Source organism: Streptomyces sp. NPDC093094 (assembly GCF_044754345.1).
Lineage (GTDB): Bacteria > Actinomycetota > Actinomycetes > Streptomycetales > Streptomycetaceae > Streptomyces.
Genome location: NZ_JBIVOX010000038.1, coordinates 1 through 40,906, shown reverse-complemented (window position 1 = coordinate 40,906; position 40,906 = coordinate 1). Strand labels below are relative to the sequence as shown.

Annotated in this window: 26 protein-coding genes and 1 pseudogene; 12 read left to right on the top strand and 15 right to left on the bottom strand. The window is 71.2% G+C overall.

What is annotated here, in order from left to right; translation table 11 throughout:
* The first annotated feature begins 235 nt into the window (after positions 1-235).
* The gene (locus tag ACIQGV_RS39220; protein WP_402504169.1) at positions 236-853 is read left to right on the top strand and encodes a PIG-L deacetylase family protein; all 618 of its coding nucleotides are present in this window, start codon (positions 236-238) and stop codon (positions 851-853) included.
* 672 nt (positions 854-1,525) lie between these two features.
* On the top strand, positions 1,526-2,290 hold the full coding sequence (locus tag ACIQGV_RS39215) for a maleylpyruvate isomerase family mycothiol-dependent enzyme (protein WP_402504167.1): 765 nt from the start codon (positions 1,526-1,528) through the stop codon (positions 2,288-2,290).
* Between the two features lie 560 nt (positions 2,291-2,850).
* Here the strand turns inward: ACIQGV_RS39215 and ACIQGV_RS39210 are convergent.
* The 3 genes from ACIQGV_RS39210 to ACIQGV_RS39200 form a co-directional block, all read right to left on the bottom strand.
* Positions 2,851-3,828, bottom strand: coding sequence for a hypothetical protein (locus ACIQGV_RS39210; RefSeq protein ID WP_402504166.1), 978 nt, complete (start codon positions 3,826-3,828; stop codon positions 2,851-2,853).
* A 161-nt stretch (positions 3,829-3,989) separates the two neighbouring features.
* Positions 3,990-4,889, bottom strand: a complete 900-nt coding sequence (locus tag ACIQGV_RS39205; RefSeq protein WP_402504171.1) for a helix-turn-helix domain-containing protein — start codon at positions 4,887-4,889, stop codon at positions 3,990-3,992.
* A 47-nt stretch (positions 4,890-4,936) separates the two neighbouring features.
* On the bottom strand, positions 4,937-5,845 hold the full coding sequence (locus ACIQGV_RS39200) for an FAD-dependent oxidoreductase (protein ID WP_402504163.1): 909 nt from the start codon (positions 5,843-5,845) through the stop codon (positions 4,937-4,939).
* A gap of 434 nt (positions 5,846-6,279) precedes the next feature.
* On the opposite strand from ACIQGV_RS39200, the gene ACIQGV_RS39195 reads away from it, so the two are divergent.
* Positions 6,280-7,206: a DUF389 domain-containing protein gene (locus ACIQGV_RS39195; RefSeq protein WP_402504161.1), complete on the top strand. Its 927-nt coding sequence runs from the start codon at positions 6,280-6,282 to the stop codon at positions 7,204-7,206.
* A 9-nt stretch (positions 7,207-7,215) separates the two neighbouring features.
* On the opposite strand, the pseudogene ACIQGV_RS39190 reads toward ACIQGV_RS39195, so the two are convergent.
* Positions 7,216-7,455: pseudogene (locus ACIQGV_RS39190) on the bottom strand (phosphoglucosamine mutase); the annotation flags it as partial.
* 1,051 nt (positions 7,456-8,506) lie between these two features.
* Between ACIQGV_RS39190 and ACIQGV_RS39185 the strand changes: the two are divergent.
* Entirely contained in the window at positions 8,507-9,001 is a 495-nt protein-coding gene (locus tag ACIQGV_RS39185) for a GNAT family N-acetyltransferase (RefSeq protein WP_402504158.1), read from the top strand.
* 101 nt (positions 9,002-9,102) lie between these two features.
* Here ACIQGV_RS39185 and ACIQGV_RS39180 read toward each other — a convergent pair whose 3' ends face one another.
* The 6 genes from ACIQGV_RS39180 to ACIQGV_RS39155 form a co-directional block, all read right to left on the bottom strand.
* Positions 9,103-10,374: a TIGR02679 family protein gene (locus ACIQGV_RS39180; protein ID WP_402504156.1), complete on the bottom strand. Its 1,272-nt coding sequence runs from the start codon at positions 10,372-10,374 to the stop codon at positions 9,103-9,105.
* The gene (locus tag ACIQGV_RS39175; protein WP_402504153.1) at positions 10,371-14,609 is read right to left on the bottom strand and encodes a TIGR02680 family protein; all 4,239 of its coding nucleotides are present in this window, start codon (positions 14,607-14,609) and stop codon (positions 10,371-10,373) included. Before ACIQGV_RS39175 ends, ACIQGV_RS39180 begins: the two co-directional genes overlap by 4 nt.
* A complete protein-coding gene (locus tag ACIQGV_RS39170; RefSeq protein WP_402504151.1) occupies positions 14,606-15,931 on the bottom strand; it encodes a TIGR02678 family protein in 1,326 nt (441 codons plus the stop codon). Before ACIQGV_RS39170 ends, ACIQGV_RS39175 begins: the two co-directional genes overlap by 4 nt.
* The gene (locus ACIQGV_RS39165) at positions 15,928-17,550 is read right to left on the bottom strand and encodes a TIGR02677 family protein (protein WP_402504148.1); all 1,623 of its coding nucleotides are present in this window, start codon (positions 17,548-17,550) and stop codon (positions 15,928-15,930) included. The genes ACIQGV_RS39170 and ACIQGV_RS39165 overlap by 4 nt, the downstream gene beginning before the upstream one ends.
* A gap of 258 nt (positions 17,551-17,808) precedes the next feature.
* Positions 17,809-18,501: a transposase family protein gene (locus ACIQGV_RS39160; RefSeq protein ID WP_402504145.1), complete on the bottom strand. Its 693-nt coding sequence runs from the start codon at positions 18,499-18,501 to the stop codon at positions 17,809-17,811.
* A 441-nt stretch (positions 18,502-18,942) separates the two neighbouring features.
* Entirely contained in the window at positions 18,943-22,071 is a 3,129-nt protein-coding gene (locus tag ACIQGV_RS39155) for a fibronectin type III domain-containing protein (RefSeq protein ID WP_402504142.1), read from the bottom strand.
* 888 nt (positions 22,072-22,959) lie between these two features.
* Between ACIQGV_RS39155 and ACIQGV_RS39150 the strand changes: the two genes are divergently transcribed.
* On the top strand, positions 22,960-23,097 hold the full coding sequence (locus tag ACIQGV_RS39150; protein ID WP_402504140.1) for a hypothetical protein: 138 nt from the start codon (positions 22,960-22,962) through the stop codon (positions 23,095-23,097).
* Positions 23,098-23,171: 74 nt separating this feature from the next.
* On the opposite strand, the gene ACIQGV_RS39145 is transcribed toward ACIQGV_RS39150, so the two are convergent.
* The 4 genes from ACIQGV_RS39145 to ACIQGV_RS39130 form a co-directional block, all read right to left on the bottom strand.
* A complete protein-coding gene (locus ACIQGV_RS39145) occupies positions 23,172-25,331 on the bottom strand; it encodes a PQQ-binding-like beta-propeller repeat protein (RefSeq protein WP_402504138.1) in 2,160 nt (719 codons plus the stop codon).
* A complete protein-coding gene (locus ACIQGV_RS39140) occupies positions 25,328-27,514 on the bottom strand; it encodes a PQQ-binding-like beta-propeller repeat protein (protein WP_402504136.1) in 2,187 nt (728 codons plus the stop codon). The genes ACIQGV_RS39145 and ACIQGV_RS39140 overlap by 4 nt, the downstream gene beginning before the upstream one ends.
* A 16-nt stretch (positions 27,515-27,530) precedes the next feature.
* Entirely contained in the window at positions 27,531-28,388 is an 858-nt protein-coding gene (locus ACIQGV_RS39135; RefSeq protein WP_402504133.1) for a hypothetical protein, read from the bottom strand.
* 170 nt (positions 28,389-28,558) lie between these two features.
* Entirely contained in the window at positions 28,559-31,618 is a 3,060-nt protein-coding gene (locus tag ACIQGV_RS39130; RefSeq protein ID WP_402504131.1) for an AfsR/SARP family transcriptional regulator, read from the bottom strand.
* Between the two features lie 224 nt (positions 31,619-31,842).
* Here ACIQGV_RS39130 and ACIQGV_RS39125 point away from each other — a divergent pair, with 224 nt between their 5' ends.
* The 4 genes from ACIQGV_RS39125 to ACIQGV_RS39110 all read left to right on the top strand — a co-directional run bounded on the left by ACIQGV_RS39125 (position 31,843) and on the right by ACIQGV_RS39110 (position 37,450).
* Positions 31,843-32,391, top strand: coding sequence for a hypothetical protein (locus ACIQGV_RS39125; protein ID WP_402504128.1), 549 nt, complete (start codon positions 31,843-31,845; stop codon positions 32,389-32,391).
* A gap of 284 nt (positions 32,392-32,675) precedes the next feature.
* Positions 32,676-32,987 carry a hypothetical protein gene (locus ACIQGV_RS39120; RefSeq protein ID WP_402504125.1) on the top strand — a complete coding sequence of 104 codons (312 nt, stop codon included), beginning with the start codon at positions 32,676-32,678 and terminating at the stop codon, positions 32,985-32,987.
* A 342-nt stretch (positions 32,988-33,329) separates the two neighbouring features.
* Positions 33,330-36,311, top strand: a complete 2,982-nt coding sequence (locus ACIQGV_RS39115) for a LodA/GoxA family CTQ-dependent oxidase (RefSeq protein ID WP_402504123.1) — start codon at positions 33,330-33,332, stop codon at positions 36,309-36,311.
* Positions 36,308-37,450, top strand: coding sequence for an NAD(P)/FAD-dependent oxidoreductase (locus ACIQGV_RS39110; RefSeq protein WP_402504121.1), 1,143 nt, complete (start codon positions 36,308-36,310; stop codon positions 37,448-37,450). The genes ACIQGV_RS39115 and ACIQGV_RS39110 overlap by 4 nt, the downstream gene beginning before the upstream one ends.
* Here ACIQGV_RS39110 and ACIQGV_RS39105 read toward each other — a convergent pair.
* A complete protein-coding gene (locus tag ACIQGV_RS39105; protein WP_402504119.1) occupies positions 37,437-37,886 on the bottom strand; it encodes a hypothetical protein in 450 nt (149 codons plus the stop codon). The genes ACIQGV_RS39110 and ACIQGV_RS39105 overlap by 14 nt on opposite strands.
* A gap of 276 nt (positions 37,887-38,162) precedes the next feature.
* Between ACIQGV_RS39105 and ACIQGV_RS39100 the strand changes: the two genes are divergently transcribed.
* The 3 genes from ACIQGV_RS39100 (at position 38,163) to ACIQGV_RS39090 (ending at position 40,803) form a co-directional block, all read left to right on the top strand.
* Positions 38,163-38,456 (top strand): BTAD domain-containing putative transcriptional regulator, encoded by a 294-nt coding sequence (locus ACIQGV_RS39100; protein ID WP_402504117.1) that lies wholly within the window; start codon positions 38,163-38,165, stop codon positions 38,454-38,456.
* Between the two features lie 74 nt (positions 38,457-38,530).
* A complete protein-coding gene (locus ACIQGV_RS39095) occupies positions 38,531-39,595 on the top strand; it encodes a ferritin-like protein (RefSeq protein WP_402504114.1) in 1,065 nt (354 codons plus the stop codon).
* A gap of 38 nt (positions 39,596-39,633) precedes the next feature.
* Positions 39,634-40,803: a hypothetical protein gene (locus ACIQGV_RS39090; RefSeq protein ID WP_402504113.1), complete on the top strand. Its 1,170-nt coding sequence runs from the start codon at positions 39,634-39,636 to the stop codon at positions 40,801-40,803.
* The last annotated feature ends 103 nt before the right edge of the window (positions 40,804-40,906 follow it).

Below are 40,906 nucleotides of genomic sequence, written 5' to 3'. Positions count from 1 at the left end.
CCCATCATGCACACAACAGGACACGGGGGCGGAACCGCCCCATCACCCACGAACGGGCGACACCACATCACCGGAAACGGGACTTAACAGCCTCTCACACATACCTGACAGAGCAGCACACGCGGTACCCCCGGAAATTGGGGGTATCGCATCCAGGAAATCGAGGGCTGACGATTTCATCGCAGGCGGTCGACGCTGGAGGCGTCACAATCTCTGCCCTGGAAGGGACAGCACAGTGAACCTGCTCCACCCCACCGGCCAGCCGATGAACGTCATCGCGGTGTCACCGCACGCAGATGATGCCGAGTACGGTGCCGGCAGCCTTCTCACCGCCCTTTCCGCAAGGGGGCACCGTGTGGGAATCGCCTTGATGACCGGTTCCAACGAGATGCGGATGGCCGAGGCGAAATCCGCGGCATCCATGCTGGGTGCCGACCTCGTCGCGGACGCGTCAGGCCGCGACGGAACGCTCGACGTCACGCCGGCTCGCGTGCGTTGGCTCGAGGAACGGATCTCTGCAGCGGATCTGGTGCTTGCCCCGCACCCGGACGACACCCACCAGGACCACCGCACCACAGCAGCCGTGGTTCGTGCCGCGCTGCGTCGGACACCCGTCAGCCTCGCGTGGTATCGCACCCCTAGCAGCGGTCAGAGCTTCACTCCGACTGCCTTCTCACCCATCACTCCGGAGGGAGCCGAGGGGCGTCGGCGAGCCCTGAAGGAGCACCGCAGCCAAGCTGACCGCACCTACCTGCAGCCCGAGCACCTGGCCCTGAAGGATGCCTGGTTCGGTTGGCTCAGTGGACAACCAGCGGCCGAACCTTTCGAGGTCGTACGGTACATGCTCTACTGACGGCGGCGAGCAGGCACACAGCCCTGCCCGTCCCGGCAGTCGTGCCTCCTCGGGGAAACACTGACTGTAGACGCTGCGCTGGACAGGAGCAGCTTCCCGCACGATGTAGGCAGCCTGGAGTAGTCCTTCGTTCGGGGAGCCCGATGGCAGGCCCGCCTCTCAGGGAGAGGTGGGCCATATCGCTTGATGCGGCGAGGCCGAGGAGACGCACCCACAGCGGGCCTGTCGTGGAGGACGACTTGCCTACCGGTAGTTCGTTGAATCCGGAGGCAGAGGTCGATGCCGTGTCCGGTGGTGACCGCGTCGATCAGGGCCTGGATTTCGGAGGGCGGGTCGGTGTCCGTCCGGGTTCGCCACCACCGGGTGAGGGTGGCGGCGGGGTGAGCCAGGAACGGATGGCTCGTAAGCCCTCGGGCCGGCAGGGCGGTTGGGGCCGGTGGGGCAGGGCCGGTCCCCCTCTCTGGCCCCTCGTCGGGGCATGGGGCCGGCGCGGTGTTGTCCAGGGGTCCGGGTGGGGCGAGCCAGTGGTCCCGGTATAAGAACCTGCCGGAGAACAACGTATAGGCGGACAGCTCGCTGACCTGTAGGTTCAGGTCGCAAAACCCGCAGGTTAATTTCCGGCGGGCCCTTAATCGAGTGCGAGAGTCCCGGTCCGGGTGATACAAGGTCGGCGTGACTGATCATCTCTACTTCCCCACCCTGCTGCGGATGATTGACGAGCGTTCCGCCGCGTTCCGCGCCGCCGTCGCCGCGGCCCCCAGCCTCGACGCCGACGTTCCGTCCTGCCCGGGCTGGACGCTGTACGACCTGGCGAACCACCTCAGTGAGGGGGACCGCTTCTGGGCCTACATCGTGCTGAACACCGCGCCGGGCGACGAGCGGCCGAGCAAGGACGGGCTGGCGGCGCCCAGGGAGCGCGAGGAGCTCATAACCTGGCTGGCCGACTCGACGGAGCAGCTGCTCACTGCTCTGCGCGAGGCCGGCCCGGACCGGGGCTGCTGGGCCTGGTGGGAGCCGCTGGCCTCGCCGCACACGGTGGCCGCCGTGGCCCGCCGCCGCGTTCCGGAGTCGCTGATCCACACCTACGACGCCCAGCTGGCCTCCGGTACCCCGCAGGAGCTGCCGACAACCGAGGCGGTCGACGCCATCGAGGAGTTCCTCGCCACCGTCTGCACCGTCACGGTCCCGTGGCCGGGCGAGCCCGCCACCATGGACTACCACGCAGCCGAGGCCGGCTCCTGGCGCCAGACGGTGGACGCCGCCGGTTCCCGCTTCACCCGCCTCACCGCGGCGGAGGCCGCCGAGAGCAAGCCCACCGCCGCCCTCTACGGCACGGCGAGCGAGATGGCCCTGCTCATGTACATGCGCATCCCGGCCGGTTCGCTGCGGATCGAGGGCGACGCCGACCTGCTCCAGCAGCTGCAGGACTGGGGCTGAGGCCGACCGGCAGATGGATCACTTGAGGCGTCGGGTAGTGGGGCGGCCGCTGGGTGGAGGTCGTGATCGTCATCAGGATGCCCTTCCGGGCGGGGCGGATGCTGTGGGACATCAGGTCACAGAGACGGCGGCGCAGCCCTCGCCCGGTACCCGTCCGGCCCGGCCGCGCCAGGAGGAGGCGTGTCTCCTCCTGGCGCGGCGCCCTTCTCCAGCGCTGCGCGGACCTGCTCTGGGGGTGGCGAACGCGGGTCCGTCGTTCGGGCGGATGACACCCGGGTCCGGTGCGCCGCGGGTGGCGGTGTGGCGGATCACTTCCGTGCACGGTGCCGTCCACCGGTGTCACGAGACTGAGCCTGGTGACCTGGGCTTCAAGGAGTGGCTTCAGGGAGCGCACAGTCCTTTGTCCGTTGCGCACCGAGCCCGGTGAACCGTTGAGATCAGCGCGGGCCTCGGCGTCCCGGCGGGGACGAAGTGCCGCAGCCTGTGCACACTATGGAGACACGCCGCTGAAAAGGCTCTGCGATTCCTCTCGTATCAGGCCGATCGGGGTCGGTCCGGGTTCAGTGGTAGTGGCGGCCGTGCAGGCGGGCGAGCAGGAGGTTGGGGTCTTCGGCCGTGGTGTAGGCGGCGTTGAGGACGTACACCTTCTTGCCGCGCAGCGCGACGGAGGTGGGGTTCTGGAGTCCGTCGTCGGTGTCCAGGACGGTGGTGTGGGTGCCGTCGGGCTGGATGAGCACGACCTTGTTGGGGGCGTTGAGAGTGGCGAGGATCTCGTTGCCGCGGCCGGTGAAGGCGAGGTCGTCGATACCGGTCAGGCCGGTTGCCTTCACCTGCGGCGCTCCCGCCCGGTTCCTGTCGCGGATCGGGATGCGCAGGAGGGTTCCCTTGTCGAGGTTGGTCACCCAGAGCGCGCCCTCGTGCACTTTCGCGCCGTTGGCCCCGAGGAAGCCGCTTGAAGCGAGCTCGGGCGCAGTCGACCAGGCAGTGGGCCGGCCCCCGGAAAGCGGGACGGTCCATACGGTGCCGAGCACTGAGTCGGTGATGTAGAGCTGCTTGCTGTGCGGGTCCAGGGCCAGGCCGTTGGGCAGACTGTTCGGGGGCAGCGCGGCGATGCGCTTCGGTGTTTTGCCGGGGGCCAGCCGCCACAAGCCTGTCAGGTCGGCGGTGCCGGTCGCGTACAGCGCGTACGTGCTTGCGTCCGCAGCCCGGACGATGCCGGTGGTCAGGGGGAATCCCAGGACGGGGGTGTTGACTCCGCCGTCGGCGGGCGCGGGCAGGGTCGCCAGGATGCGGGTGGTGCCCCCGGGGGTGATCCGGGCGATCTGGCGGCTGCCCGCGAAGGTCACGTCGGCCGTGCCGTCGGGCAGCAGGGTGAGGTTCTCCGGCATCTGGCCCGCGGCCAGGTCGAAGTGATTGGCGATCCGGACGTGGCTCAGGGGCTTCGGGACTGCCGGGGTGGCCTCGGCAGGGAGGACCGCCGCAACGGCCGCTGCGGCCGTCGCGGCGGCCGTTGCGACAAGGCTGCTTCGCTTGAGCATGGGTTTTCCTTCTCTGTTTTCGGGCACGCGGGCATGCCGCAGCCACAGGGGTGTGTCAGAGGTGTGCGAAAGCCCGGCGGACGGAGGCGGGACGCGGCGCTGTCTTGCGCATGCTTCAGGCGTCCTCAGCCGCAAGAGGGCTTGGAACCGTGCTTTCCAGGTCAGGAGGGACGGGATGCGGTGCCCTTGCGGGGCTGGGCCGCCTCGCTCGGCCCGCCGGCGTGGGCGAGGAGGCTGAGGGCTGTCGCGGAGGGGGATCCCGGTGCGGCCGTGGCGATCACCACGGCCGGTCCGTTCCCTCCGGGGCTTTGGAGCGTCTGCTGGGTGACGGTCAGGGTCCCGACCGTGGGGTGGTGCATCTCGTAATCGGCGGCATCGCAGGCCAGGATCCGGTGATCGGCCCACATCGCCGCAAACTCCATGCTGCGCACGGCCAGTTCGCCGACGAGTCCGGCCAGCAAAGGATCCTCCGGATGACGGCCGGCGGTAAGGCGCAGGTTGCCGACCACGGCCCTGGCCTTGGCGGGCCAGTCGGTGTAGAGCTCCCGGGTGTGGGCGTCGAGGAACACCAGCCTCGCCATGTTCGGCCGACGGTCCGGTTCAGCGGGGCCGGCCCGGTCGACGTGCCCGGCGAACAGCGCGTGCCCCTGCGCGTTCCAGGCCAGAACGTCCGTGCGGCGGCCCAAGACGATGGCGGGTGTGCCTTCGAGAGCTGCCAGCAACGCGCTGATGGCCGGGGGAACGTGCTCGGGACAGGGGAGAGGTGCGGCCTTGCCTCTTCGCGGCGCACGGGCGAGTTCGTGCAGATGGGTCCGCTCGGACTCGTCCAGGCGCAGGGCGGCCGCGATGGCGTCGAGCACTTCGCGTGAGGCGTTGCGTGACTGGCCCTGCTCGAGCCGGGCGTAGTAGGGCTCACTGATGCCCGCGAGCATCGCCAGCTCCTCCCGCCGCAACCCCGGCACCCGACGCCGCTCGCCGTAGGTCTGCAACCCGACGTCCTCGGGACGCAGAAGACCCCGGCGTGCCCGAAGGAAATCGGCGAGCTGCCCGTGCCTGTCCATGGCCTTGTCCATGGCACCGAGTATGCGCAGTACCGCCGGGCCGAGCCTCACCCTGCCGGGGTGCGGATCCGCAGACTCCGGGGTTGCTCCCCGCACCGGCCTGGACGATGGAGCCGTATGCCCCTCTGCCGTCTTTGCCTCGGGAGGGCCCATGGGCACCGGCATCGCAATGCCCTGGAGCACCGATGCCGGCCCGCGGGATCCCGCTTCACTCTCGCGGGCCCGGTTCCGGGACTGCTGCTGTCCCCTTCCAGGGTCCGCCTGCAGTGCTTCTGGACCGAACGCTTCAGGGCAGTGCCAAGCTGTTGTGGGGGGGTCAGGCCGCTGAGTTTTTCGGGGTTGACCTGGAAGCGCAGGTTCTGGATGCGATGGTCGGCGAGGTCGAACGTGAGGGCGCCGACTGTGTGTCCGCCGAGGGTGGCCAGGATGCCGAGCTCGCCGTTGATGACGGCCGGCTCCATGGTCAGGGTGGTCAGATCGGGCTTGGCCAGGAATCCCACGAGCCAGCGCGCGACGTGGTCGGTGCCGTTCAGAGGGCGGCGGGCCGCGGTGACCTTGCCGCCGCCGTCGGACCAGGCGGCGACCTCGGTGAGCCGTGCGGCGAACCGACCGGCGATCTGCGGGTGGTTGAGGGTGAACGCCTGGGTGTCGGCGCCGGGAACCTTGCCGGTGTCGGTCGAGCTGCCCAGTGCGTAGACGAGCGTGTCGTACCCGAGGGTCTCGGCGTTGTCGACGGTGATCCGCCGGGCCTCGGGGCCGATGGCGGTGGCAGTGCCCTGTACGAACGTGACGCCGGTCCCGGCGAGCAGGTCGGGGATCCGGTGGTCGGCCAGTTTCTGCCCGGTGGCGATCTGGTGCATCCGCAGGCGTTCGACGAACCGGCTCGAGGGGTTGACCAGAGTGATCTTCACGCCGGTCCGGCGCGTGCGGTGGGCCAGCCGGATGGCGCTGAACAAGCCCGTGTAGCCCCTCAACGCGCTGACCCTCGCTCGGCGTTCCGTCCTGCAGGAAGAGCGGCGGCAATTTTGGGCGCAACGCGGCCGGGGCCGGGCGAATCCGGAGGTGCGCGCCTCCACCGCAGATCAGTCGGCCGTCGGTGGGGAATCTCGCAGAGCAGGTCCGTCCACCCCTGGTGCGAGGCGGTGCTGCAGAACCTGTCCTCGTACTTCCGCAGGTACACGCAGGTACACGCAGGTACACGCAGGTGTCCGAGGACGAGGCCCTGCACTGCGCCCGCGCGATGTGGCGCACTGTCAACAAGACCGACCTGGTGAAGAACATCGCCCCCGACCCGGGGCCGGGCCACCCCGGTGGTCCACAAGGGCCCGGTCCACGAGGTCCGGCGGCTGCCCCTGCAAAAGCTCTGAGGGCCGCCTGCTAGAAAGGGCGCATGCTGCACTTGCGTCTGATCACACCGGCCGAGCAGACCGACTCGGTGGTCCGTCTGATCGAGGGGACGGTGGGCACCGCGCACCTCGTGGTGGTGCCGGGCGCGGCCCGCAACCCGGCCGGGGACATGGTGATGTGCGACGTGGCCCGCGAGGCGGCCGACGGGCTGATCGGCGAGCTGCAGTCGGTCGGGCTCGACGCGACCGGCTCGATCGCCGTGGAGAACATCGACCTGTCGCTGTCGAAACGGGCCGACAAGGCCGAGGAGGAGGCTCCCGGCGAGGGTGTCGACGCGGTCCTGTGGGAGCACCTCACCGACGTCACTCACGAAGAGTCGACACTCAGCGTCACCTACGTCGCCTTCCTGACCGTCGCCACGATGCTCGCGGCCTGCGGTGTGATGCTGGACAACGCGATCCTGATCGTCGGCGCGATGGCGGTCGGCCCGGAGTTCGGCCCGCTGGCCGGCATCTGCACGGCCCTGGTGCAGCGCACCCCGAACCTCGTGTGGCGCTCGCTGTGGGCGCTGCTCGCCGGGTTCGCTCTGGCGATGCTGCTGACCGCGGGGTTCGGATGGCTCATGGACCTCTTCGGCCTGTTCAACATGTCCATGATCGAGGGCGCGCGTCCCAACACGGCCTTCATCTGGCAGCCCGACTGGATGTCCTTCGTCGTGGCCTTCCTCGCCGGCATCGCCGGGACCCTGTCCCTGACCTCCGCGAAGTCGGGTGCCCTGATCGGCGTGGCGATCTCGGTCACCACGGTCCCCGCGGCCGCCAACGCCGCGATGGCCTTCACCTACGCCGACTACGCCCAGACCTGGGGCTCCACGGTCCAGCTCCTGGCGAACCTGGGCGGCATCATCGTGGCCGGAACGCTGACGCTGCTGGCCCAGAAGTGGTTCTGGGCCAGGCAGCGACGCGGTTAGGGCCGATCGGCCGAGCGCCGGCTTCACGACGTGGGCCGGCCGGCCCGCCACGGACCGGGCCTGCTCGATGCCGGCCGCCTCGACCATCACCCGGACCAGCGGCCCCGTTTCGGAGGGCTGCAGCAGCACCCGCCCGGTCGAGCCCAGCTCCCGCTCCGCCTCGGACACGGCGTGCGCCGGCTTCGCGGAGGTCTTGATCCGCGGCTTGTCGGCGTCGGGCACATCGACGAGGACCTGCGGAAGCCGCTCCCTGCCGTTCCGGTGGGGCCCATGGCGCTCTCGCCGGGAGCGCAGCTCAGAGCCTGAGGCGGGTGACCTGACGGGTGGGCGGACGGACGTGCAGGACGTCGCCGTGGGCGGGCGGGTCCAGGACCGCGAGTCTGCCCGGCGCTGCGGCCGGCACCGGGTCGGCGGCGGCCTCCTCCCGCCGCGCCGCCCCGCCCCGCCCCGCCCACGGGGACGGGCGTCACGGTCGTGCGGGCAGGCCGGAGACCGGGAACGTCGGCGGTGCCTTCGAGTACGGCGACGGACGGGTTCCATCCGACGGCCGTGTCGTCGCTGATGCGGCGTTCGGTGGTGGTGAAGCACGCGGCCCGCACCGGGCGGCCCTGGCCCGGCTGCTGCGCCGCGTACGCTTCGGCCCGCTTCACGATGGCCTGCCGCCACGCCTGTTCGGTCTCCGTGACAGCCTCAGTGACCAGGGCGCCACCTCCTGACCGGGGGAGCCTGCCGCGCCCCGTGCGGCGCCTTGGCGCACGCCCGGGCTTCGGCCCGGGGCAGTCTTCCCGTCCGCTTGAAGGTTTCTGGAGGCTCCTCGTGCATACGGCTGTATTCCTGCTGCGGAGCGGGCTGGGCCTCGGTGGCGGTCTGGTGTCTGCGCGGGAGCTGAGCCGCCAGGCTTCGGGACCGGGCTGGAGGAAGCCGCGGGTCTTGTCTGCTCTCGTCACGGTGGTTGCCGGACCCAGGAGACCCGCAGGGCCTGAACCGCTTCGATCTCGCGCAGCCAGTTCGGAGCCGTAGGAGTGTGGAGTGCCTCCAACAGGGCGAATCCGTCCCGTCCGACCTGCTCGGAGCACTGTTCACGGACCTCTTCGTCTCTTGGGAAAGCGAATGCCCCGGCGAACGCCTCGTCCTCGGACAGCGGGCCCAACGCCTCCCGGATCCGCACCGCGAGCGTGCCCTTCGGGAATGCTGCCCGCACCATCCGGGAGGTGGATCGTCATGTGCCCTGGTCCTGGGGACGTCTGCCACGGGCGGAAACTCAGGTGATCTCGGCGCACGGTCCGGGCAGGGTCGGGCGATGCCCGAGCTGAAGCGGCTGCATGCCGGTCACGCCCCGGCGGTCCTGGCCTTCGAGCTGGCGAACCGCACCTACTTCGCTGCCTCGATCCCCGACCGCGGCGACGACTTCTTCGACCGGTTCACCGACCGGTACAACGCCTCGCTGGCCGAGCAGGAGGCCGGCGTCTGCGCCTTCTACGTGCTCGTCGCCGAGGACGGCTCGGTACTCGGCAGGTTCAACCTGTACGACTTGGAGGACGGCACTGCCAGACTCGGCTACCGGGTCGCGGAGCGGGCCGCCGGCCGCGGCGTGGCGACCATGAGCGTCCGGGAGCTGTGCCGGACGGCGGCAGCGGTGCACGGCCTGCGCACACTGCGGGCGGCCACCTCCCACGGCAACGCCGCGTCCCGGAAAGTCTTGACCAAGGCCGGGTTCGTCCCGGTCGGCTCTGCCTCCCCGGCCGATCTCGGCGGCGAGTCGGGCACCTGGTACCAGCGCGACCTCCAGCCGTAGATCTTGCTCGGGGCGAGTCGGTGGCGAATCGACCCGGAGATGCGCATACGACATCAACGGACCGGATCACGGAAAGCGGCGGGTTGATTCTCTGCGAGCCCTTACGTCCGGCGTGACAGGTCGTCGACCAGAAGTTCGAGGGACGCTTCCTCATGGAGCGCGATGCCGAGGGCGGTCATGGCCGGGGTGAGATCCGGGTCCCAGTCGGCGCTGACGGGCCGGCCGTCGAGGGCCAGTTGAGGGATGCCCTCGGTCTGGCTGCGAGCGGCGAGGTGTTCGTAGTCCGTTGCGCCCATGCGCCAGGGCAGGGCTTTGTAGCGGCGGATGACCCGGTTGGCCAGGGAGATCCCCGGCCAGTCGAAGTCACCGTGGTAGGCGAAGCGGCAGCCTGTGGCGGCGAGGGCGTCGAGAAGCGTGACGACCACCGTGGCGGCGCTGCCGGAGGTGCACACGAGAGGCTGGACGCAGGCTGCGTCCGCCGCCGCTTCCAGCACGCGCGGATTCTCACAGATGTGGATGAGCGTTCCGGCGGGAAGCCGCAGCCGCAGGGAGCGCAGATCGCGCGGTGTCAGGTGGGCTTCGGCGTGATGCTCGGCCCGTTCCCGCAGCGCATGCTCCCGCCAGCCCTCGCCGACGGGTCGCAGCCCGTACGTCAGCACCGTGCTGGAGACCTCGTCCGGGGTGACGGACACCAGCCGCCACAGGGCGCGTCGGCCGGCCGCGTCGGTGGGGAATTCGGTGTCATGGGCGAGGGCGACGCCGCGTTGGACGAGGCGTGCGAGCCAGGTGCCGTCGTCCAGGCCGTGCGCGGAGCCGGTCGCCTGGGCGGCGAGTTCTCCTCGGCCGAGTGCGCCGCTCCGTCCGGGTCCGAGGAGGGTGGTGAGGACCTGGACCGCCTGCTGGAGTGCTTCTGTCGCTGCTTCCGGCGTCACTCCTCTCGGGACTCCGGCACGGCGCAGCAGGTCGTACCACTGCCGCGGCCATTCCTGGTCGGCGAGAGGGGAGACGTCCAGGGAGGAAGCAAGGGACGACCACACGCGCTCGCGCTGTGCTCTCACGTCCGCGCGGGCGGCACGGCGGTCGATGAGCGGTGGGCCGAGCTCTTCCAGGGTCTGTCTGAGGCCGAGTCCGGCGGCCGAGGCGCGGAGCCGTGCGTCGAGCATGTCGAGCCGTACGGTCACGGAGGTACTTGTGAGGGGCTTTCCCAGCAGGAGAGACAGGTCGCCTCGTTCCTGGGCGTTCATCGCCGTCAGCCGGAGTGATCCTGTGGCCTGGACGCCGTTGCTCTCCAGGCGTTTGCGTATCGCCGCCCAGAGCCGGGCGAGTCCGGGTCCCGTCAGCCAGTCGCGTGTTGCGGTGGGCAGCCCGGTCACAGGGACACCAGGCGCCGGTGCCGGCCGTTCCAGGTGTAGTGCAGGGTGGCCACCCCGCGCACATGGGGGTCACGCAGGCACTCGTAGATGTGCAGCGACGGAACCTCGGGCCAGTTGCCCATGAGCCGCTCGCTGGTGAGGACGAAGTCGAGATCGAGGTCGACCAGGATGCGGCCCAGCCGGCCATGGGTGGGTTCGTCGACCTTGGCGAAGGCGTCGTCCAGGAGGATCAGCCGGGGCGCGTGGGGGGCCGACTCGGCGAGGCTGGTGAAGTGGGCGGCGGCCGCGGCGAAGAGCACGAGGTAGGAGAGCACCCGCTGCTCGCCCTGGCTGAGACCGGTCCGGCCGGTCAGTCTCCTGCGGCGGCCCGGGGCCGCGTCCTCGACCACGAAGGTGTGGAAGCGGAACCAGTCGCGGTAGTCCAGTGCGGTCCGCAGGTGGGCGGCGTATCCGGCTGACGGGTCGGCACGACGGGCGTCCTCGATCCGGCGTTGCAGCACCTCGCGCAGTTGCTCCGTCTGTTCGCGCGTCCTGAGGCTCGACGGACTGCGCAGCAGCTCGACGGCCGCGCGCACGTCCGCGTCCACGTCCTCGTCCAGCTTCCACAGCAGTTCGACACCGAGACCGTGGGACGTGCGCACGGTCCGCAGGGTGTCGTTGAGAGCCGCGATGAGGTTCGCCGCGGTGATGACCTGTGCCGAGAGGTGGTCGCCGAGTTCACCGGTCAAGAAGCGCTGGAACACTTCACGTTCGCGCTCGGTGAGCCGTCCCCGGGCTTCCGCGGCCTGGACCACGATCCGTTCGCCCACGGCCGCGACGTCATGGGTCCCGTGGTCGTCGACCAGGCGGCACACCTTGATTCCGTCGTGTTCCTCCAGCTGTGCGTCGAACCCGCCGGCCAGCTGGTCGCGCAGATCGGTGTGCCGGTTGAGCAGGGTGCTGTCCGACACCTCGCCCTTTGGGCGGCCGAGGGCCTGTTCCACGGCGGCGGCGAGTGAGCGCAGCGCTCTGAGACGGCTGCGGACGTCCGCGCCGGGATCGTCCGACATGTACTCGGGCAGCGAGGACCGGTCCAGCCCGGCGCCGCGCACCACTTCCGGCCGGCCGAGGGCACCGCGAAGAGCGCTGCCGGTGTCGATGACCGCCGCCTCCTGGTCCGCCAGGTTCCCGCGCAGGCGCTTTTCGTCCTCTTCCGCACGCACGCGCATGTCGTGGATCTCGTCGCGGGCCCGCCCGGCCGCGGGGAGGGCGTGGACGGCATTCGCGATGCGCTGCTTGGCCTCGTTCTCGCGGGTGAGGATCTCCTCCTCGGACGACCCGACGGCCTCCTCGCGGGTGCGCAGGTCCTGCTCGGCGGTGCGCAGTCCGGCGAGGTGGAGCCGGTAGCTCTCGTCCGCGGCCACGCGGTCCTCACGGGCGCGTCCGTACCGGTCGGCATCGGCCTGGTTCGCGCCGAGCCGCTCGCCCGTGCCGCCGATGGCCCTGCGCAGATGCCCGACTCCGCTGAGCAGGGCGGCCAGCGCGGTGCGTACGCGGTCCAGGTCGTCGGGGTCGCCGGGAAGGTCGTGGGCGGTCGCGGTGGCATCCGCCTCGGCCCGCGCCGACACCGCCAGAGCGCGGGCCTCCTCGGCCAGCCGTGCCGACCTGGCCGCCTTGGCGGTCAGGTCACGCAGCGTCCGCTCGGCTGATTCGGCCGTGCTCCATGCGCCTGCGAGACCGCGCGCCCTGGGGAAGTCCCGTTCCGCGAGGGTGAGGGCGCGGCGCATGGCATCGGCCACGGCGAGCTCCTCGCGGACGCCGGCCAGCCGCTGTTGCGTCTGCGTGATCCGCTCCTCCAGCTCGGCGAGGGTGCGCCGCCGGGTCTCAGCGCGTGCGGTGGCTCCCACGTACTCGGTGTCACCCTTTTCGTGACGGCCGCTGAGCACGCCCAGACGCCAACTGCCGTCATGGAAGACCGCGTTGTGCGCGGAGGTCTCCTGTGCGGGTGCGAGTGCGACGGTGGACAGCAGGCGCCCCACCTGCTCGGAGGTGACGCCGCAATCCGGTTCAGGGGCCGGGCGCAGGGCCGAGGCGAGCGTCGGCCCGTGGGGCAGCACGGGGCCCGGCTGGAGCAGGGTGTCCTGGGTGCGGGGATCGAGGAGGACGCCGTGCGCACTCACCCATGCGTCCAGGATTCCACTCGCTTCCAGGGCTCCTTCCAGACCGGCTCGTTCGGCCGGGGCCAGGTCGTCCGCGAAGTCCACGAGCCGGTAGAAGGGTGCTCCGCTGCCGGGCGTCCTCGCGGCGGCGCGATGGTGCGGGGCCGGCGGCTCAGGGTCGGTTCGCTGCTCCCAGTCCTGCTTGCGCTCCGTCAGGCGGCCGAGTTCCTCGCCGAGTCGGCCGACGCCCAGTGCCAGGGTGTCCCGGCGTGCGGTGAGTTCCTCGTCGTACCGCTCCCATGCCGTCTGAGCGGCCTGCCACGCCTGGGTGTCGATGTCGGGCGGCAGCGTGCGATCGGCGAACGGTGCCTCGGCGGAGGTCTCACAACGGACCGAGTCGTGGACGGCGTCCAGCGGCGGGCAGTGGGGACCCAGCGCGGTGCGCGTGCGCGACGCCCACTGGGCGACACGGCCGGCGTAGGCGCTGCTCTCCTCGGCGACCTTCTGGCGGCTGCCGTGGAGATGGGCGGCGGCCTCTTCCGCCTCGTCCTCCAGCCTCTCCCGCTCGGCGTCGGCCTGAGCTGCTGCGGCCCGTGCCTCGTGCGCCCGGGAGATGAGGCGGGTCACCTCCTGGACCATCCGGGCCCGGTTTCTCGCGACCGCCTCGGCGTCCTCCAACTGGTTCTGCCAGGACCGCAGTTCTTCCCGCGCCGGGACCGTGTCCGCACGGGCCACCGAGCGGTGCGTCACGGTTCGCGTCTCCCCGTCCGGAGACGTCAGCTCCGTCGCGGCGGCGTGGGCGAGCACCGTGCGCGGAAGAGCCACCGCCTCGCCGAGATGGCCGGTGGGAAGCCCGGCCCTCTCCGCCTGCGCCAGCAGCTCCCGGTGTTCGGTCCCCAGCTCCGCCAGCCGGCCACCGAGGTCTTCGACCCCTTCGGCCAGCCGCTCCGCCGAGCCCTCTTCCGCGTCGTGTGCGTTGCGCAGGGTGGTGAACGCGGCCACGGCGGCGGTGTGCAGCGCCTCCACCGTGCCGCGGCGCTCGGACAGTTCGCGCAGGCTGCGGTAGGCGTGACTGGCGTGCAGGGCGGCCAGGTCGGTCCGGGCCGCCTGTTCCTCCTCGCGCAGGGTCTCCAGCCGGCTCTGTGACTCCTCCTCCTGCGCCTTGAGGTCGCTCGTGCGCTGGGCGGCGTCTCCGGCCGTCCGGCGCCGCTGTGCGAGGACGCCCAGCTCGTGGCTCACTCTCTGCGCACAGGTGCGCAGGACTCCGGCCAGGTAGCCGCGGTAATCGGTGAGGAACGTGCGCAGGGCCGCATCGGTGCGTTCCAGGCGGCCGAGTTCGTCCCGTACGGCGTCGAGGTCGTGGAGGTTGCGCGCCACCTTCTCGACCACGTCCTCGTCGAGCCCCGGCAGGGTCTCGCTCAGCAGGGAGGCCAGGCCCCCGTGCTCGATGCGGTCCCCGACGGTGGGGCGCCGCAGCCGGTGGAGGAGTTGGGTGAGGTTGCGGTAGCGCGTCGTGTCGGTGATGCCGAACAGTTCCCGGGCCACACGGGAGCGGTGCAGGACCGCGCGCTCGGTCGTGTTGTCGGAGCCGACGATCTCCTTGAGCCGGTCGAGAGGCAGCGGCTTGCCGGCCTCGACGAGGTGCAGGTCCTCACCGATGCGCAGCGGGGTGACGAAGAACGTCGGCAGTGCCTTCTGCGTCGACTTCGAGGCGCGGATGGCGGCGCCCAGCGTCAGGTGGCGGTGACCGCCGCCGTCGGTCGTGTCCCGGAACTCCACCCACAGGTATCCGAGACGGTTGGTCTGCTCGAACCCGTCCAGCATCAGCCAGGCGAGTGTGGTGCGGCCGGTGCCTGTCGCGTCCAGGGCCCGGGAGTCGCCGTCCAGAAGATAGGGGAGCAGCATCTCCAGGGCCTTGGACTTGCCTGCGCCGTTCTTGCCGCGCAGCAGCAGTCTTCCTTCGCCGAAGGAGAACTCCTGCTCGTCGTACTGCCAGACGTTCTGGATGCCTGCCCGGTGCAGCCGGAAACGGGCGCCGGCGGTCGTCGCGGGTCCGGAACGCGGCAGCGGAACGAGGCCATGCGTATCGGTGGTCACAGCGGCAGCTCCTCCTGAACATCCGTGCTTCTGCCGGCTGTGGTGGCCGGGCGTACGGTGACGTGGGTGGCGTAGCGGGCCGCTGCGGCCAGCAGCACCCAGCCGTCGCCGTCGGGACGTGCGCCCTGGACACCGGTCACCGTGCGTCCTTCCGGCGCCTCTTCGGCGTACCCCTCCGGCAGTCCTTCCCCCTCGGCGCGCAGCCGCCCGGTGCGGGCGATCAGCCGCATGCGGGCCAGCAGGTCCAGTACGGCCTCTCGCAGCAGGGGAAGGTCGTCCAGATAGCCGCGTTGCCAGTTGCTGCGCTGCCCGTACTCGGCGATCAGCTCGGCCAGCACCTCATCGACCAGGCCGTCTGGGACAGCCACCCCGATGACGAGTGTCCCGCCGGTCGCCGGATGCCCCGGTTCCCGCGGCCGCAGGCGTTCGACGAGCCGTTCCACCAGCAGCAGTGCGGCCTGTGTGACGGTCCCGGTGCCCGGCAGGTGCAGATCCGTCAGCTCGTCCTCGGGGTCCACCAGTGCCACGCCCTCGGCACGGATCTCCGTCTCCAGCCCCAGGAGTTCGGAGAAAGCCTGGGCTTCCCGGCGCTGCCGGGTGCGCAGCCAGTCACGCTCGGCGTCGGTCAGCTCGTCGAGGTGGACGACGGGCGTCTCGACGAGCATCCGGCGTACATAGGTGCGCGGGCCGCCGAATCCCGGGTCCGCTGCCCGCCGGACCAGGTCGGCGCCGTCCCGGGCCTGCGCGAGCGGGCCGGCGACGACCACGCGTGCCAGCTCGCGATCCACCGTGATCAGCGCTTCGCCGCCCGCCTCCTGCGCGATCGCCGCCACCTGGCCCTCGGTCTCGATGAGCACACCCCACTCGACCAGCTGGCGCAGAGCCGCAACCAGGGTCCGCTTCCCGGCCACCCGGCCCGTGTCGTTCAGCTCGATTCCCGCGTCCGCCGCAGCGGCCCTGATGTCGGCGACCAGCTGCGACAGCAGCATCTGCTCGGGCGCGGTCACCAGCACGGACAGCGCCAGCGCGAGGCAGGCGTAGGTGTGCGGGGTGAAGGGGGTGCCGGTGGAGCGCTCCAGCCGGTGTCCTGAGCCCGCCCCCAGCCCCGCCTTGAACAGCCGGGCGTAGGAGCTGTCGACCAGCAGGCGGTAGCCGAGCACCTGCTGGAACCGTTTGCCCAGCCAGTCGGCGTGCCTGCGGATCAGCGGGAAGAGGTCGGCATGGGGGCCGTCCGACGCGACCAGGGGGTGAGCGAGCAGCAGCCGGGCGGCAGTGCGGCGCTCGGCTGCCAGGGCCACGTCGTGCGTGGAGGGAAGGGTCATGACACGCTCGCCTCCGCTTCGCTTCCACCTGCGGCGGAGATACGGCCGACGTCCAGCTCCAGGTCGTCCAGCAGCAGGTCACCGTCGGCCGAGTGCAGCACCGTCTGCGTGCCCACCGTCCGGCGCACGGTGAGGCGGATCTCCAGTTCGGCGTCCTCGCTGCGCGCCGAGTCCAGGCCGAAGCCCGCCGTCCCCTCCCCGTCCGTGCCGGCGCGTCGTGTGAGCTGAGCGTTTCCGAGCGCCGTGGCCAGCAGCTCCAGGAGCAGACCGAGCGCCGCCGACGTGAGCCGTACCTCGGCGAACCGGCCGGAGGCGCTGCGCAGTTCGTCCGCCGCTGCTGCCCGGGCCGCTGCCCGGTGACGGGCGGCCTTCCTCAGCAGCTCCTTCTGCACGGAGTGGTCCTCCACCGCTGAGGCCCGGCCGCGCTGGGCGCGGCTGCCCCTTTCCCGCAGGGCCACCGGCACCTCGACCACCGGACCGGTCCACCAGCTTGTGTAGGCAGGCACCACCTCGTCGGTGGCCGGAGGTATGCCCAGATGGCGGGCACCGTACAGTCCGAAGGCGGCGACGGCGATGTCGTGTGCGTCGCTCGGAGCCGCTTCGTCGAACCAGCGGGCCAGCCGCAGCAGATCCTTGCGCCGGGACATCTCCCCGGTGGCCGACCGCAGCATCCGCTTGGCGTTGGCAAGCAGCGACTGCAACGCGCGCAGGGTGGCGTCCCGGAGCTGGTCGACCTGGCTGCCCTGACCATCAGGGTCGCTGAACCAGCCGCGCAGGCCCTCCCAGTCCGCGAGCTCGCGCCCCCGGCTGCGCTGGACCCGGATCTCCGTCCGGCTCTCGCCCTGCGCGGACAGCCCGGTGAGCCCCTGGGCGTGGGCGTCCAGCCGGTCCAGCAGGGCCGGGAGGTGCGGCCACAGGGTGTCCAGCGTCGCCGAGATCCTCGGTGCGCGGAACGCCACGTCGTCGGTGATCGCCTCGACGTAGTCCAGGAGCAGCTCCTTGAAGCCCTGGTACTCGGCGCTGTCCAGGTCGTAGCGGGACAGCACCTGGCCGAGATAGGCGTAGAAGTCACGTACGGAGTCCGCGAACTCGGTGAACTGCACGAACAGTGTGCTGATCCGCTCCAGGCCCTCCTGCGGCTCGATACCGCCCGGCGCGGTCACGAGGCCGGCCAGCTCCCGCAGCCCGCGCTCGACCAGGGCCAGCAGTTCGTTGCTCACCTCGCGGGCGGCGTCGGCCTCGGCCAGGACCCCGTCGGCGTCCCGCTGGATGCGTTCCCCCAGCTTCGACAGCTGGTAGCGCGAGCGGGAACGCTGGTACTCGCTGATGCTGGACGCCTTCACCGTGTGGCTGCTGCGCAGCAGGTTCCCCCACTGCACCAGCTGCTCCAGCCGGGCCGTGAGGGTGTCGGCGTCGAGCCCCGCGGCAGAGCCACCGGTCTGGGACAGCTTCGCCATGATGTCCGGAACGGCGAGATCCGCCAGCAGCGTCCCGCAGAAGACTCGCATGATCGCGATGTGCTCCAGCCGCTCGGGCGCGCTGAGATACGCGTACGCGTTCAGCCGCCGCCGTGCCTCCTCTTCTGCGTCCTGAACTGCGTCAGATGTGGATGCCCCCATGCCCGTGAGGTTACGCGGCGCGTCCGGCTGCCGCCGGTGTGTGGCCGAAAATGCCACGGACGTGTGCCAGGGAGCGACCCCGCCGGCGTCGGAGGTCGGCCCGTGCAGACCATCCGGGCCCGCCGCCAGGTCACCACCGATCCCGTGCCCCGGCACACAGTCCGCAACAGACGCCGGTCCTCGCCGTCACCGATCTCACGAACGCGTACTCGTTCCACCACCTGCACAACCTGCAGAGCGAAGGCTCACTGAGCTTCTTCAGCATTGCCGCTCCAGCGTGAGGATGGCCTTGGCGATTGACGTCATGCGGTTGGGGCTGCACCGGGACCTGCGGAAGATCCGCCAGGACTTCAGGCGGGCGACGCCGCGTTCGACAGGCGCCCGCGCTGCGGCCGGAGCCCGATTGCGGGACCTTTCGGCGGAGGTGGGTTCCTGCAGGGGCCTGCGTCTGATGTCAGTGGTCAGCCACGGGCCGGCGCCCTGGTAGGCGAGATCGGCCAGGACGGGAACGTCTTGGCGTTCGCGGATTCGGATGATCCGGTGGGTGAGGGCGGCGGTCAGGCCGTGGGTGCGGCCCGGCAGGACGGGTGAGAGCCACAGCAATCGGCCTCCGGGATCGGTGACGACCTGCATGTTCACGCCGTGGCGCCGGTGTTTGTGGGAGTGGTCGGCCCGGCCGTCGCCGACCCGGTCGTACTCGGCGAGGGTTCCGTCGAGCAGGACGAGGTCGGGATCGTGCTCGCGTAGCGTCTTCAGCAGACCCGGTGCACGTGCGGCGAGCAGGTTGACAACCGTGCCGGTGTAGGCGCGGGTGGTGGACTCGCTGATCCCGAACCCGGAGGCGATCTTCGCGAGAGTGATGTGTTCGCGCAGGTACACCGGTGCCACTGTCGCGCGCTGAGACGGACGGAGCTTGCAGCGCCGGTCGCCCTCACGAGTGACGATCAGCATGGTGACCCGCTCCACGAGTGCATGCGGCAGGTCGAGTGCGGCAGGATGGATCACCGACGAGGCCCCCGAGCAACATGATTGAGACGTCAGACATCTCGATCGGCAGCCCGGGGACCTCGCTCGTTGCGCTTCACGGCCCGTCACCCGATCGGTGGCCAACCCGAAGAAGCCGAGTGATCAAGTGGATCTTCGAGCCGTACTCGCCCCGGTCCGCGGGATGCGGACCCGTCAGTAGCTGTTGTCGTTCCGATCTTGAGGGGCCTGTGTCGAACGGGAGCCTCGATCGGGTGATCCCGGCTGTCCGCGGGCACGAGGACAGAGCCTCATGGTGGACGGGTGTGCCTACACCACGGCGGTGGTCGACGTGCTGAAGAACTCCGGCGATTTCCGTGGCAGGCCCGTACTGCTCGTGCGTCAGCAGTACGGACCTGCCACTGCTGGTCACCTCCCAGGCGTCCGACCGGGCGCGTCGACCGGCCTCGGGAGGTTCAGCAACTTCTGTACGGCCTGCCTCGATCGGTCGTCCGCGCTCGGCCGGGCGGCCGTTGCGGCGCTCGACCGGAGGCTGCCTGCCGGTCGGGGCGCCACCACGCAGTTCGACTTGCCGGATTCGTAGACGCCGTTGACAGCGGTCATGCAGAACTCGTAGTTCCATACTCCGGGGAACAGGAACCCGATTCCCTTGCTCGTGCCCTCGACGATGTCCTCGTCGGCCTTGGAGACACTGCCGTCCTTGACGTCGCCGTTGATGCTGCGGACCCACACGCGGTAGCCGGCGGCCTCGTTCGAGCCGTTCCAGTCCAGCCGGACGGACGTCGCGTCGGTGGAGGTGACCCGCAGATCCGTCGGCGCGGGCGGGGTGCCGGCGCCGACGGTGACCGGGCGGGCCAGGGCGGGCAGGCCGCCGCCGACCGCGTTCCAGGTCGCCACCGCGACGAGGTAGTGGTGACCGGGGATGAGGCCGTCGATGTGCGCGACGGTGCCTCGTGCTCCGGTGCTGGTGAGGAAGGCGCCGGGGGTGTCCTTGTCGTACAGGATGATCTCGTAGCGGTCGATGGTGTCGGTGTGCGGTCCCGTCGGTGGGGTCCAGGCGACGTCGACACCGGTGGCGCTGGGCCGGCTGGCGATGCTGGTCGGTGGCGGTGCGGTCTGTGGATGGGCGGTGGCGCTGACCGTGCCGGACCATCCTGAGGTGGTCTCCGTGCAGCCGCGGGGTTCACGGGGGTCCGTGGTCCAGCGGCAGCCCATGTTGGCCCGCACCTGGTACTCCCAGCCGATGCCGTCGACGGTCCATGTGGTGTCGGTCCGGTTGCTGAAGGACCTGCCCTGGCTCCATGCGGTCTGGCCCGCGATCCGCGACCGGACGTCGTAGTCGACGGCCCCGTACACCGGGTCCCAGGTCACCGTGACGCCGAGCGGGGTGGATTCCGCTCGTACATGGGTGGGGAAGGCGGGAGTGAGCCTTGCGGGCACGGTGGCGGGCACGTCCATGGCCCTGGCGCCGAAGCCGTAGTCCTTGTGCAGGACCTCCGCGAAGGCCGCGGCGAGTTCGTACTCCCCGTGTTCGTTGGGATGCAGACCGTCGTACCCGGATGGGCAGCTCGTCGGAGAGCACGAGTACCGGCCCGCCCAGTCGACGAGACTGATGGTGGAGACGGTGTCGTTCGCATGCCATGTCGCCATGGACTGCGGAAGCAGGCTGTTGTAGTGGTCGGTCTTGGCGATGAGGTCGTCCCGGCCGCCGATCTTCGTGCGCTGCGGCACGTTGGCCAGTGCGAAATCGACGCTCGGGTTGGCGTCGCGGGCCAGGGCGACGATCTGCCCGACGTCGCTCAACGTGCCGTACTCGTTGCTGACGAACCAGCCCATGTCGTTGAAACCGATCGCGAGCAGGATCAGGTCGGGCCGGTAGGTCGCGACCTGTCGCCGGATGTCCAGTTTGACCTGCGCGGCCTGGCGTCCCCAGTGCGCGTAGTGGTCACTGTCGAAGCGGATGTCGGTCGGCCGTCCAGGGGCTGGGCTCTGGGGTTCGCGGATGTCGGCCGCATAGCCGCCCGTGGTGCGCAGGCCCTGGTTGGGCGGAGTCTCACCCGGAAGCAACGGGCGCGAGGGCGGGGCCGACTGGTCGGGGGTGAACGTGCCGGAGTACGGCCCGACGAAGTCGACGGCGACCTTCTGGCTTCGCAGCCACTGCCACAGCCGGTAACGCCAGGTGAAGTCGCCTTCGCGGCCCTGCGTGATGGAATCGCCGACGATCATCACTCGGCGGACCCGGGCGAGGGTCCAGTGCTTGCCTTCCCCCGTGTCAGCTGCCGCTCTCGACTGAAAGGCCCTGCATTTCCGCCAGACGTTCCGGCCCGAGAAGCCGCTCGGCTGCTGCCACTGATAGGACGCGTACAGGCAGTAGTCGGGCTGGGAGAACGACCGGATCTCCACATCGCGCCCTTCGCCGGGAACGTCCGCGTCGACGACGGTCATCTTCTGCTCCGGTGGCACCTGATCCCGCTCCGCGACGCACGGCGCCGTCCTCATGGTGCCGTCCTTCACGAAAACCATGCACCCGATCCGCGGATCGGAATTGGCTATCTGCGCGCTGTCGTCCACCGAGCTGTAGTTCTCGAAGCGCCAGTTCTGCGCGCCGTGCAGATCGTCGTCGAGGGTCGCCTCGGCCGCCGGGCCCGGGACCTGGACGGTGGCGCCGATGCCGGGTGGCACGTCGGTCGCGTTGATCTGGAACTCGGCTGCTGCGGCGGCCAGCGCCGACCCGAACTGCACGGGTGTGTGGTCCGAACCGCCCGGGTTGCGCAGACGTTGCGGGGCGAGGACGCCGGACAGGTCGCCGGAGGTGACCATGTAGTCCAGTTCGCTGCTGTTCTGATACGTCGCCTGCCCCGTGTTCGTCACGATCCCGATGCGGTTGCCGTTGCCGTCGAGCGGCATGTCCCGATAGAGGTTGACCGGATCCCGGTTGAAGTCGCCGAGGGCGACCCAGCTGTTCCCGCCGGCCACGGCTGCGATGTTCCGCAACAGGCCCGGCCCGTCATTGCCGCTCCCGGACAGCGCATGCAAGGTGAAGAACCAGGTCGTACCGAATCTCAGCCCGAACGATTCCCGTGACTCGCCGTTGGAGAGACCTGGCGGAATGATGACCACCTCTTCTGCGATGCGGTCGGTCACCATGGCCAGGTTCACACGGTGCCCGGTCGGGTCCGTCTCCATGAAGTAGACGTAGCGGTAGTCGTCGCTACCGGGTTGCCAGAGACTCTCGGTCACCGTCAGATTCCCCGACCGAGCGCGAACCTCGGGGACCCCGTTCTGGACTGAGGGCGGTGGGGCGCTGCCCGCCTCTTGCAGGGCCACGATGTTGCTCGGAAGCACGGCCCGGTCCGTACTTCCTCGAACCAGCTGGGTGACGCCTGCCGTCCATTTGCTGTCGCGCCCGTTGGTGGCGCCCTGCATGTTCCACGTGGCCAAGCGCAGGTTCGCGATGTCCTGCGGAGCGGCGCTCGCCTCCCGCGCGGGGCTGATCAGTATCGCCATCAGCGTGGCGCACGCTAACACCGTGATCACGGTGCGGAGCGTTCGGGCTCCTTCTCTGTAGCCTCTAACCTCAGGCTTTCGACGCTGAACTGCGTCCATCTCCTGCATTCCCCCATAGAAATGACTTGGCGTTGTAGTCCTTCAGCTCCTGCCCGGTCGGGCCTTCGGGGACGGGGACCGGCACGCTGACGTGGAAACCGATCCGCTTCGCGGTTGCACTCCCGATGCAGTCCCAGGCGCCGGCCGGATGGATCGCTTCTCTGCTTCTTCCTTCGTCCTTGCGGCAGTCTGAATCTTCCTCTGGTCTGCACAGCCCGTGTATCCCCGGCCTTTCGTGCGGCGGGCGACCAACGCCTCGTTTGTCCTGTACAGCAGGACGTCGTGCTGCTCGGAGGTGCCGTAGGCGGACAGCGGCGGCCCCGTCAGCCCGTCGTGTCCGGTGGCAGATGCTGTCGGTGTGGCCGCGATGGCTGGCGGAGCCACGTCCGCGGCGCTGCCCGCGAGACCCCGGTGCAGCCGGTGGCCGACGGCGCTCGCTGCGAAGCATGTCTTGCTCATGCCAGGGTTTCCGCCGCACCTCGCGGCGGGTGTGAGTCGGGCTGGTGCCATGCCGGGGTTTTTGCCTTCCTGGGTACCGGGGTGAGGTCCTGGCCACGGAGGGGCCGTCCCGTAGATCGGCCTGGGCGCGGCGTGGGTGTGCGGTGTGCGCGTGGGCGCGGAAGTACCGCCGGTTGAAAGCGAGTTGGGAGGGACCGGTCACCGTGTCCGGCGAGGTGCCGTGCTTGGATGGCCAGAGCTTGTACCGTGCGGCGTCCCATCCGCCGTTCCACCGGGAGTTTTGGAAGGCTGGGATGTCCGCACCGGCTCTGGCCTGGAGGAACGTGGCGATCGTGGGATGCCGAACGGGATGGAGGACTGGTGGGGGCAGCGGAAGAGACAGCTGATTTCGCCGCACTGCTGCGCGAGTTGAAGGAGCGGTCCGTGGTGTCCCGGCTCAACGCCAACGGCGCCCGCACCAGGTCCGGCTACCACCAGGGCGGTCCCGGTCGGCTTTGAGCTGATGGCCGCCGAGTCGGCGCCGACGGGTCGCCGCGTGGTGCCGGAGCGGACCATGAGCCCGGCCGGGTTCGTCAGGCACGGGGCAGGGAGAAGCGGAACATCTTGCCGGACCAGCTGGCGTAGAGGTGATCGCCGGCGGTGTGCGTCGACCAGGAGCCGGAGCCGCCGCCGGCGGGGTAGTGCCAGACCTGTTCGCCGGTCTCGGCGTGGAAGGCGTAGAGGCCGTTGCTGCCCGCGGCGAGGAAGAGTGCGCGCAGGGTGCCCAGGAACACCGGGTCGCCGAGGCCCGCCCCTGCCCTCCAGCGTTCCGTGCCGGTCTCGGCGTCGATCCCGTGCAGGACCTTCTCGTCCAGGTAGCAGACGGTGGCGCCGGAGCGGGCGTAGCCGCGGTTGCCGCGGGCGGCGGTCCGCACGCTCCACAAGGTCTTGCCCGACTCCGGGGCGAAGGCCGTGAGCAGCCCGCGGGTCGAGCCGTTGGCGCCGGTGCCCGGGTAGCAGAACAGGGTTCCCTCGACCAGGCTGAAAGACCTGTCGGACATGAGGATCTCACTGTTCGTCGGCGGGAGTTTCGTGGGTTCGCTCCAGAGCGTCCGGCCGTCGCCGGGGTCGAGTGCGAGCAGGTTCATGCCTGCGTCGATGCCGTAGAGCACTTTGCTCCTGTCCGGCGAGTAGAGGGTGACAAGGTCCTTGTCCCATACGCGCCCGCCCGACTCCGGGTCGAGAGCGGTGTATCCCCTGAGCATGGCAGCGGGGTTCGTCCTGGAAGGGCTGCCCCAGGCGATCAGGGTGCCGGCCCGGGTGGTGCCGACGACCGCGAGGCCCTCCTTCACGTCGGAGGTCGTCCAGCGCACTTCTCCGCTCGGCGCCTCCAGGCAGTGGACACGTCCACCGTCACTCATCGCCGCGACCAGCTCTCCGTCCGCGAACTCCAGCCGGGGCGCGCTGTCCCCGCCCGGTGCCGAGTCCCACAGCTTCCGTCCGGACCGGCCGTCGAACGCGTGCACTTTCCCGTCGGTGCGCACCGTGTAGACGTGCTTGTCGTCGGCGAGGGCGTCGGTGTTCTGGCTGTCGAGGTCCTTCCACAGGAGCTTGCCGGTGGCCCGGTCGAGGCAGGCCCCCGACGTCTGCCGGGTGCACAGCAGCGTCGAGCGGGTCACCGCGGTCAGGGACATGCCCGGCCGGGGAAGGTCGCGGGCCCAGTCGAGTGCGGGGGCGGCACCGGTGCCTTCGTCGCCCGGCCGGAGGAACCGGGCGGCGCCGCCGGCCGCCGCGGCCACGGCGAGCACCCCGCCGCCGATGAGCAACCGGCGGCGGCCGAGCAGCGGGGGACTCACGGCGTTCTGCAGGGTGCGCTCGTCCTCGGTCACCTGCAGTCCGACGGCGCCGAGCCAGCCCGCTGTGGTCTCCGGGCGCAGCCAGGACTGCAGGTGACCGACGGTGGGACGCCGGGCGGGGTCCTTGTCGAGGCATGCGGTGACGATGCCGAGCAGGCCGTGCGGGACACCGTTCAGCTGCGGCTCCTCGTAGGCGGCCCGGTAGAGCAGGGCGTGGACCCCGCCGGTGCCGAAGGGCGGGATGCCGGTGGCGGCGAGGGCGAGCACGGCGCCGAAGGCGAACACGTCGCTGGCAGAGGTGAGTTCGGCTCCTCGTGACTGCTCGGGCGACATGAAACCGGGTGAGCCGGCGACCTGGCCCTCGGCGGTGAGTACGGTGCCGTCGACGGCCCGGCTGATGCCGAAGTCGATCACCCGGGGGCCGTCGAGGGTGAGCAGGATGTTGGACGGCTTGAGGTCGCGGTGGATGAGCCCCGCGCGGTGGATCGCGGCCAGCGCCTCGGCCAGGCCGCCGCCGAGCACCCGCAAGGTGGCCTCTGGCATGGGCCCATGGGCGTCCAGGGCGTCGGCGAGCGAGGGACCCGGGATGTAGGCGGTGGCCAGCCAGGGCTGCGGCCCTTCGGGGTCGGCGTCGACGACCGGCGCGGTGAAGGCGCCGGAGACCGCGCGGGCGGCGTCCACCTCGGCCCTGAAGCGCCGACGGAAGTCCGGGTCGGCGGCCAGTTCGGCACGCACCACCTTGACGGCCACCGCACGGCCGCTGCGTGACGTGGCGAGGTGGACGCGGCCCATGCCGCCCGCGCCGAGTTCCCGGATCACCCGGTACGGCCCTATGTGTGTGGGGGCGGCAGCGGTCTGCTGGGGCAGTGAGGGCGGCGTAGCGGGCGGCGTGGTCAAGGGGTCTCGCTCCGGAATGCGTAGAGGGTGGTCTCGGACGCGGCGAAGAGGGTGTCGCCGGAGGTCTGCAGCTGCCAGGTGTTCCTGCCCCTGGCTTCACTGCCGGAGGGCTGGTGCGCCCAGAGCTGCTTGCCGTCGGAGGCGCGCATGACGACGAACCCGGGGACCTCACCCGTGGCGAACGTGGCGACGGCCACCACGGACGAAGAGACAGTGGGACCTTGGTCTCCCGAACCGCCGGCAGGGGACAGATTCAACGGACTCGCGCTGTGCCACACCTGATCGCCGCTGCGCATGTCCAGCGCGAAGACGGTGTCCTGCGCGTCGTGGACGTAGGCCCGCTCACCGCGGACCGTGGCCGGGCTGATGTCGGTCGTCTCATTGACGGCGGTCCACAGTTTCCCGCCGCCGGAGGCGCTGAACGCCTGCACCTTGACGCTGACGACGAGCAGCGCCGTCCCGTCGGTGGCCAGCTGCGGATAGGCACCGGGCTCGACGACGTCCCGCACCTGCCACCGCTCGGTGCCGGTGCGCAGGCCAAGTCCGCTGAGCGTGCCGTTGTCCTGCACGTAGCAGAGGCGACCGTCGGTCCGGGCCTGGAAGTCGCTGCCGCGGACCGTGCGCGACCACAGCACCTCGCCCGAGGTGAGATCGACCGCGCGCACCCCGTAGCCGGCGTCGCCGCCGGTGCCGAGGACGGCGACCGGTCCGGCGACGCACATGACCTTGTCGACGAAGTCGGCGTCGCGGCCGTCGGCGCCGTACCTGGTGACCGCGTGGGAGAACTTCTGCCTGCCTGTGGCGTCGACACCGAACAAGTAGCCGTGCTCACCGGTCCAGCCTTCGGCGTACAGCACGGACCCCTGAACGCCGATCCACTTCGGATCGCCCACGACGTCGGACGGCGGACGGAGTGAACCAGTCCAGCGTTCCTCGCCGGTCGCGGTGTCGTAGGCGGTCGCGTGAGCCGTGTCCCAGTGCACCAGGGTGTCGCCGAGAAGACGAAGCCGTCCGTTCTCCGACTGCTTCAGCCTGGTCGACCACTGTGGCTTCGGACCTGCCGGAACCGTGGGCTCGGGCCGGGCCGTGGCGCCCGTGCCGGCGCCGGACCGCACCGGGTCCTTGCCGGGCCGCGACCGCCCTCCGATCAGTGCCGCGGCTCCTGCGGCCACGGCGACTCCGGTCCCTGCCGCGGTGATCCACAGGAGTCCGCGGCGGCTCGGCCCCTTCGGTACGACCGTGTCGGGCGGGGTGAGGGGCGTGGCGGGCATGGGTGGTGCGGCCACCAGGACGGCGGCGTGTGCCGCCCGCCGTGCGAGGTCCTGCCGCAGGCCCTCGGTCAGCAGCGCGGCCGGGTCGGCGGCCCCGAGCGCGGCCAGCACCGACTCGGCGGGCGGCCTGCGTGCGGGGTCCTTGTCCAGGCACGCTCCGATCAGCGGGCCCAATGCCGCGGGCACGCCCTCCAGTCGAGGCCGATGGTGGACGGCCCGGTAGAGGATCTCGGCCGTGCCTCCGGCGCCGAAGGGGCTCCGGCCGGTGGCCGCGAAGGTGAGGACGCAGCCCAGGGAGAAGATGTCGGCCGCCGGTCCGGCCTCGCGGCTCGACACGATCTGCTCGGGCGCCATGAACCCGGGCGTCCCCATCACCGTCCCCGTCCGGGTCACCCGGGTCGCGTCCACCGCCCTGCTGATGCCGAAGTCGATGACCCGGGGCCCGTCCTCGGCGACGAGCACGTTGCCGGGTTTGAGGTCGCGGTGCACGATCCCGGCGGCATGAATGGCCAGCAGCGCCTCCGCCAGGCCCGTGCCGAGGGCCCGCAGGGCCGCCTCGGGCAGTGCACCGAAGCCGCGCACGACATCGTGCAGCGACGGTGCGGGGACATAGGCCGTGGCCAGCCAGGGCTGCGGGGCGTCGGCGTCCGCGTCGAGGACCGGTGGGGTGTAGAACCCGCTGACCCTGCGGGCGGAGTCGGCTTCGCGCCGGAAACGCCCGCGGAAGTTCGGAGTCTCGGCGTACTCGGGCCGGATCACCTTCAGGGCCACCAGGCGCGATCCCGGTGACCTGGCCAGGAAGACCCTTCCCATGCCGCCTTCGCCCAGGAGGTGGAAGACCTCGTAGGGGCCGATACGGGCGGAACTCTGCTGCCGGGGGACCTGGCTGTGCGGCTGGGCGGATGTGTGCACGTCGTCGCCGCGGCGGTCAGCTCAGGGAGCCGAGAACATCACGGGCGGCGGCGATGGCGGCCTCCTCGGCCTGCTGCTGGGTCGTGGTGGAGTCCTTCCGGCTGAACGTGTAGTCCGCGGTGACCGTGGCGTTGCCCTCGCGGACGATCGCCTGGGCGGAGGCGAGGCCCCCGTCCGTGTCTCCGCCGTAGACCATGAACGCTTCCTCGCCCAGCCCGCTGACAGGCCGCGAGCCGATCACCTTGTACAGCTCCCCCCGGTCCTTGAGGGCGACCTTCTTCTCCGTGGCGTACGTCTCCTTCGCTGCGGGCATGACAACGACGTGCGCGTCCAGACTCAGAAACGGACTGTCGTAGCCCTGGCTCTCCCACCTCGGTGACCTGGTGATCATCGTCGCCAGATCCGCGTCGTCCATCAGCCCGGGTGTGCACTCGGTTCCGGGCGCGATCCTCTCGATGGTGGACGCCTTGATCAGCTCGCACCCCTCGGGCACCTCGGTGAACGCCTTGCCCGGCTCCTCCGGCTCGGCTGCGCCGCCCGGGACACCCGGTGGTCTGCCTGTGGCGGCGTCGTTGTCGTCGCCGCCTGACGTGGCGATGATCACGCCCGCGATCACGGCCACGGCCAGGGCCGCGGCGCCGGCGATCAGCCAGTTCCGCGAACCGCTGCCGCGCGGAGCCTCGCCCGGTCCGCCCGCCGGAACCGGCTGGGACCAGGGCGAGACCGGGGGAGGGGCCTGACCCGGCATCGGGGGCGGCACCTGACCCGAGCCCTGTGCCGCGGGCCCCCAGGCCGGTGCGGCCTGCCCGAGCGGCTGGGTGGGACGGCTCTCGCCGAAAGCCTGCCGCGGATCCACCTGCGGGGTCTCACTCACGTGACAGCCCTCTCTCCTCGTACGGTTCACGTCCGCGGGGCCGGCTCGGACCCGTCCCGCGCGCCGAACTCTTCCGCGAGGCGATGCAAAGCCGATGAAATCCCGCTGAAGCGAGGAGCCGGCCGAACTCTCCGGGGACGGCCGCGGTGTGAACCGAGGTGAAAGCTGTCTCAGATGTCTTCCTCCGGCGGGAAGCCGATGCCGCTGAGCCCGTCGCGTGCCTCTTCGACCTGCCGTGGATGGTCACCGGCTCCGGGCAGGGAAAGGGCGGTCTGGAACTCCTGCCGGGCCTCGGCGTTGCGACCCGCCGCCGCGTAAGTGCTGCCGAGGCGGATGCGGACCGCCATCTCCAGCCCCGCGCTGGTGTGCTGGGTGAGCGTGGCGAGCGCCTGGTGGTGGGTGTCCACCGCGGCGTGCAGGCTGCCCTGGATGTGTTCCACGGTCGCGAGGCGCGAGAGGCTCGCGGCGCGCAGCGGCAGGTCCTCGGCCTCGCTCGCCAGCTCGGCCGCCCGCCGCAGCAGGTCCTTGGCCTCCGGGTACCGGCCGACTGCCAGGTGGGTGTCGGCGGAGAAGCACAGTGTGTTGCTGATCGCCCTGGGCCTGCCGTTCTTCTCGGCGATGGTCAGGGCGGACGCGTTGAGCTCGAATGCCTGCTCGTGCCGCCCTTGCTGGGAGTGGATCGCGCCGAGGCTGCAGACCGCTATCCCGGTCAGCCAGTCGTCGCCGAGCCGGTCCGCCAGCTCCACCGCCTCGTCCAGATGAGCGATCGCGTCCTCGATGCGGCCCAGCATCCACTCGGCGACGCCCATGCCGGCGCTCGCCCGGGCCCGTTCCCGCAGATCGTCAGGGCCGCAGCCGTGCTGCACCGCTTCGGTGAACCAGGTGTGCGCTTGCTGGAGCCGGCCCTGGTAGAGGTCGATCATTCCCATGCAGTTGCGCAGCGCGGAGGGCATCCGCCGGTCGGTGGCCAGGTCCGCGCAGGGCAGCGCGATCTCCAGTGCTGCCCGGCACTCGTGGTACTGGCCCTGGTGGACCAGATGGTCGATCAGGGCCTCGGCGATCCAGCAGGCGTGGTCGAACTGGCCGGCGGCGGCCGCGTGAGCGACCACGTCGACCAGTTCTCCGCCCGCCGCGGTCAGCCATGCCGAGGCTTCCCGCCCGTCGCGGAAGGGGAGGCAGGGGATGTCAGGGCCGGTGGGGAAGGCACCGGGACCCTGGTCGCCGGCGATGCGGCCCGCGGTTGTGTAGAGACTCAGTACGGCGGCGCGGTCGGCGGCGGCCTGCTCGGGCGCTTCGGTGGCGAGGCGCCACGCGTGTGCCCGTACGAGGTCGTGCAGCCGGTAGCGGCCCGGATGCGGCTGCTGCAGCAGACTCGCGTCGACCAGGTCCTCCAGAAGATCCCCGGCGTCCTCAGGGGAACCGCCCAGCACGGCGGCGAGGGTGAGCTCGTCGAAGCGGGCCGTCGGAGCCACGCCCAAGGCACGGAAAGCACGGCGCAGTTCGGAGGTGAGCTGGTCGTACGACAGCCGGAAGGCGGCCTCCACGCTGCGGTCCTCGGCCCGCAGTTCGCCCAGGCTGCGCGAGCCGTCCGACATCCGGCCGGCGAGAAAGGCGAGCGTCCAGGACGGACGATTCTGGAGCCGGGCGCCCGCGATGCGCAGCGCCAGGGGAAGTCCGCCGCACCGCCGGGCGAGTTCGAGAGCCGCCTGGGGTTCGCGGTCCGCACGGGACTTCCCGAGGAGTTCGCGGAGCAGTCCGACCGCCTCGCCGGTGCCCAACGGCTCCACGGTGAGCCGTAGATCGGTGTCGAGGCCGGCCAGCCGCTGCCGGCCCGCCACCAGGACCCGGCTCCCCGGGCCGGCGGGCAGGAGCGGGCGTACCTGCTCGGAGCTGCGGGCGTCGTCGACCACGAGCAGCAGCCGTAGTGCGCTCGTCGCCGCGCGCCAGGCCGTGACCAGTTCCCCCAGGTCGTCCAGGTCGTCAGGCACTTCGTCACCGCCGTCGTGGACCGCACGCAGCAGGCGGCGCAGTGCGCGCCGTGTGTCGCCGCTCTCGTGGAGGGCGCTGTGCGTGTGGAGGTCCACGTACAGGCAACCGTCGGGGTAGGCATCGGCGAGCGTCCAGGCGGCGCGTACCACCAGGGCGGTCTTGCCGACCCCCGCCGTGCCGTCGACCGCGACCACGGACACGGCCCCTGGGGCCATGGGGGCGGTGAGCAGGGCGAGTTCCCGCTCACGGCCGACCAGGCAGGCGCTGTCGCCCGGGAGGTCGTTTCGGCGGGGGCGGGGGGCGCCGGTGTGACCGGACCCGTTGGAGAGACGAGGCGCGGGAGCCGGTTTCCCGGCCCGGCTGTCCTGGGGAGCGGTGGGGGCGTCGGCCGCCCGCCGCTGTGCCGGCCGGCCGAGGAGGAGGCGGTCGTCCCGGCGCAGTACGGCCTGATGCACAGTGCGCAGTTCCTCGCCGGGCTCCACACCCAGGTCGTCGCGCAGGCGGCGGCGCATGTCCTGGTGGACGGCCAGCGCCTCGGCCTGTCGGCCGCTGCCGTACAGGGCCCGCATCCGCAGTGCGGCGAGCGGCTCGTCGTGAGGCTGGACCAGGGGCGCGGCCATGAGTTCGTCCAGCGCTTCCTGGTAGCGGCCGAGCAGCATCAGGCACTCCACCCGGTCCTGGTGCAGCATGCGCCGCTGCCGGGCGAGGCGTTCTCGCTCGCTGTCGGCGAGGGGACCCGGAAGACCCGGCAGCGGTTCCCCACGGAACAGCTCCAGCGCCCGGCCGCCGTGCTCCAGTGCGGCGTCGAGATCGGCGGAGGCCCTCGCTCGCCGGGTGCGGGAGACCTCCGCGGCGAGATCCGCGAGGTCGGTGCGCGCTCCGTCGGGTACGAACCGGTAGCCGCCGCGCCCGCTGTGGATCACCGACCGGCGGGAACCGGCGGCAGGCGCTCCGTCGAGCGCCTTGCGCAGCGCGTAGGTGTAGCTCGGCAGGACCCGGTGGCCCGTGGCCGGGAGATCATCGCCCCACACGTCGGCGAGGAGTTGCTCATACGTCACGAAGCCCGGCGCACGCAGGATCAGAGCGGCGAGAACCGCCTGCCGCCGCACCGGGCCGAGCGCGAGCGGCGCATCACCGCGACGGGCCCGGACCGGCCCGAGCAGGTCGATCCGCAGGTCCCCGCTTCCATCCCCGCTTCCATCGGTCGCGCTCCCGCCGGATTCCTCGGAATCCATGCCCATGGCCAAGCCCCCGTGTCCCCGTACAACCCGTGCCTGCCCGGTCTCTCGAAACCCTGGTTCATGAGGATTTCACCGGCCTTGCAGCGCCTCGCGAAAGAGTCTGCCCGGTTGCGTCGGGTGCCGCCGCCGAACCCGGCGCGGAGCGAGCGACCCGGCGGCGTGACATCCGCCACGCGGGCCTGCAGCCGACCGGCCGACACGTCAAGGAAAGAGGAAAATCCGCAATGTCTCATGCCAACCACGCACCCGCCGCAGGGCCCACCCGCCGCACCGGACGATGGGAACGCTACCGAGTCACCCACCCCTTCTCGCCCAAGGACCAGGCAGCCCTGTGGGGGGCGATCGCGGGCGTCCTGGCACTTGCCGTACTGCTCGGCTGGGCACTCGACATGAAGGGTGGTGTGGTCGTCGTCGCGGCAACTCCCTTCATCGTCTCCTGGTTCGAGAAGCGACGCACTGCGTTCCAGTTCGACGCCGCCGGTGCCCGGTTCGGCGGCACGCTGCTGCCGTGGTCCGACGTCACGCAGTTCGTCGTGGCCACACCGCCGGACGGTCCGCACACGCTCATCGGTGCGAGGCTGCGCCCCGGCGCGACCTTGCCGACGGGAATGAACGTCCCGCCCCACCGCCCCGACATGCCCGCACCCGTCCATGTGCCCGTCCTGCGTTCCAAGTTCGACCTGGCGAAAATGGTCGGCAAGGCGCGCAGGTACGCCCCGCCGCACATCCAGATCGTGGTTGTTGAACCGTCGGGTGAACGCATCGCGACCTGACTGTTCCAGCCCTTGGAGAGCCTCTGAAGGGCCTGTTCGGGCAACCGCTCGGCACACCGGTCCGCGCGACGCCATGGCGGACGCCCTCGGCCGCGTGCGCGGTCATCTCCGCACGATCTCTCCGCGCTCGGCGGTCTCGCGCCGCGCGAACCGACCCCACTGCTCCTCCGCGGAGGGGCAAGCCTGACATTGCAAGCTCCCCCCTCTCGAGGAGACGGATCGTGCGTGCCCTGACCGTCGGCCGATGTGCAGCCGCTTTCATCAGCCTGGGAACCCTGCTCAATTTGCTTGTGCGTGGCGTGGACAGCGCCTTCGTCGTCCCCGACGCCCTGGTGGGTGCCGCTCTCGCGATCGGGGCGGTCCTGCCTGCCGGCCCGGCGGGCCGGGTGCTGACCAGCGGGTCCGGGGCGGCGGCCGGTGTGTTCAGCGTGGCCACCGCCGAGCACGTCGTCCATGACGAGTCCGCTGTCGGCTCTCTGGTCTTCGCGCTGATCTGCGCAGCGATGACGGGGCTGCTCGTCCGGCGTGCTGAGCTGCCCTCACGGTGTCCGTCCCTTCCTCCGAGGGCGGCGGAAAGCCGCGCCCAGGCGGAATGAGCCCCAGCCCGGCGCCGCCGGCCCGCGACGTCCCCGACCTGCGTCGTCGCGGCCGACTCGGGCGTTCACCCGGCGTCCCGGCCGACGCCGCCGGCCGGGACCGACTCGGGTGACGGTGACGGGGTGACTGCACGAAACAGAACGTTCTTCCGGGAACTCTCCTGGTTTCCGGCCACGAACGGGCCTGAATCTTCCTTCATGCCTCTTTCCCGTCGTATGTGCAACTCGTCCGCCCCGCACGACGGAAGCCGCTCCTCACTCCCTTGGGCCCGGCGGGCTGGCGGCCCTCGCGACCCCCCACGGACAGTGGCAGAAAGACCCCGCCCGGAAGGCCCGCCACCCATGTCCGGACCCATGGAACCCCTGCCCGAATGCGCCGACGACCCCACCGGCGCACTGCGCGCCATGTTCGTGGACCTCGTGCAGGGCAGGCGGATCGCACAGGGGCAGGAACCCGCGCTGCGGCCCGTCTTCCTCAAGGCCCACGGCTCCGCCCGGGGCGTCCTCACCGTCGACGCCGACCTGCCCGAGGAACTGCGTGTCGGCTTCCTGGAGGCCGCCCGCGCCCAGGGCGGGCTGACCGCCTGGGTGCGGTTCTCCAGCGACACCGTGCCCACCCGGTCCGACCTGCGCACCACCCTCGGCATCGGGATCAAGCTCTTCGGGGTGCCCGGCGTGAAGCTCCTGGCGGACGACAGTGCCGCGGACACCCAGGACCTGCTGCTCCAGAACCACGACGTGTTCTTCGTCGACACCGCCCGCGACATGTGCGAATTCACCCGGGCCGGGGTGGTCGACAACACCCTCCAGGCGTATCTGGACAGCCGTCCGGTCACCCGGACGGTCCTCCAGGACATGGCCAAGGCCGAGAAGAGCACGCTGACGGCCACGTACTGGAGCGTGCTTCCGTACGGCTTCGGGGGCGACCGGCACGTCAAGTACAAGCTGGTCCCCGCGGGCTGCCCGGACGGCGATCCGCAGGCCGTGCCGCCCGACGAGGACCCGTCCTTCTTCCGTGGCGACCTGCGGCACCGGCTGGCCGCCGGGGAGGCGGCCTTCGACCTGTTCGTACAGCTGCGCACCGACCCGGACGGTATGCCTCTGGACCGGGCCACGGTCCGCTGGGAGGAGGCGGCGAGCGCTCCGGTGCGGGTGGCCGGGCTGACCCTGCACCAGCAGAACACCGAGGCGCGCGGCCAGGCCGCGTACGGTGAGAACCTCGCCTTCAACCCCTGGCACTCCCTGCCCGAGCACCGCCCGGCAGGCAGCATCGCCGAAGCCCGCCAGGTCGTGTACCTCGCCTCGGCCGCCCGGCGGCGCGACGCCAACGGCATCCCCACGACCGAGCCCGGCCCCGCCCGGCCGGCCTCCACCGAGCCGCCCGGCCGCGACACCCGGATCGTCCGCGCCGCCGTCCACCCGGCGATCGGCGTGGCCCGGGTCGGCGACAGCGCCGAGGGGTTCTTCCTCGCCCCCGAGGTCGACGACGCGCCCACCGAGGCGTCCTACAAGGATGCGACCGGGGCCCTGAAGCGGCAGGCGGTCCGCTTCCGGGTGTACGGCTTCAACGCCGCCGGGGAGCCGGTCGCCGAGCTGACCGCGGACAACGCCGACCTGCGGTGGACCGTGCACGTGGCCAACAAGAAGGCCGCCTGGTACCAGTTCCAGCTCGCCCTGGACATCCCGGAGGCCGCCCAGGCCCCGGAGAGCGGACTGCGCAACGCCACCGTCCGGCCCCGGAGCCGGCTGGTCATCGACCCCGGCTCCCGGTCGGTGCGCGGCCGCGACCGGGCCGGGCTGCCCGAGCTCCGGTTCGACACCGGCACGTTCATGGGCAGCCCCGTCTACCTGGGCGAACTGCGCACCGACCGGGCCGGCCGGCTCCTCTTCCTCGGCGGCCGCGGCAAGGCGGCCTCGGCGGGCAACCTCCCCGCCACCGACTACGCCAACAACGACGGCTGGCACGACGACATCGCCGACGGGCCGGTGCGGGCCGAGGTCCGGATCGACGGCCGGACCGTCCCCGTCGAGCCCGCCTGGGTCGTCGTCGCGCCCCCCGACTACGCGCCCGGCCTCAAGTCCGTCCGCACGCTCCACGACCTGCTCCGCGACACCTACGTGACGGCCGGGCTGCTGCCACGCCCGCAGCGGGTCTCCTTCACCCACGACGTGCTGCCGGTGCTGAGGCGGTTGTGCGACCTGCAGTGGGTCAACCACGGACTTGCCGTCCAGTTCGGCCACGGCGGTCGCGACCATCTGCTGGCGCCCGAGCGGCTCACCCGGCTGGCGAGCAAGGACCCGGTCCACAAGGAGCTGCGGCGCCAGGTCTGGGCATCGCTGCGGCACCTCGACCGCGACGGGATGTCCACCGTCCCCTGGCCCTCGGTGTACGGCGACGCCGTGAATCTGCCGCCGGTCTCCCCGCGCCAGCACCTCGCCCTCTCGCCCCTGCAGTACGACCTGCTGACGCGCTGGATGGACGGCGCCTTCGTCGAGGACTTCGATCCGGCCGCCACGCCGGTGACCGGGCTGGAGGACGTTCCGCTCGCCGAGCGCCCCGCGACGCTGGACCGGGCCGCGCTGTCGTTCTGCCTCGCCGACGCCTTCCACCCCGGCTGCGAGCTCACCTGGCCGATGCGGCACGCCACGATGTACTCGGCGCCCTTCCGGATCAAACACCGCGACCCGGGTCTGCCCGACCAGAGCTACGGCCGAGTCCTCACGCCCCAGGCCGCGCTCGGGGTCGACGGCCCGCTGTACGCGCAGGGGCCCGGCCACCTCACCCGGTGGATGGCCGTCCCCTGGCACACCGACACGGCGAGCTGCCGCTCCGGCTACGACCAGGGCTTCGGGCCCCGCTACGACCCGTACCTGCCCACGTTCTGGCCGGCCAAGGTGCCCAATCACGTCCTGGCCGAGGAGGAGTACACGATCGCGATGGACCCCGCGCGGCCCCAGGAGGAGCGCAGGCTCGCTTTCGAGCGCAGGTCCGTGTGGCTGCGCTGGCTGCCCACCGGCTACGAGACCCAGATGAACGAGATGGTCCGGGACTTCGGCAAGCTCGGGATCGTCGAACGCCGTCCCGGACCGCAGGACACCCCTGGGCTCCCCAAGACCATGCTGGTGGAGTCCGAAGTGACCTTCGCTCCCGAGCCCGCCCCGCCCCGCGAACGCAATCTGATCACCGTGCATGTGCCGGAGGCCGCCGATCCGGAGGTACGGGCCGACACCGTGGCCGTGGCCGCAGCGATGGCCGAGCCGCCCGACGAGGAGGTCTCGGCCGGCTTCATCAACAAGATGACCCGCTTCCCGGGCCGCCCGTGACGGGCGGCTGCGACGCGGTCGTGGCGGGCGCCGGGCCGGCCGGGTCGGTCGCGGCGCTGTGCCTGGCCCGCGCGGGCCGCCGGGTCCTGCTCCTCGACCCCCGGCCGCGGGACCTTTCCGGGCCGCGGGGAACGGGCCCGTACCGGATCGGTGAGACCCTGCCGCCCGCCGCCCGGCCTGTGCTGAGCGACCTCGGGCTGCTGGCCGGGCTCGACGCCGACGGGCACCTGCCCTGCACCGGCACCGACGCCGCCTGGGGCTCGGAGCAGCTGCACGGGCGCGGTCACGTCATGGACCCGCACGGCCACGGCTGGCACCTGGACCGCGTCCGCTTCGACGCGTTCCTGCGCGGCGCGGCCGAGGACGCCGGGGCCCGGCCGGTGCACGGCATCGCGGTGCGCCGGACCGGCCGGCCGGGGGCGTGGCGGCTGGTGGTCCGCGAGCGCGGGGTGGAACGGGAGCTGCCCTGCGCGTGGCTGGTGGACGCCACCGGCCGGCGCGCGGTGATCGCCCGGCAGGGCGCGGTACGGCTGCGGCAGGACCGGCTCGTCGCCGCGTACGCCCTGCTGACCGGCCCCGTACCGGCCGACCAGGACCTGCGCACGCTCGTGGAGTCGGCGCCGGGCGGCTGGTGGTACACCGCGCGGGTGCCAGCCGGGCGGCTGGTGGCCCACCTCACCGACCTCGACCTGGTCGAGCCCCGGCTGCGCGGCGCCGCCGGGTTCCTGGAGGGGGCGGCCGGCACCCGGCACGTACGGACCCGGCTGGACGGCTACGCCGCCGGGCGGCTGCCGGAACCGCGATGGGCGCCGGCCCATGGGCAGCGTCTCGCCCCGCCGGCCGGGCCGGGCTGGGTGGCCGCCGGGGACGCCGCGCTCGCCTGCGACCCGCTCTCCTCCCAGGGGATCCTCACAGCCCTGCACACCGGCGCCCGCGCGGCCGTGGCCGTCGACAGCTCCCTGCGCGGCGAGGCGGGCGCCCTGGCCGCGTACCGCGCCTTCGTCGACGGGATCGCGGCGCCCTACCTCGCCCTGCACGCCCGGGCCTACGCCGACGAAGCCCGCTGGGTGTCGTCACCGTTCTGGGCGCGGCGCCGCCCGGCGGCGGCAGCCCTGTCCGGGGTCCTCACGCCGGGTTGAGGCAGATGTTCTGCGTGGTGCCGGCCATGGTCGCCCGGTCCAGGACGACGAGCCGGTTGATGTGCCCCTCGCGCATGACGAGCAGCGAGTACGCCGACCGCATGCCGTCGATGAGGGCGGTGAACCGGGCGTTCGCGTCGAAGGCGCATGTGTCGAACCCCTCCGTAACCCAGGACCACGGCAGCAGCCGCTCGTCGGCGCAGTCCTGCAGGACCGGGGCGACGACCCGGGGGGAGGCGGACGTCGAGGCCGGTGGTGTCGTCCCGCTGGGCCCCGGCAGGGGTCCCTCCTCGAAGACTCCGCTCCTGCGCCCGCTGTCGGTGGTCCGTTCCGCGACCGCGGCGAACCGCTTGTGCATCGGGTCCCGCAGCCGCGCGGTCGAGCCGTGGCCCTCGGCCCGGCGCAGGGAGATCCGGACGAACGCGGTGAGTTTCACGACGAGGCCGGACTCGTCGTGGACGGGGAAGAGCTCGGGGCGGTCTGCGCACCGCCTTGTGGAAGCTGCCGCACGGCGACCGGCCGCTCGTGCGGTGCAGCGGGGAGTCCGTGGCGCTCACCGATGCCCTGCGGGTGGACGTCCACGCCCTGCCCGAGATGGCGCTCGGCGTCGTGCGCGCGAAGGCTCCGCCCCCGCACGGCCCCGCGCCACCGGTCCTGCCGGGCGGCGGTGAGCTGCCGCCCGGCAGGGACGAGGAGTGGGTGCCCCTCGAGCGTGAGCGGCTGCGCCGACTGCGGCCTGCACGCGCCGGACGCCCTGGCGGACAAGCTCACCCGGCAGGGCAGCCCGGCTCTGGCCCTGGAGGCGGCGCTTGCGCGCGTACGGACCGAGCTGCTCCGGGAGAGCGCGCACCGGGCGGTCGTGGCGGCGCACCTGTCGGAGGGCGAGGTGATCGAGGCCGCACGGCACCACCGTGCGTACCGGCTGCTCCGGGACGAGCCGGGCCCGGAGCCGTCCGCTCGGCTCGCCCGGATGATTCCGGCGGTCCAGGCGATGACGGCGCAATGACAAGGCGCTGACGGCACCGGCCTACCCTTCTTCATGGACAAAAGGGTGCAAAAACGGCACGGAAGGGGCTGTCCATGACGTCGCTCCTCGAATACCGGAGCAACCGGATCGTCGAACTGATGGAGGAGCCCGCCGAGCGCCGCGACGCCGACTGGCTGAAGGAGTCGCTTCAGCAGGCGATGATGCTGGAACTCGCCACTCTTCCCCCGTACTTGTCCGCAATGTGGTCCATCGAGCCCCAGAGCGGGGACGTGCTGAAGGCGTTCAAGCGGATCGTCTTCGACGAGATGTCCCACCTCGGTCTCGCCGGGAACATGCTCACCACCATCGGCGGAGTCCCCCGCCTCGGCGACGTGCACACGGTGCCGAGGTACCCCGGTCCGCTGCCCGGCGGCGTACGTCCGTCGCTGACCGTCTTCCTGAGCGGGCTGTCGAAGGAGTCCCTGGATCTGTTCGCGAAGATCGAGGAGCCCGACGCCCCGATCGCGAAGGCCCGGTCGCACACCTCCATCGGCGCGTTCTACACCGCGATCCTGGAGGCGTTCCAGGACCACGCGGAGCTGATCACCGGGGCTCACCAGCTCGAACGGGACATGCAGCACCATGGCGAGGGAAACACCCTCGTGGCACTCGACTCGCTCGCCGACGTCGAGGCGGCCATCGAGGTGATCAAGGAGCAGGGCGAGGGCACCGCCGCCTCGCCGCAGAACCCGCACCCCGGAGTGACCGACGAGCTCGCCCACTTCTTCGTCTTCCGGGAGCTCTTCCACGGCCGCAAGCTGGTCAAGGTCGCCGAGAACCCGGACCGGTGGGAGTTCACCGGGGACGTCATCGCGATGCCCGGCACCCGCCCGATGGGCACGGTGCCCGACGGCGGCTGGGGAGCGCCGGGGCAGCCGACCCCCGACGCCGAGACACAGGACCTGCTGGACCGGGGCAACCAGGCGTACAGCCGGATGCTGGACCTGCTGGAGGACGCCTGGCAGGCGAACGACCCGGACACGGCGACCGGCCTCCTCGACGAAGCCGTCTCCAGGATGGCCGGTCTCAAGGGACCGGCTCGAGCCCTGATGCTCCGCGAAGTCCCGGGCGGCGACGGCCAGACCTACGGACCGGAGTTCCGGTACATCGACGGCTAGGACCGATCGGCAGGCCGGCCCGGTGAGGAAGGAGTGCCATGAGCGAGCAGGGCTCGGGCCCGGGTGAACGACCCTTCGAGGTCCCGCCGGATCTGCCTTCGCAAGGCAGCCAGGGCCAGGAACCGGAGAGCTTCCGGGTGGCCCCGTACCCGCCGTCGGAGGCGAGCAGGGCGGCGGTGGAACGGGCGAGCGGTCTGAGCGACTTCAGAATCCGCAGCGTGCGGGACGAAGCCGTGGAGGCGCTGTTCGCCGCTGTGAGAAGCCGGCAGCGGCCGGGGCAGCCACGTCCCGCCGACCATCTGGTCGGTGTGGGGAACGTCCAGGGGCTCGGCTGGGGGCTGAGCGAGCCGGAGGACGAGGCCGTGCCGGGCACGGAGGTGCTGCGCGTCTACGTGGCGGAGCCGGTGTCGGCCGATGCGGCACGGGCACTCGTCGTCGACGGCCTCGGGGTCGGCGCGGCCGGAGACCTGCCCCTGCACGTCGTCCACAGCGGGATCATCAGCCTGCAGAACCTCACGCACCGGCAGCGGCCGGCCGGGGGCGGAGTCTCCATCAGCCATTACTCCGGAGTGCAGGGCACTCTGGGGTTCTTCGGCCGGGGCCGCGCCCCGGCGGATGCCGGCAAGATCTTCCTGGTCAGCAACAACCACGTCATCGCCAACCTGAACTCCGCCGCCAGCGGTTCCTGCATCGTGCAGCCCTCCGGCGCCGACGGAGGCCGCTGCCCTGCCGACCGGATCGCGATACTGGACAAGATCTACCCCCTCGACCTGACGTTCACGGTCAACAACTACGCCGACTGCGCCCGGGCCTGGTGCTACCCCGACCAGGTGGTGCAGAGCCAGCTTCAGGTGCACATGGTGCCCGGGATCGGCCCGCAGTTCTACGGCATAGGGAGTGTGGCCCAGGCGGCCACGATGAACATGTGGGTCGGCAAGACCGGCTGCATCACACAGACCACCTACGGAAAGGTCGAGGACACCTACTGGGGCGGCCTGATCAACGGACTGCCCTTCGACGGGCAGATCGCCGTCAGGAACCCCGGCTACACCTTCTCCACGAACGGCGATTCGGGTGCGGTCATCTGGGCCTACGACTCGACCGTCAACCCGGTGGGTCTGCTGGTCGGAGGAAACCCCTTCGCCCAGATATCCTTCGCCACTCCCATTTTCTGGGTTCTCGACTACCTCGACCTCAACCTGCTCTAGATGATCAATGAACCGTTCCGGGTTCGGTAGAGATCTCAGATGTTGGTTGTGACCTGGGGTTTCGTGGTTGCGAGGTAGTGGTTGTTCTCGTATTCGATGGGCG

Excerpts from the sequence above, each read along its gene's own strand:
- ACIQGV_RS39165 (WP_402504148.1), bottom strand. The coding sequence starts at position 17,550 with ATGGGGGCATCCACATCTGACGCAGTTCAGGACGCAGAAGAGGAGGCA.
- ACIQGV_RS39205 (WP_402504171.1), bottom strand. The coding sequence starts at position 4,889 with ATGGACAGGCACGGGCAGCTCGCCGATTTCCTTCGGGCACGCCGGGGT.
- ACIQGV_RS39170 (WP_402504151.1), bottom strand. The coding sequence starts at position 15,931 with ATGACCCTTCCCTCCACGCACGACGTGGCCCTGGCAGCCGAGCGCCGC.
- ACIQGV_RS39095 (WP_402504114.1), top strand. The coding sequence starts at position 38,531 with ATGACGTCGCTCCTCGAATACCGGAGCAACCGGATCGTCGAACTGATG.
- ACIQGV_RS39090 (WP_402504113.1), top strand. The coding sequence starts at position 39,634 with ATGAGCGAGCAGGGCTCGGGCCCGGGTGAACGACCCTTCGAGGTCCCG.
- ACIQGV_RS39185 (WP_402504158.1), top strand. The coding sequence starts at position 8,507 with ATGCCCGAGCTGAAGCGGCTGCATGCCGGTCACGCCCCGGCGGTCCTG.
- ACIQGV_RS39130 (WP_402504131.1), bottom strand. The coding sequence starts at position 31,618 with ATGGGCATGGATTCCGAGGAATCCGGCGGGAGCGCGACCGATGGAAGC.
- ACIQGV_RS39210 (WP_402504166.1), bottom strand. The coding sequence starts at position 3,828 with ATGCTCAAGCGAAGCAGCCTTGTCGCAACGGCCGCCGCGACGGCCGCA.
- ACIQGV_RS39125 (WP_402504128.1), top strand. The coding sequence starts at position 31,843 with ATGTCTCATGCCAACCACGCACCCGCCGCAGGGCCCACCCGCCGCACC.
- ACIQGV_RS39160 (WP_402504145.1), bottom strand. The coding sequence starts at position 18,501 with ATGCTGATCGTCACTCGTGAGGGCGACCGGCGCTGCAAGCTCCGTCCG.
- ACIQGV_RS39115 (WP_402504123.1), top strand. The coding sequence starts at position 33,330 with ATGTCCGGACCCATGGAACCCCTGCCCGAATGCGCCGACGACCCCACC.
- ACIQGV_RS39195 (WP_402504161.1), top strand. The coding sequence starts at position 6,280 with ATGCTGCACTTGCGTCTGATCACACCGGCCGAGCAGACCGACTCGGTG.